The following is a 52,922-nucleotide window of genomic DNA, read 5'->3' as shown; positions in this document are numbered from 1 at the left end:
TGACAGTGAGCATGTGCAGATACACCGGGGGAGTCTGACGACACCCCCAGTCCCCCTAGCATGGGCTGCCCGCGTGACCGCCGGCAGACCGGTGAAACCGATTGGGTGGTTGCTTGAGCAAATTGCGGTGTCGGTCTTTCCACCGAGCAATGCCCCTGACAATTTCGTTCAGTAGCCATTCTTCCCCTCCAGGGGTGGCACAAATGACCGCCAACATCGGCGTCAGGGTGTCACTCACCCATCGTTTTACGTTCTGCAGGGTCTGCACCTGCTTCTCCTGGGCTAATCTCCCCTTCTGAAATCCCTCCGTCAGGAGGGTGTACCACTCCAAGACTGGAGCCCGGTACCGTTCTTCATCCTCGGCATCTTTCGGGATCTGCCGGAAGTCCACATACGAGCGAAGTAAGCCGACCACCAACTCCTTCCAATCGGCTTCGTCTAACGTGGCCAATGCTCGGGCACACTGTTCGGCCCGGTCCTTCTTGAGTTCCAGTTCCCACCGAGTCCCGTAGTCCTGATAGTGCTCTTGTCCTTTGCTCTGGAGTTCGAGGCGCTTGTCATAAATGCGCAAGAGTGTCTGACTCTGCGGACTGCCGAAGTACATCGTCTCCCCGGTTGTCGCTCCGGTCCCATGCGTGAGATTGGAGACGATATGCCGGACCTGAGCCGCACGCGTCACACACTGCCCGGCAGCAACGGCCTCTCTGATTGTCGAGACCGGCACCGTGCCCGCTCGGTCATCCAGCGCACAGTCGATGCGCGTCACGTGGCCTTGTTGGGCATGCACCCATTTGAGCAGGGTGCGGATTTGATCCAGTGTCAGGGCGGACGCCAGGCCGCCCGACAGATCCACATGGATTTCGTTTGGACGACGAGGCGCATTGGTACCCAGTTTGCCGACCCCGCGCAGGCCATCGGTCCGCATCCAGGACAACGGATAGCCTCGGAATCCGCCTTTGGCCTTGCTCCAATCGCCGCCGAGCACCTTCATGGTCTCTTGTGGATTACTGGCCAGGACCGTAAAGGCGAGCCAATCAATCGTGAGGGTGAAGCTCGAATCCATAGAATCTATCGAACTCCTGTACGGAACGCTGTAGGTAGCGCCCCCGTGTTACCAAGACGGGGGCCATTCCGCTCCGCCCCGCAGCCTGCCGGCATGCGGCGCGGACCGGCTTTGCCTCCTGATGGTGTGACGGGTAGCACTGTTCTTAGCGTCCTTCCTGTGTCGGTCTGACGAGCTTCTGCCGGACGACACCAAAGGCCTTTTCTCCAACTTCTCTGGCCACAATCCTGATCGCTTCGGCTTTGCCGTCCATGACCATGCTCATCAGGACGGCCCCGCGCACATACTTGGAAACGGTCGTCCCTTCTTCCGCTGCACATCGCTCGATGAGCTTGCGTTCCTGCTCGGTGACCTTAAATTGGAGCGTTTCGGTTTTGGTGTCGTCGGCTCGCATCGTTCCTCCGTAAAATATATAATGCAATATATACTACAACTGTGCCAGATATCAACATCCAGCGACTGAGGGAACGAATTTTGATTCTCTAGAGCGTATTTGATGAAAGGCGACATATGCTGAGGTCAAAACCTCGCGATATGGCCGTGTTCCGATCAACTGTATAGTAGTCGATGGAGACGAGATATCCCATGGGGCAGGACGTGTACTATCGCTAAATCTATATTAGGTGAAGACTGCACCGATGACGAGATACGAAGAATGTTGAGAATGACTGGTGTAACGTGATCGAACAACGAAGTTCGGTTTCCACATATTCACAGCTTGTAAGTAGTACAGCTTCGCAACCTTTGAGGACAGATTTCTAGCTATGGCTCATTTCCAGAAACGGCCAAGAAATACCAGACTCAAAATTCGGATGTCTTGGCTCGCTGGTAGGGCGACCATACTCAATTCGCCAGGATTCTATCTGCTCTAAGATTCTCAAGCTTGAACTCTTACGGACCTTGTCGTTAGTCGCCATCTCGAAAAGTCGAAGCCGAATGTCATTTGCGCTTTGTGGCTCAAGGGTGTAGGTGTTACCTGAATTGTCGTACGGACGACGCTCAACGAAAAAACTTTCTAGCTTGTCCATCAGCGCAGGAGGAATTGGGGGGGAAGCATCATCCCTTATCAGGTTTAGAGCCGCAAGCATGCCATCTTTTGTTCCCATTCTTGTGACACAATCGGCAAGCAAAAGCCGCATTGCGGTCGGCAGGTCTTTATTACAGAGAAGAAGTAGACGGTCTCTGAGCCTGCTATCCATCCCTGCAATGTTTGCTATTCTCGACGCAACTCTTTCTTGATGCGGGTATCCAAAATTCAATGCGAGGCCATTCTGGTCAATATCCGGGTCGACAAAACTTAATAAGGTCTGCATTGCCTGTGGCGTGCCAAGGTTTGCAACCGCATCCACCCAGTCGCCAGTTACATTGCCCAGCCGCTTTTCATTTCCGTTTGCCATCTCTATAAGTAGACTCAGTGCTTCATCGCATCGGCTATATCCGAGCGCTATGATTAATCCCTGCAACTCATACCCCCACATCCTCTTAATCGGATCTATCTCTCTAACGCGTGCGATTCCTTCGGATGCCGGCTCAACAAAAGAAAGAAGACAACAACAACGTATAAGGAAATGATCAGCTTCTTGACGATTATAGGGTAACGTCATGGAGTGCTCGATTGCTGGATTGAGCACCTCCAAAACTCTTTTCGCAGGGAGTGGTGCTCCACTGAATAGTAAAGCGTCAAGGGCTTCTATCCTAATCCATCCGTCCCATTGTTGGGGTAAGGCCAGCTTTTCAATAATGGACTCAGATGAGTTTCTCCCATCCAGAAGTGCAAGTACTTTAGAAAGGCCTTTCAGACGACCAGTGAGCGACTCAGGTTTGCTACTTTTCGATTGCTCGTTGGCAATCTCAGATATTCGGTCCTTAATAGCCAACGCATACCGATTTCGACGGACTTCATAGAAGCCTGCAATAGGACATCCAGCCCGAGCCTCCCACACCCGCCAGTAATCTGTATTTTTGATTCCAAAATCATTCCTTGGACTCTCAATCCTCGCAAGCCGAAGTAGTGCCGATGCTGCATCCTGTTCGTACTCTGCCTCGTTCAACAATCGCAGAAGTATTCCATCAGCCCGAGAAGCGTCCAATGACACCACTGCATTTACATGCCAAGTTGAGTAGCTCATTACTGCCCCACTGGCCATAGGACCATGCTCGCCCTTCGATCTCGCCGCCCGCCCTCGTCGTAAACGAGCAATATCGGCTTGAATAAGCTCATAAAGGATTTCAACATCTTCACTATCTCCAACTCTCGCCAAAGCCAATGCCAGGGAACTTTTAAGATTTCCGTCATAATCCTGTTGTGAGAGAGTAAAAGCCGCACCATCAATTAGGTACTTTCGAAGTCTCTGTCGCAGGTGTTCCGGAATGAGTTCCCTGATGTCAAAGCTTTCATGGCCATTATTCTGAAAAATCTTGACGCCTGTGACGTACTGAATTTGATCGAATTCCTCTGAGAGCGACTCGAGCATGCCTGACACGGCTACCTCTGGCGGCATGGCGCGATAGAGGTCTTCAAGTTGCTTTTTGATGGGCCAAAGAGTGCGGTTTTCCTCTTTTGGGTTCCTCGATATCTCATAATTCAGTTGGCACATACGCCGGAATAAATCTTCAGAAAACTCGGCATTGGCAGTAGGCGCGAGAACCGAGATGGTTCTGCTCTTCTCGTTGTACTCAAGGTCCTGATTGACAATCTTTTCAAATAGTCGTTTTCTTAAGGCTTCGGGTATGCTTAAGAGCATAGTTGACCAGTGATATGGCCATATGGAGCCCCCGATGATCCGCTCAGCGAGCCAATGGCTAACCCAATGCGGATCGTCTTTCCTGATTAGCTCTAGTGTCGATTTCAGAAGGGAATGGTTTGTATCGGAAAGTTCCCCGGTTGGCCACTCCGATAAGTCACTTTTCAGCCCTTCCACAGGATTCTCAGCAGCAACCTTAAAATAACCGAGCCGGAGCCGAAGACGTCCAACTGGGTCTCCTGTGGTTTTTAATAGCAATTGATAGGTTGAAATCGCGCGGGCTCGAAGTTTGGTAGGAAGTGGATCCAGTATCCCTTCTTGAAGAGCACGCTCGAAAATCTGCGGAGCTGCCTCTGCGAGGACTTTTGCGATCGCAATATCCGCTCCAGCCCAGTGCAACGCATGAAGGGCTGCCATCCGCACGCGTGGGCTAGGATCCGATTTCGCAAAGTCTTCTGCTACATGAGCCATCCAGCGTTCCTGCACGACTTCATGGACAAAGCGCACTCGTTGCGCCTCTTCCCATGCGCCAACGATAGAACGCCAGTTTTGTCCCAGAGAGGAAATGTGAAATTCGTGCCCTGCACGATAGATCGGTAAACTAACCTGGTTATTCTCATCGCTTAAAAGCGGCACTAGTATGTCCTTAAAATCCTCCGACCCGCTAGCCAGCATACCCGCAAGAGCCCACTTCTGGCGGTGCTCACCTCCTTTGGCATAAAGATACCGGAGACGTTCTCCTACCGCCATTCGGACTTCTTGCCATACCGCTGCCCCGCACAATCTTCCTAGCTGTGCTGAAAAGACTAGGTCGACGGTAAGCGCCAGGTTGACTAGGCGGCGACCGGCCGCAATGTGCTCCCCACTTGCAGAGAGTCCGGCTGTGACCTCTCCCAGCTCTTCGGCAATCATGCAAAGAGACTCTTGCCATGCGGGCTGATTGACATACTCACGCGCGAAACGGCTCTCTTGTTCGCTGTCATGAGTATTGATAAGAGCGAACAACTGACGTTTGATTTCGATAGTGGTCAGAAATTCCTGGAACTGCTGGTGTTCAAACTTGTAGCCGACGGCGGGGTCATCAGAACGTTCCAGCACGTGATGGGCACATAGAGCGCCCAAGATTTGTAGCGGCTCGGGCAGCTGACTAATCTCACCGATCGCATGCAGACGTAGGCTTACCGAATGAACAATGTGTCGAGCTCGCGACTCTTGAACAGTGATCTCGCCATCCTTTGTCATTTCGACCGCGAGTTGGGCCAAATAGTTTTGACTGTGCCCGCTGAGCGGTGGCAGGCTTAGATGATGCCTATGTTCATCAGAGTCCTCTATGAATTCCAACACGGCAGACAGCACACCAATTCTGGTCCGTGGGATTATCCTGCCCGATGAAAAAAGAGTCGTAACCTCAGAAAGAATAAGAGGAGTGCGCGTAAGGTCGTCTAGAATAGGGTCTTCGTCTAACTTCTGATCAAGCTCGCGCGCGCGGCTTGCTAATCGTTTCTCTAGATACTCTGTTCGTTGAGCTCGACTAAGGGAGAGAAGCTTTAGCTGGATGCTTCCAGGCAGAGGGGGTTTGATGTGATGAGACCGAGTAACAATGATAATTCCGGCTTTTGGGAAACTTCTCTCCAGTTCCCTAATCGCTTGTACGCATTGCTCAGAATACTTATCTGGTACTTCATTCCACCCATTGAGGAGAAATGAAAAGTGCACGGCATTAAACAGCCTGGCGAGATCTTCCGCGCTAATGCCCCGTGAGCGAAATTCTCGCATGCCAGCGACGAATCCTAAGAGATCCGTGGCAGATTTGTTCCAACTCGGCAGATCGATGAGGAAAGGAAGCTCGCTATGAGCCAGGTGCCGCTCTGCGAGTTGAGTTAGAGTGGTCGTCTTCCCGCGCCCGGCGGGCGCTTCGAGCACCACACGGCGGCCCTCCCGAAGAATCGCATGTAGGCCACTGAGTTCTATAGTTTCGTTGGTTTCACCATTTACATTGTCGAGCTTGGTCACCTGCAGATCAATCCTTGGTTTTCCGAGCAAACGAGGATTAGATAGCCAGCCCGTAATGGTCTCAGAAATCGCCTCGCGTGTCTTATTGATTAAGTCCGTTGTTGAGCGTTCAACGGTCAGCTGAATGCCAAGGTGACTTCTACAGATTGACGCATTGGAGGGTACCATCAAATCGGTGATGACATCCTCCCGTGAGACTGTGATGAGGTTTAATTGGTATTTCTCGTAGACTACACTCGCCCACTTCTCTGCTGTTTGATTTGTGACCTTGGCTGGCGTGTAAAAAATCAGAACCTGAAGATCCTTGTGAGTTTCATGAAACTTGTCGAGATCACTGGTAATCTTCTCAAGAGTTGCAGTTAAGGAACATGCCACCCCTTTCCCTTTTCCATCTTTGGAGAGTGAAGCTGGCACATACGCATCCAACCCAAGGTCCTTCTTTCGTTCGCACGCGATCAACTCCGGCCACTTAAGCTTGGCGAGAACTACGGCTAATCCCTGAAACTTCATCCCTTCTTCATTCGAGATAAGTTCGGCAAGTGCACTTTCAATTTCAGTTCGAAGAGGCATTGAATTACACGCAAGAGCGGAATTAGATCATTTGCCGCAAGGCATCACATACGATCGGCAATTCCCTTTGAATCCGTGTGTATACCTGCTGTCTCAAAAACACAAACTCTCTGGGTGCACCTAAAAGATGATAATTTGGGGAACACATGATTGATTCAACAGACGCGTACCATATGCCCCGCACCATGAATTGCTGACCTTTCCACGCGAGGACTCTAGTTGTAGAGAAGTACTGTATGTCGCTGGGTTGGCATCGAATGACGCTATTTACTTCCGCTCCATTACTCGCGCACGTGTACACTTCGAATTTAAGCGGATTTGTTCCTGGGTGGACAACAACAAAAAACGCCCCGGGCATTTGTGAATACAGTTCAAAATAATGTTTGAGCGTCGGGAAATTTTGCTCGACAATATGCTTGTAATCAGAAATGAACATTTCATAAAAGCGAGGGATCCAAGCAGCGAGAGTTTCTTCCGTCCAATAGTCCCAAACGCATCTTAAGCTTCCGGAAAAATTGTCTTGGTCTGGCAGAATCACATCGTCGACGGCATTCGCACTTACACGTAGCGCTGCAAGCGCTTCTTCCAGCATCAATTCAGCAGTGTCCAGAGGTATGTTTCGTATAGTTGAAGGTAGTGGCGCACTATTTGTGGCAATGTCTCTGGCCTGTTGCTGAATGTGCTGGATGTCCTCGAATGTGAGCGGATCATTGCCTTTGGCTAATTTCTGTTGCCTAGCCCGATGTTCTAACTCTCTGTAGGCCCTGCTGTATCGAATTTGTAGCTCAATTTGGTTAATCTGGATTGGCAGGCACTGCGAAATTGCATGAATGTTCCGAAGTCCATAACAATCTTTTTGTAGGACAAAGATCAGCCCAAGTACCTTCTCAAGTGACAGATAATAGCAGCAGAATTCGTTGAGCGCGCCCACACGGACGAGAGCTCTTATTTGGTCGAGGATTTCATTCTCTACGACCTCCTGCCTTACATCAATGTTGTTGAACCCATCAGTCGAGGAGCGATATTGCAATACCGGGGTTTCATATAGAAAGGGGAGATCTGCTTCCCGTTTCCCCCAAATATTCCCCAAGCTCGGTACAAACTTGACTCGTTCTTCCCCCGGCTCATTAACTGTGAAACCATAGGCCACGACGCGACCACCCAGAAGATCGAGCACTGCGACGAATCCGATCGCGCCAGCCGTGTGCGGGAGGAACCGTTTCCGCAAATTTGGGAAATGCTGCTGGAGGATCGAATCGTATAGGTCAAGATATGCTTCAGCGCTCGCTCGATAAGGCCCATCTATAACTTTTTTCTTTTCAACATTTGCGAGTTGATAGAACAGTAACGCCGCTTGCAGTCGAACGCCGGACCAGAAAGTTTCCCGCCAAGACTGTCTGAAATCATCTGTGTTTTGTTTGTCCCACCTCTCAACATGAAACGCGACAAGGTAGTCACGTAGCTTTCTAAAATAAAATCCCACATGAAACTCTGATCCCAATGGGTTTTTCTCTAGGATGCTTGCATCAAAAAGAGCTTGTGGGATTTCCTCATCAAATCGCAGGCCCAAAGTACTTCGAAGGACCGATTCACTGGTTACTTCCTGGTTTTTCTCCAATTGAAGACGAGCAAGGATAAGAAGTACCCTCCGCGCGGCATTCACATCTCGGGCTGAAACTCTTTCTAGAATTCGGTCAAAATATTCGTCGAAAATTTCTCTAATGGTAAGTGAGAGACGAGGAGCCTTGTGTTGCTTTGCGACCTCGAAGCAAATTCTCAATAGAAAAGGTGATTGGCGACACTCCTTCACGACCTCTGCATCGATTGGTCCCGTGAACCCATAGAATTTTCGATACTGGCGTAGGAGTTGAGTGAATTCACCTGGGTCGATTGGTGCGAGCTGAAACCCTGGCTTCCCCTCCTCTGCAGCAAAGATATGGGTCGAAAGATCGGACGGAATTCCTCTGCTGTTCAAGAATTGGGGCCACGGTTCACCCCGGCAGCTTAAAATAAGCCTGATGTTGCGACCTTTAATATGTCTGGCGAAATCTCCAAGGATTTCAACTTTGAGCTGGTTCTCCCATTCGTCCACTGCGTCAACAAACACAAGCAAGGGCTTATCGGTAAGAAGCCGGTCCAATTTCTTAAAAAGGGTGATTGCGCTGCTCTGAGGGGAGAAGGCCCAATTGAAGTCACTCGCAATCGTGTCCGGAATGTCTGTGATAAAATTTCTTGCCCTATAAAATAGAACTGGGTGCGTCCGGCGAAATACTCCAGATAGTCCACACATTGCGCATGTTTTGCCTATCCCAGATTCTCCAATTATGGCGAAGACCGCTTTGTCACTTTCCAGAAATCTAGCGATTTCCGACGATAATCGCCTCGAACTAACGAAAACCTCAGGGATGAATTTCTTATGGGGCTCCTCGGACGAGCCCATGAGAGTGGTCATCGCTTGGTCTATCTGGGAGCCGCAGAATGTCAGAAAATTCTCTGGAGAATAGCCAATGAAATGTTCAAGGGCCTCAGAGTATAGATCTTGAAGATCTTTCCCAGGATCGTATTTGATTATGGCATCCTTCTTTATTCCTACTTCCTCTTTGTCAAGCGAGCGATACATCTTTGTTGTTCTTCCGTTCGTCACTATCGCAAACGGAGCCATAGGATCAACGAGCCTGCAATAGGTGATTGCCTGGTCTCTATCGCCATCCGTTAGTTCCTGCGAATCTATTTTTGCTTCAACAATAAAGAGATTCTTTCCGTTTCTCGTAACAAGGATATCTAGCCGGGCTCCGGCACTTGTTATTTCTTTAGCCGTATCGACCCTGAAGGTTCGATTGGGGAACCTAATGCGAAAACCTTTTTCAAGTGTGAGCTCATTGAGCTCGAATCCGATGCTCTGAAGGTAAGGAAGTACAAATTTTTGTTTTATATCTTCTTCGCTGTAAGGCATGTGGTGAAATGGCTCCGCGGAAATGGAGAATAAACCGAAGGCATACAATAGATGCAATAAGCGTAAGATTAGGGAGTTTTGCTGTCAATGTTGATGGCGAACTCGATTTGGTCGAACCTCGATGTATCCTTCGTCCGCATATTCTTGTTTGAATCCCTCACCATAAACCCGCCACCCGGTCAATAGAAGACGTCTACATTGTAAGAGAATTCCAGGGCGCTCACTAGTCGTCTAGAGCCCATTCCGCTACCACTTGTTAAAGTTGGTAAGCGCGACTTAAGTATATGCGATGGCGGCTCGCTATTGAGAAAACTCAATAAAGCAGGTAGGGATCGTCATCGGTAAGGAATATCCCTGTTGCAGATCTCTTCGCTTTAGTCTGGTGATTGAATCGGGGATGGACTACCGTGACTTGAAATAATCGGGGCCTCGGGAAATTTTTTATAGCGATTCAGGACGGATTGTAGGCGGCACATCAGAAGGGTCCGCCCCATATTCTTGTGCTAGATTTGTGCTAAAAATTTTCAGAAACCGTCTTATTGGTTCGAATTAGTAGAATCCATAGAATGCTGTTAACTGCTGAATTCAAAAGTAAAAACGGGGAAACCTTCGCAAAATCAAGCTTCTGTTAAAACTACTTGGGATCGACTCTCAAGGCTCAGACACGGGTTCAAATCCCGTTGGGACCACCAACCTTTCCTCTTGAACGTTTCCGTGACGTGCTGATCGTTCCGACTGCGGTTCTCTTTCAGCTGGTCTCTCCCTTCGTAGGCCGTAGCGTGACACAATCGCTCAATGATTGTCGGCTACATTCCAGTCAGAAATGGTCAGTGTCTGCAGCGTCTTCACAGTCAGGGTTATTGCGGCAAAGTGTGCTTCGACTTTGCCGGTGATGAGATAGGCCTGGGCGGAAGCCAGCAGATGGCAGTAACGCCGATAGGTGTCGGGAAAGAAGGTCGCGTCATAGAGGCCGGTCCGATCTTCGAATGTCACAAACTCCATGGGCTCTCCCCGCTTTGTCGACACAATCTTTTCCGTGACCATCCACCCCAGGAGGCGGACCGTTGTCCCGATGTGTCGGGGCAACTCTTGCGCGCAGATATGAGGGAGCCCTGCGATGCTCTTCGTGAATCGATCCAGTGGATGCCCGCTGAGGGGAAATCCGAAGATCTCCCATTCGTGCACGAGTTGCCGGTGAGGGGAGTAGTCGGCGGGGATCGGGAGGTAGCCCGCAGGTGTGCGGTTTTGGGATGCATGGAGCCTCCAGATCAGCGCGGGTCTGGTCAATTCACCAGCCACGGAATCGAAGCAGCCGGCTTTAATCAACAGGGTGGTTTGGGCTGTCTCCGGCTTGAGACGATCGAGAAAGTGTTGCAGTGATCGATAGGGGCCACGGGCTTCTCGCTCCGCCACGATGTGCTTCGCGAAGTCTTCGCGCAGTGCCTTGAGCTGCATCAATCCGACCCGGATGGCCTTATCGGATCCGCGGTAGGCCCAGTCACTCGCATTGATATCGGGCGCAAGGATAGTGAGTCCCATTCGTCTGCCCTCGGACAAATAGGCGAAGGCGGAGTAGTACCCGCCTTGATTGCTGATGACGGCGGCGAGGAACTCTGCGGGGTAATGCGCCCGCAGGTAGGCCGATTTGAAGGACACTTGTGCGTAACTGGCGGAATGCGGCTTACAGAAACTGTAGCCAGCGAAGCTCATGATCATGGCCCATACCTGATCGACCACGGAGCGTGGAATCTGCCGTGCCGCCGCTCCGATGTAAAATTGCCGCTGATAGTCCCGCAGTTGCCGCTCTTTGTGTTTCTTGCTCAAGATCTTGCGCAGCTGATCGCCGTCATGCACCGAGAACCCGCCCAGCGCCACGGCTACCTTCATCACATCTTCCTGGTACACCATGATCCCATGGGTGTCGGCCAGCACTGTCTCGAGCAGGGGGTGTAGGGCGCGATACGGCTCTCCATGCGCGCGCCGGACGAAGTCATCGGCGAACACATTGGCCGCAGGGCGGATGATGGAGGAAACGGCCACGAGGTAGTCAAAGACATCGGCCCTCGCGCGCTGGGCCGGCGGCATGGTCGTCCAGAGTTTCTTGAGCAGGAGCCGGGTGGCCGGAGATTCCACATAAAAGCAGCCCATCGTATCTCCGCGCCGGATCAGATCCTGCGTGGCAGGATCGCTGATCGGGTCCCATGCGGCATAGTCGATGATGCGGCCGTTGTTGGCAGCAATAGCCGCCAGCGCATCACGAATGACGGCGAGCGAACGATTGCCGAGCAGGTCGATTTTCACCAACCCCGCATCTTCGGCCTGGTCCTTCTCCCATTGAATCACCGGAATCCCTGATGCCGACCGTTCCACCGGAACATAGCGGCGGATCTCGTCGGGGACCAGCACCACGCCGCCAGGGTGCAACCCGAGATGGCGAAAATGTCCCTGGAGCTGTCCGGCCCAGAAAAGAATGTCCGGCCACGGCGGGTTGAGGCGCAAGGCCGTGCAGACCTGTGCGGCCCATGTTTTCAAGGTGGAGTCGGTCGTCACCTCCACAAAGTCGGCTCGGCGGTGCAGGAGATCCAGCGCCTTGCCGATTTCAGCCGCCGGGAGGCCGTACACCTTGGCAATTTCCCGCATGGCCGCTCGCGCCGCCAGGGTGTTCTGATTCGCGACCATGGCGGCCTGATGCGCGCCATAGCGGGCAAATACCCATTCGAGAATCTTGGGACGCTCGTCCCAGGGAAAGTCGATGTCGATATCCGGCGGGTCATGTCGCCCGGGATTGAGAAACCGTTCAAACAGCAGGCGATGCCGAATCGGATCGACGTGAGTGATTCCCAGACAGTAGGAGACGATGGACGCGGCTGCAGAGCCTCGCCCGCAGGTTCGAGGCGATTGACGGACAATCTCATCGACCACGAGAAAATAGTCGGCGTACCGTTTGTCTCGAATGATGCCCAATTCGTACTCGATCCGTTTCCTGACCGGTTCAGACACTGTCCCATAGCGCCACTGTGCTCCCTCATAGGTCTTGGCCCGCAGCGTCTCGAAGGCGGCGTCGGCGGAGAGGCGGCGGAAGGACGGAAACACTGTGGTGTCGAAGTCCCAATCAGTCGAACAGTGTTCCGCGATGCGGCGGGTGTTGGCGAGGGCGTCTGGCATATGAGGCAGGTGCCGCTCCATGGCAGAAGGGGGCATGAGCCAGTGCGACGGCGCGCAGCAGTGCGCGGCCCGGAGTCTGGACAGGGTGGTGTTCAGGGCAATGGCGCGTAGGAGGCGATGCGCGTCATATTCCGCGGGGCGCAGCATGGCCGCGCGGGTCGTGGCCACAGGCGGGAGCCCCGTCTGTCGGCTGAAGTCGACTGCTGCCTGTAGGTCCGTGTCGGGCGTGAGTTCCACATACAGATCCTCAGCCGATGCCTTATGCCACTCCGTCAGCGCGGCTTGGTCATCTGAAAGAATCACCAGGCCCTCTCGATATTGCGCGACGGCCGTGATGAACTCGAAGCCGTCATCCTCGTGACGAGCGGAGAGCAGTCGGCACAGGTTGGCGTAGCCGTCTGGATTTTTGGCCAACAACACGGCGCGGTGCTGGTCCTGTATCAGTTCCGCTCCCAGGATGGGCTTAAGCCCCGCGTGCTTCGCCACCTCGAGAAAGCGAATCGCCCCGTACAGTCCGTTAGTGTCGGTGAGCGCCAGCCGGTCGTGGCCTTGTGCGCGGGCTTCCTGACAGAGCGCTTCCAGGGTCGGCACGCCCCACATGGGTGAGTACGACGAATGGGTATGCAGCGGGACGACGTCGACGGACATCTATCGGCGTCTTCCATAACGGATGGCCTGTTCGCCGAATCGCTCGTGGAGTCGATCGAGCGCGAGGGCAAGCCGCTGCGCCCGGTTGCGGGTGGTCTGCTCACCGGGCGGGCGATCATCAAACAATGTGCCCTGTTCGGCAAAGTCGTTGAGGCCGGTCAGGCTGAGCGTCATGAGGCGCAGCCGGATCCGGCGCCGGAAGGCGCGTTGAAACAGATGCTGCAGTGAGCCGGAGATGTCGATCTCCCAGCAAGTATCGGGAATCACCCGTGCGGTGGTCGTGACCTCACGGTGATCACTGTAGCGAAGGGTCAACGACAGGCCGTTACACATACGACGTTGGTGGCGGAGCGTGCGGCAGAGCCGCTGTAAGCTGTCGGCGAGGCGTCCCCAGAGGAGGGCATCATCGACCTCATCCGGCTCCAACACAATGGTCTCATCCATGGACGGGTGACTCACGGGGGGAAGGACGGGGGTTGGATCAATGCCTTGTGCCCAGCGGGAGAGTTGTCCGGCATAGTTCCCCAGTACGATCTCCAGGGCGTCCAGGGGACTTTCCGCAATGTCTCCCAACGAGCGTAGGTTGAGGTCATCCAGCCGTTTCAATACGGTCCGCATGCAGGGGCGGTGGATGCCGGGCAGGCTGTGCACGGACAGTGGGGACATGAACAGGCGTTCGGAGCCCTGTCGCACATCGCAGAGTTCGGACGGTTCGATCAATGAGGCGGCGGTCTGCGCGACCAGTTTGTTGCTGCCCACGCCGGCGACCCCTTCGAGTCGATACCGGGTCACTATCTCCTGTTGGACGGTGGCTGCCACGTCGCACGCCGCACCGAAGAGGCGCGTGGTGCCGGTCACGTCCATCATGACGGCACCCGGGTGAACGGGCTCCCAGGTCGGCGCGTATCGGCGGATGACCGTGCGGAGGGATGCATCGGCGGTCTCCGCGCGAGGAAGGTCCGGAGGGCGGACACGCAACGAGGGGCAGAGACGGCGTGCGAGGGTGAGCGGCATGCCGACGCGCACCCCCTCCTGCTCAGCTTCTCGCGAGACCTCGCGCAGAAGTGTGCGGGGATTGTTGAGGGGGGCAATGACCAACGGCCTGGTGCGAAGGGACGAATCGGTCAGGCGTGCAAGCGCGATATCCAGAGAGGGGATGGCAAAACAGACGATCTGACGATCCATGATGTGTGCTCAGGATGTCTGATGGGCCACCTATCGCCGAAGATGCCGAATGACGCCCACCACAATACCTTCAATATGAAAGGTATCGGCGTCTTTGACGAGCAGCGGCTGCATGGTGTCGTTCGCCGGATGAAGTTCCACCATGCCGCCTTTGCGTCGGTAAGTTTTCACGGTCGCTTCGCCATTGAGCAATGCAATGACGGTCTGGCCATTCCGCGCCGTGTCTTGTTTCTGTACGACCACGATGTCTCCAGGGAGAATGCCGTCATCGCGCATGGACTCCCCTTTGACGCGAAGCGCAAAGGTGTCGCCCTTGCCCATCATGCTGCGAGGGACCTCGACTTGCTCCGTCTGGGGGATGGGTTCGATAGGATCGCCGGCAGCGACAATGCCGACCAGCGGCACGAAGGAGGACGACCCCAGGGATTGCAGCGCGACCTCGACCACGCCGGGAATTCGCCGCGCCCCGGATTCATACCGCACGATGGCCAGGCGTTTCCGTTTGAGCTGATCGGCCAGAGCTTGTTGAGTCAGCCCCAAGGACAATCGGGCCTGTTTGAACGCGTCAGGAGTCATGTATCCAATGGATACATGATGCGGGCTGTTCTGTCAAGACGGTGGCCTGGGTGGTAGTCATGGCCCGGGGTGTCGACGTGATCCTGCCCAGGCGGCAGGCATCATCGGGCGCAAAGCAGGGCAGCCCGGTTCCCTTATCGAACGAGTAGCAGCTGACGACGCAGGCCGTTGGTCTGGCGCGGCTCCTTGCGCTTTCCTCGCACCGGCTTGGTGCGTTGAAGGTCCATGCGCGATTCTCGCACCGCCCCGCAGTTAAGGCATCGCAGAATAGAGAGCTCACCTTCCAGCCCCAGATGGTGATCTCTGATCAGTAGCCCGGCACAGCGCACACAGGACATGACGGCCTCCTTCGTGACGAGAATGCCAGGCTAGAGGAGCGGCGTTATCTGCAAGTGTGAATCGTGTTACGAACGAGAAAACTCTTCATCTGTGGCCGGTCTCGTTCACGATCGAGTGGGTATGGCGTGGATCACTCGGGAGAAAAGAGGTGCTTCAATTGACAGGGAGAAAAAGGCGGCTAAGGTAGGGATGGTTGTGTACGAGAACCATCCGGCATGCCTCGTGAGGGGGCGACAGCCGACAACGGGAGGGAGATTACATGAAGGGACGATGGCTCATCGCATGTGCGGGTATCCTGGTCGGTCTTCAGGGCGGTACGGCCTTCGCCGTGAATCCGGACAATGGCCCCGGATGTGGATTAGGGAAACTGGCCTGGGCCGACTACAAGACACCGAAGAACATTGCGCCACAGGTCATGATGGCGACCACCAATGGCACATTCGGCAGCCAGACGTTCGGAATCAGCTTCGGCACCTCTGGCTGCACCAACGACGGCAAGGTTATGGCCGGGCAGCAGACGAATCTGTTCGTCGCCGGCACGTTTGATACGCTGTCCGAAGATATGGCGAGGGGCGGCGGGGAACATCTCGCGGCCTTAGCCACGTTGATGGGGATCCCGGCCGAACAGCAGCCGGCCTTTTTTGCCATGACGCAGCAACAGTATCACATGCTGGTCCAAGCCGGTGAGGCGTCGCCCGTCGCGGTGGTCAAGGCGCTTGAGGATGCTGTGACCGGACGTTCGATGGTCGCCCAGATTCCTGATCGCCCGTGAGGCTGATCTCGCCGTTTCTCCCTCATCGCCGTCTGTGTCTGCTGGGCGTTTCATGCCATGGCGGGTCTGGCCTGGTCGGTTAGACCCGCCGCCTTTCCAAATCACCACTCACATCGTCGGATCGGCGTCGCTCCCTTACCCGCTTGGTCCCTTGGCTCGTCACAGGGCTGCTGTGCTCCGGTGAGAGGTCTTCCGTGTCTCTTGTAAGGCGCTGGCTTGAAGCGTCGAGGCTCAGGAGAGGATAATGAGGATCCTGTGACGACACAGCCTTCCCACAGACTGGTACTGTTTGCGATTGTTGTCCTTGGCATCGGCCTGTATACCCTCGATTTGTACCTCCCGCTAGGAATCGGCAACGGGGTTCTCTATGGAGGACTCGTGGTGCTGTCCTTGGCGCTGCCGGATCGCATCACTCCGATTCTTGTCGCCAGCACCTGCTCCGTGCTGGCTCTGTCGGATGTGTTTCTCGGCGTCACCTTTCCCAATGTGCCGCTCTGGATGGGATTGAGTAATCGCCTGTTCAGTCTGACGGCGATCTGGTTTCCGGTGATCTACGCGTTCCAACGTCGGAAAATCGAGGAAGCGCTGCGTAGCGCCCACGATGAACTGGAGGTGCGGGTCGGCGAGCGGACGCGTGAGTTGGCCTTGGTCAATCAAGCGCTCGTCGAAGAGATCGGCGAACGTATGGAGACGGAACGATCTCTCCGGGAAAGCGAGTCGTCTCTGAAAGTAAGCCAGGAGGAGTTGCAGCATAGTCGAGAGGAACTTCGCGCGCTGGCCGGCCAACTATTGACGGCCCAGGAAGAGGAGCGCCGCCGTATCGCGCGTGATTTGCATGATGATGTCAACCAACGACTGGCCATGTTGGCCATGGACCTTCGACGAATTGAGAAAGGCGAGGTGGGGGACCTGGCTATGATTGAGGGGCTGGTGCGATCGATTACCCGCCGTCTGACCACGGTTTCAGATGATGTCCGCCAGATGGCCTACCGGTTTCATCCGTCCATTCTCGATGACTTGGGGCTCGTGAAGGCGGTTCGCCGGTTGGTGGATGATTTTTCCACAAGTGCCAAGATTGACGCGGTGTATGTGCATCACGACGCCGTCAGTCCGGTGCCGACCGATCTGGCCACCTGCGTGTATCGGATTGCGCAGGAGAGCCTGAATAACGTGGCTCGTCATGCGCAGGCCACGGAAGTGGAAGTCGAATTGATTTGTGATGAAGAGGTCATTACGCTGTCGGTCCGAGACAACGGCGTCGGGTTCGATGCGCAACAGGCATCGCAGGGTCTTGGCCGTCTGGGGTTGTTGAGTATGAAGGAGCGGGTGCGGTTGGTGGGAGGCAGCTTGACCGTGTCGACAGCGCCCGGCCGCGGCACGCATCTCGAGGTCTGTGTCCCGCTTCCAGGTGGGGCACATGTCTAAACCGCGTGTGCTCTTGGCCGACGACCATTCCCTGGTGCTGGAGGGGTTTCGCCGCATCCTCAACGACCAATGTGAGTTGGTCGGGATGGTTGAGGATGGCCGTGCATTGCTGGAAACGGCAGATCGAATTCATCCGGACATTGTGATTCTTGACGTGTCGATGCCGCTGTTGAATGGCATCGATGCCGCCACACAGCTCAAGAAGACCCATCCTTCCATCAAAGTCATATTCGTCACAATGCATGCCGATGCCGACTATGTCCGATCGGCCTTCGAGGCCGGGGCCTCGGGGTACCTCCTGAAGCGATCGGCGGTCGATGAATTAGAACAGGCGATACGGGCGGTATGGGCCGGGCATACGTACATCACGCCCTTGATCGCCAAGGATCTGCTGGATGTGTTGCTCACGTCAGGGGCGGGGCAGGCCCAGCAGAGAAAAACACTCACCTTTCGTCAGCGAGAAGTGCTGCAATTGTTGGCCGAGGGGCGAACGGCCAAAGACATTGCCCTCCGGCTCAAGATTTCTACGCGAACCGTTGAGTTTCATAAAGCCCAGCTCATGGAGCAACTGAATCTCCATACGACGGCTGAATTGATTAAGTATGCGTTAACACACGGATTTATTGCCTCTTCCTAATCCGCTCCGACACCGGTCCAGGGCCGTCCACGGCCTGTGCCTCTTCCTCGGCCTCGTAATCTTCTGTTTGAAACTATCGGGCTTTACGAGTTCCCCGTCCCGGCGGGGTGCACTACAAGGAACCGTTGGGTTTCCTACGCCATCGCACACGATGACCGGTATGCCCGACCGCAAGGAATGTGGCCATGAGCCAGAGTGATTGTCTGATCGCCTTGTTCGGTCGCCCGGTATGGTTACGCTGCAAGCTCTGTCAACGGGTGAATCCTGTCACGGAGGAAGAACCTTCCCGAGCTCGCTGGCTGGAAGAGGGGGCCGCGTTGGAACAGCACCACGTCAGTCCTGCAGATCTGTGGTGGTTCCAGACTGTCTGTGAAGGATGCCAGCGTGCACAGAAGGAGATGAATCCTGTTCGATAGTCATCTCGCCGATGCTGCGATAGCGGTTGTTGAGGTCGATTGTGCCGTCGCACGCCGGTCCCAGCGGGCCATTCGGCATTTTCATGGCAGTGTGACCGGACTGGTCTCTATGCAACCGGGGGCAGCCCTCCGCTCGTTCATCGATGACGTGATGGCTACGGTCGCTGTACGTCCCAGCGGAACCGACCTCTGGGAGGAAATCCGTGCCGATTGTGAACGAGTGTGCTCGGGGGTTTCCCTGGGGAAGAGCACGTTGGCGCAGGCCATTGAGTGGGAAACTCTCAAACTCCAAACTCGCCTGGCCCCCGTCGAGGCCTGGCCCTCCTCCAACGCCATTCCCCTGTTTCGCAACCGACATGTGCATGTCGGCCTGCTCATCCGGCTCTGGCGAGCCCTTGCATTAGAAACAGAAGCATGGCTGGCTGACCAGGGATATGAAACATTGCTCGATGTGGGGCCATGGGGAGGATTCAATTTCGTGCTCGAGCCGGATGGATATACGCGCATGCCCTTCGCTCGATTGACGTTGGCCGTGGGCGGGCTCCCCACCACTCCGCTTCATGAACAGGGGGGGCCGTTGTTTGACTATCTGCTGCCGCGCTACCGGGCCGAGTTAGGGGCGGCAGGGGTCGCGTTTCCCGACGTGTGGACCTATCAGTTCCCCAAGCGGGATTCGACCGGCCGTTTGCTGGAAATCTCCGGTACGCATTACCTGCCGACCCACAGCTACGATCGCCGCACCTTCGTCAAGGTGCGAGCGTCGCGGGCCTGTGAGACGGTGGAGGAAATCGCCTTGCGGGATTTTCTGATTCTTCTCGAGCGTCTGCAGTTCACCAGCGATTGGGTGGTGTATCGTGAGCAGACCAAGGATGTGGATGCCCGCTTCGATCTCCAGGACTTTATTTCGCTGAATCATATGGTAGAAGGGATTTATCAACGCTCTGCGGCTGAAGACCGGCTCCTTCATGAGATCAAGGATGCGTTCCGTGGAGCCATTCGTGCACCGCAGGTGGTGCATCACTATCTGGGGCAGATTGTTAAATTGCGCTGGGTGGAGAATCTCTATTGGGCACTGGCTGATGCGGCGCTGGGCGTCAGACGGTATCAACGCATGGTCTCGTTCGATCGCGAGGTTTGTCCCCGAATCCCTCCTCGCCTGCTGATCCCCGTTCGCCGACACCTGGAGACCTACCACGGGCGCCTCGACCCGTTCGACCAGCCTTCCGGGTTACCCTGCTGATCACCGGTTTACGGCCTCCAGCGTGCCGATGCTCCCTGTCACTCTGTGCCGGCGACAGCGGGAGAATCCGGCGGTTTCTAACCACCCCTCGACATCTTTCCACGCATAGCAGCGTCCCGTGTCGGTGAACGCGTACATCAGGAGCGAAAAGATTGCGGCTTCGGCCGGACGGGTTCCGGCAGGGTTGAGGAAGTACTCTACGATAAAAATTTTCCCGCCCGGCCGCAGGGCTTTCTGGACCCGTCGAAGCAACCGGATGTTCTCCTTCTCGTGAAAGTCGTGGAGCACATTGGCCAGCAGGGCGACATCGAAACCGGTCGGCAGCGGGTGTGTGAAAAGATCCCCTTGCTCGACGCAGAGTCGATCCGTCAGTCCTTGTTGCCTGATCAACCGTCTGGCGACGGCCACCGACTGATCGACGACCAGTCCCTGCAGCCTCGGGTGACGTCGAGCCAGCGCGATGGAGTAAGAGCCTGCCCCGCCGCCGAGATCGAGCACGCGGACGGCCTGTCGCGGCAGCCGGAACGAGGCGATGGTGGGCGGAGCGAGCACATGGCTGCGTTCCTGCATCGCCAGGGCGAACCGGCGCCGGAATTCGGCGGTCTTCGTGGCCTGTGCCCATCCGGGGCGGCCTCGGCGGATTGCACGCGTCATACTCGTCCAGTCGGACCAATGGTGGTTCAGGAGCCAGAGGAGGTTGGTGATCGCCTGAGGGCTGTGACCATCCAGAAACCTGAGGCTCAGTGGGGTGTTCCAGTAGCGGCCTGTTTTCAGGCGGAGCAGCCCGAGTCCGGCCAAGGCGTGCAGTAATAACCGCATGCCTTCGTGAGTCGTTCCACAGGAGGTGGCGAGGGTCTCGACTCGATGTCCGCCGGTTCCGATTGCGGTGAACACACCGAGCTCGTTGGCGACGAGGAGCACTTTCGAGTCGGCGTATCCGTTTGCCAGGCCCATGAGTTGTAGGTAGGTCACAGATTCTCCTCCGGAACGGCGGTCGTACGTCTGATGATCCGCATCCTCTCCGTTCCCTTTCCTCTTCTCGCTTGAGAACCGGAGCTGCCGACGGCTATTGTAGTCATTCGCCCCGGAAGAGGCATTCTCAAACCTCGAAAACGACCTTTCTTCCTCGCCGGTGGTTCTGATAGAAGTTTGACATGCTGAATCTTGTGGCCTTGGGCGCCGTCGCCGGACTGATTCCGGTCTATCTCGGTATTCTGTCGGCCCTGTTTCTGGGAAAGGTGCTGCCACGCACATGGGAGGGCGGGCTGATCGGCGTGGCCAACGGCGTACTGGTCTACCTCTTTTTTGATCTGATGCACGAAGCGACCGAACAGACCGGCGCGCGCGATCCCGTCTCGTGGCTGGTGTTTCTGGCTAGCCTCGGGGTCAGTTTTGTCGGCTTGGTCGTGCTGGAATCCAGTCAGATCTTCGGGGCTCGCGCGGGTAACCGATGGTTGTCCCTTCCCATGATGATTGCCGTGGGAATGGGGTTGCACAATCTTGGGGAAGGCCTGGCCATCGGCGCCAGTTACGCCGGCGGCGAATATACGCTCAGCCTCCTTCTCGTTGCCGGGTTTGGTTTGCACAACGGGACGGAAGGATTCGGGATCGTCGGCGCGGCCGGGAAGCAGCCGATATCGGGGTGGGATGTGCTGCTATTGGGGCTGATTGCCGGTCTCCCGACCTGCGTCGGTACGTTTCTCAGCGGACAGGGAGTGTCTTCCTATTTCTCCATCTGCTTTTATTCGTTGGCGGCCGGTTCGTTGCTGTATGTGGTGTTGTCACTCACGGCGATGTCTTATACCGCGAGCCGTCGGGTACAGGTGGCGGTGGGCATGTTCGCGGGGATCGCGATCATGTATCTCACGGCCATGCTCTTGACGTTGGTCAGCGGCGTTCGCAGCTGACGAAGATCAAGCTCCTGCCGATCGGCCATTCAATTGACCCCGCGACAGTCGGTTGTGTATAAAATGGCCTGATTCATTCATGGTCGACGTTGGTCGGGAGGCGTGCATCATGGCGGGACGGGAATTTCACGACGGTGCCAAAGATGGCCTAGAGGCGCTGGAGCCTCTTGATCCCGAGAAGATCCATTCGTTTTCGGAACTGCTCGAAGCGATGCGGAAGACGGCCTTCGGTGGCCGCCGTCTGGGCGAGGCCTACGAGACGCTCGCCGCCATGATCGATGATGCCGACTGCAAAGTGGTGTTGACGCTGTCCGGCGCCATGACCATCGCCAAGATGGGTAAAATCATCAGCACCATGATCGATCACGGGATGGTCCAGGCCATCGTGTCCACCGGCGCACTGGTCGCTCATGGGTTGAGTGAGTCGGTCGGCAAGCTGCATTACCGGCACGAGCCGTCCCATAGTGACGAGGAGTTGTTCCAGAAGGGCTACAACCGCGTCTATGACACGCTGGAGATGGAATCGAATCTCAACTACGTCGAGCATGTCGTGTCCCTGACCTTGAAGCGTCTCCATACCGATCAGCCCCTGTCGTCCCATCTTCTGACCCGCGAGCTCGGGAAGACATTGGCGGAGGAATTCGAGGGCCCCGGCATTCTCAAGAGCGCCTATCTGAAAAACGTTCCGGTCTATATTCCTGCGTTTACTGATTCTGAAATGGGGTTGGATGTGGCAACGTGGGCGATGGGCAAGAAGATCGATTTTACCCGCAGCCAAATCAAAGAAGGCGGGGACCTTGCGGTCTTGCGCGCGCTGCACGAAGTCTGCCCGGCCTTCAATCCGTACGTGGATCTCAACCACTATGCAGAAGAGGTGATGGGGTGTCCTCGCCTCGGTATTTTCACCATCGGCGGCGGGGTTCCCAGGAATTGGGCGCAGCAGGTAGCCCCGTACATCGAGATCAGCAACACGCGCCTGGGGCTCAACGTGCAGCCGCCGCGGTTTCACTATGGCGTGCGGATTTGCCCGGAGCCGGATTATTGGGGTGGCTTGAGCGGATGTACGTACCAGGAAGGTATTTCCTGGGGCAAGTTCGTGCCGCCCGCCGAGGGCGGCCGGTTTGCCGAGGTGCTCAGCGACGCGACCTTGGTGTGGCCGCTGCTCATGGTGGGATTGCTCGAACGTTGTCGCGCAAAGAGTGTTTCGTCATGACCCGCGTGGCCGCATGGGTGCGTAGGGGCGGAGCGGCGTGCGCTCTCTTCCTGGTGATGGCCGGTGGAGTTCTGGCGGCCGGCTCGCCGGCGCTGGACAACCGGATGCGCGGCAAGATGGATGCCCCCCTGACCCTGATCGAGTATTCGGATTTTACCTGCGGGTACTGCCTCAAATTTTTCAAAGAAACCTGGCCCAAGATTCAGGCACGGTACGTCGAGACCGGCAAGGTGCGGTTTCTCTATAAGGATTATCCCCGCGCCGATCAGGGGCCCGGCGTCACGGCTGCCCTCGCGGCTCGTTGTGCGGGGGATCAGGGCACCTACTGGCCCATGCATGATCGGTTGTTTGCCGCCGACGGACGGCTGGACGTGGATACGTACTCCCAACATGCCAAGGCCATCGGCCTTGACCAGGCCCAGTTCCGGCAGTGCCTGCGTGATGCGTCGCATCTGAAGGCCATTTTTCAGGATCGTGATGAAGCCAATGCGTGGGGGTTTCATGGCACGCCGGGCTTTATTTTGATGCGTACGACGCAGCAGCCGACGGCCAAGAATCCGGCGCTGGCCATTCCGGGCGCCTTCCCGTTCGAAGCCTTCGAGGAGGAAATTGAGAAGCTCCTCGCATCGCAAGGAGAGAAGTCAAAGTAGGGCCTTGTCAGGCGCGAGCCCCTAAGGGGGCCGTCTCGCGGCGAGGATGATCGTTTAGCCAGGAAAGAGGGAACTGCACTATGGGGTCGAAACAAGCCTTTTGGTCTGTGCCTGCAAAAGACGGCGAGCCGGATTTGTGGGTGTGCATGTCCTGTTTGAGTGAGGTGTTTTGCCGGAAGGTTCCCATGCCGGCCTGTCCGACATGCCACGGGGTTTCAACCTACGAGGCGTTTACCCTGGCGGCGGTACAAGATTGGGGAACCGAAGACTTGATCGCCAAGGCGGTCACGGCCCAGCAGGCGGAAGAGACGGCCGATGTCGCGGCTGCCGCGACGCCCCCGGTAGAGTCCGTGCCCTAGCAAGTGTCTCTCTCCTGGAGTGAGTCCGTTGGACAATGGACGTCCCTTTCTAATCGGCGGTCGGTGGACGCACTCCACCACTGTTGCTCCTGTACACAATCCTTATACCGGCGACACGATCGACCATGTCTGCCAGGCTGGTCCGGCTGAAGCGGAATTGGCCGTACAGTCTACGGTCGACGGTTCGGTGGCGATGCGTCGGTTGTCCGGGTACGCGCGATCGACCCTGCTGCAGAAGGCTGCCCAATCCCTTCAGGCCCGACAGGAGGAATTCGCTCGCACGATGACGGCTGAGTCCGGTAAGCCCGTCACCGATGCGCGCCGGGAGGTCGGGCGCGCCATTCAGACCTTCTCGATTGCCGCAGAAGAGGCCAAACGAATCGGCGGCGAGGTGGTGCCGCTGGATTGGTCCCCCGGTATGGAGACCTATTGGGGGGTGACCAGACGTTTTCCCATCGGGCCGATCCTTGGTATTACGCCGTTCAATTTTCCGCTCAATCTTGTTGTTCACAAAGTGGCTCCGGCCTTGGCCGCAGGCAATGCCATTCTGATCAAACCGGCTCCTCAGACTCCGCTGACCTCCCTCTTGTTGGGCGACGTCCTGTTGCAGGCCGGTGTGCCGCCGGGAGGACTCAATGTGGTGCCTTGCGACAACAGGGTGGCGGAGCGCTTGGTGATCGATCCCCGGTTCAAGTTGCTGAGCTTCACCGGAAGCGCGCCTGTCGGGTGGATGTTGAAGGCCAAGTGTGGAAAGAAGAAGGTGGTGCTTGAACTCGGCGGCAACGCCGCGGTCATCATCGAGCCGGACGCGGACCTGGATTATGCGGTTCAGCGCTGTGTGACCGGCGGATTTACCTATGCCGGGCAAACCTGCATTTCGGTTCAACGGATCTTTGTGCATGAGTCGGTGGCGGCGGCCTTCACCGAGCATTTGGTGGCTCGTGTCCAGGCATTGGCTACCGGAGATCCAGGCGACGATGCCACCGTGGTGGGTCCCTTGATCGACACAGGCGCAGCCCAGCGGATCGAGGGATGGATCGAGGAAGCCGTCGCGCAGGGCGCCCAGCTTCTCGCCGGCGGGTCGCGGGTCGGTCCGGTCGTGCGTCCGACGGTGTTATCTCACGTCACCGCGAAGATGAACGTGTCCTGCCAAGAAGTATTCGGACCGCTGGTGACGATTACCCCGTATCGTGACTTTGAGGCTGCGTTGCAGGCGGTCAATGAGTCGGACTACGGACTGCAGGCCGGCATTTTCACCAACAACATCGGGCGCATTTTCCAAGCCTTCGAGCAGTTGGAGGTCGGCGGTGTACTGGCGAACGAAATTCCCACGTTCCGCGCGGATCATATGCCTTACGGCGGCGTCAAGGATTCCGGGATCGGCCGCGAAGGTCTCCGCTACGCGATCGAGGACATGACCGAACCCAAACTGTTGGTCATGAATCTCCGCCGTCCCTAACAACGCGGACAGCACGACAAAAAAACCCCGTCGCTGTATTGCGGATGCGAGACAAACTTGATACAACGATCGCGCGTATCGCCCCGTGATTTTGCACGTGGCGTAAGGCTTTGGACAAGACTTCGAACACTCAGCGCGGAGTGATTTCGACGCAGGAGGGAGAGGGAGAGCGACATGGTACCAACACACATGTTTTTGACGAGGGGCGTCGGAGTGCACAAGGAAAAGCTGGCTGCGTTCGAGCAGGCCTTGCGGAGCGCCGGTGTGGCCTATTGCAACCTCGTCAGCGTCTCCTCGATTCTCCCGCCCAACTGCAAAATCCTTCCTCGGAAGCGTGGCGAGAAGTTGCTCAATCCTGGTGAAATCACGTTTTGTGTCATGGCCCGGTCTGAGACAAACGAACGCAACCGGTTGATTTCCGCGTCCATCGGCTTGGCGATTCCGACCGACCGCGATACGTACGGCTATCTCTCCGAGCACCATGCATACGGTGAAACGGATGAAGAGTCCGGTGAATACACGGAAGACTTGGCGGCACAGATGCTCGCCACCACGCAGGGGATTGAGTTCGATCCCGATGTGGCGTGGAAGGAGCGCGAGCAGGTGTTCAAGATGGGCGGAAAAATCGTCAGAACCCTCAACATCACCCAATCCGCAGTCGGCCGGCCGAACCGGTGGACCTGCGTCATCGCCTTGGCAGTGTTTATCCCTACGGAAAACATTCCCAAGAGTCTTCGAAACAAGGCCTAGCGTCTCCCATGGCGCTTCCGTCCGGGTGGCTTGGTCAAGCCGACAATTTCCTCGGAATCGACGAACCCTGGTGTCATCCTGATCAGGCGGGAGTCTATGTGCTTCCAGCTCCGTATGAGCATACGTCGAGTTATATCCTCGGGTCTGACCGGGGGCCCTCCGCCATCATTGAAGCCTCCCAGCAAGTCGAGCTCTACGATGAAACGCTACGCGAAGAACCCTATCGCGAATGGGGCGGTGTCGCGACGGCCACAACATTGGAACTCGGCGGGCGTGTCGACGGGCAAGCGGTGCAGGCCATTCAGGACTTTGTGCAGCCGCACGTCGGCCGGGGAAAATTCCTGGTGACACTGACCGGGGAACATACTGGAGCGTTAGGCGCCATTCGCGCCCATGCCCGGAAGTATCCGGGGATGTGTGTCGTGCAAATCGATGCCCATGGCGATCTTCGACAGGCATACCAGGACAATCCCTACAGTCATGCCAGCGTCATGGCGCGCGTGGTTCAGGACGGGTTGCCGCTGGTGCAGGTCGGCATCCGATCGGTGAGCCCGGAAGAAATCGATCTGATCGACAAGACGTCCCGGATCAAGACCTTTTTTGCCGCGTCGATTTTGGACCCGTCGGGACCTTATGAAGGACGGGCGGCGCGTTGGGTTCCCGAGGTGCTGGCGGCCTGCACCGGACCTGTCTATCTCACCTTCGATTGTGACGGGCTCGATGCCTCGCTCGTACCGGCGTTAGGCACCCCTGAACCAGGGGGATTAGGTTGGTACGATACCCTTGCACTGGTGACCGCCTTGGCGAAGGGACCGGGGATTGTGGGGATGGACATCAGCGAGATCGCTCCGATCGAAGGGTTCGTCGCTCCGCAATTCAGCATCGCCCGCTTGATCTACCGCATGCTGGGTCGTATCCGTGCCGGCCGGCGTGTGCATTGACTCTCATATTGTGAAGCGTCGCTCGATGGAGGGCGGAATGTATCGCGCATGACGTAGAACACAGGTCATGACGGATCGTTGCCGGTGTGTGTTGGTCGGAGCTGTTGCCCGCATCCTCTTTGCGAGATACGAACTACGCTTCACGACGGACGGCTCACGCGAATTCATTCCCCGCCATGCGGATCAACAAATTTTTCACCGAGCAGGGCCTCTGTTCGCGGAGAGAAGCAGATCGACTGATCGCGGAAGGACGTGTCACCATCAACGGTGTGGTGGCCAAACTCGGTGATCAGGTTTTACCGCACGATGTCGTGGCGCGCGATGGGCTTGTGCTGCAGCGGGCCAATCGCCCAGTCTATCTCAAGTACCACAAGCCGGTCGGGGTGACGACGACCACGGAATTGGATGTCCCGCGAAACATCATCTCCGAAATCAACCATTCTGAACGAATTTTCCCCATTGGCCGGCTCGACAAAGATTCCTCGGGCCTGATCCTCTTGACCAACGACGGCGATATCGTCAACCAGATTCTACGGGTCGAGCATGGGCATGAACGGGAATATCGCGTGGAGGTGGATCGGGAGTTCGATGAGACATTCCTCGCGAAGATGGCTCAGGGCGTGGTGATTCTTGGCGCGCGGACGCGCCCCTGTACCGCCACGCGCCTCGGTCCGCGCCGGTTCCGGATCATTTTGACGGAAGGGCGTAATCGTCAGATTCGGCGTATGTGTCAGGCGCTCGGGTATCGAGTCGTCTCGCTGCATCGTGTGCGGATCATGCACATTACTGTGGAGGGGCTGCATGCGGGGCAGTGGAAAGACCTGAGCGAGGAGGAACGCGGGCGACTCTTTCAGGCGCTTGGCCGGCCGGTCAAGTCGTCGCACGAACCGCCGGAGTGAATTGGGCGGTCAGTCGGTGTGAAGCGCCGGCTTCGAGCCCTCACCGGACAGGCGCAAGGGGGCACCGGTAGGAGTGGTCTCATCAGGCCTGGAGGAAGGAAGCGGTGGCGCCGCCTGGCTCCGGCCGATAAACAGATTCAGCAACGCGATGAAGAAACTCCCGCCCACGATCCAATAACTCGTCGTCAGAATGGTCTTGGTTCCCGCCTCGCGCATGTCCTTGGCGACCTCGGCCACGGTTTCCAGTAGACGGTCGAGAGCGAGACTCACCTGCATGACTTTCGGTCCTCCGTTGTCGGCCGCATGAATTTCGGCTTTCCGCCGGAGTTCCGTGGCTTCTGCCGCCGATCCCGCCCGCCACTCCTGGGACAGCAGATCGATGGTCTTGCTGGCGACATGGAAATACTGGTCGAGGCTTTCACGAACGGCTTGGATGTCTTTTTCTTCGCTGCGTCCGCTTCGTGAGACGCGGAGCCCGGCGGCGGCATACCGATCCACCGCATGCTGAATCTTTGCCCGTTGCGCCGGCAGAGATTCGGTGATCCGTTCGAAGACCGTCTGGTTTTCCGCCTCCAACGATCGAATGATCGTGTTGCGATAGCGAATCACGTCGGCGGAGATATGCGCGAGGTCCGCGGCGCCCAGCGTGTACTCGGTGTACATGATGCGGAGGTCCTGATCGATACGGCTCAGAGCCTGGCCGCTCACCCATCCCAATCCCGCGATCAAGAGGCTGATGATCAGTTGATTGGTTCCGGGAACCGTGACCTTGAAGCGAGATGCCAGCGACACAAGTGTCCTCTTCGTCAAGTCTGAGGCGGTAATGGGCTAAGAGAAGCCTTCGGCGTAGTCTAGCAGATCGTATCTCAGGAAAGAAGCCGAGGCTCAATTCCTGAAGGAAGCGGTCAGTCGAGTACGACCCGACGTTCGACCAACTGGCTGACTTCCGGGTCGTTGGAGACGAACACTACCGACCAGGGTTCTTCTTTGGAGCACAGGCGGCGGAGCAGGGTCAGCCTGAGCGCCGGTTCGATATTGTGGAGGCTGCCGTTGAAAATCAACAGTTGCGGCCGGGTGACGATCATGCGCGCCAGGAGAATGCGAAGGACCTGACTGCGAGTCAGATTGGCGCCGTTTCCATGTACGAGTGTCTCCAAGCCTTGGGGCAATGCGTCGATTTCCTCTTCAAGTTCGGTGAATCGAAGCGCCCAGCTGAGGTCCTCAAACTGAATCGACGGCCGCTGGAGCGTGACATTTTCTTCCAGGGTGCCGTCGAAGAGGGTCGGATGAGAGTCCAGCATCAGTCCCCGGCAGCGGTTCACGTAGGTAAGGGACACATCGCGAAGGTCAATGTCGTTGTAGCGGATGACTCCGCCGGTGGGAGGGTACAGGCCGGCGAGGAGCAGCGCGAGGGACGTTTTGCTTCGACTGGTGCCCGAGAGCACGCTGATCTTTTCCCCCGGCAGGACTTCCAGGCTGAAATGGTCGAAGAGCAGCTGCCCGTCCGGCGCAGCAAAGGAGACGTCTTTGCATGTGAGGCGCACGCCGTGCTCGATGGGGTCGGGAAGCCATGAGGCAATGGGTCCGGAGACCTCCTCTTTCGGCATTTCGAACAGGGTGGAGAGTTCCTGCAGCGAGGTGGCGACATAGATGGCCGCATACATGCGCCTGGCGAGGGTGTCGAGATTGAGCAGCAGGGTGCCGACAATGACCTCTGCCGCGACGAATTGCCCCAGGGTGATATCGCCCACCGATAGCAGCCAGCCGCCCAAGCCGATCATGCCGCTGTGGGCAAAGGCCTGAAACACGACCGCGCTCTGATACTGCGCGCCGCTCAAAATATCCGATCGCGTCTTTCGTGCCAGCACATAGGCTTGGACGAGGCTATCGGTTTTTTTGAGCAGGAGTGGCAGGCTGTCGGTTGATTTGAAATGGAGCCGGTTGATACCGATGTCTTGGAGCCAGTGGAAGGTCCGGTAGTGGAGTTGCGACACCCGTTGAGTAATGCGAAGTCCCCCCCGTCCGAAAAAAGTCAGCACAAACGCATACCCTGTCATCAACAGCATGTTGTAGCCGAGGAAATAGGGGTGATACATGACCAGGATTGCCATGCCGATGGTGCCGGAGATCGACACGTTGACGAAGTCGACCAACATCGCCACCAGCGCGCGTGGGAGCAATTCCGCCTCGATGAAGGTGTTGGTATGCTGCGGCAGAAAGGCGTTCTCACGGAAGCGCGGCAGGGCCTCGGTAAAAGCCAGGGCCAGACGTGTGTAGATTCGCTGCACGAGCACTTCCACAGCCCGCCCCTGGAGGACGCGGAACGTGCCCATGAGCAGCAGTGCCCCGAGCATCGTCGCCACCAGTGTGACGATCATGATTGGTTGGATGGCAAAGGCAAAGGTGTTCACCAGCTCCTGCACGGTGAGCGGCACGATGAGCGCGAGGAGGCCGATCGCGACCGCGTAGGAGACGACAATGGCGAGAATGCGGCGCTCGAGCCCGATCAGCAGATTGAGGCGCGCGAGGATGGTCCAGGCGGAGGGTGTGGGGATGGCGAGTTGGGAGGCCTTGTCATTCACGCGAGGGCTCGTGTCGAGCGGCTGTGGACGCAGTGTGGGCGATTGCTCCACCTGTGTCAAGATTGAGGGGCTGCTGGCCTGTGTGAGTAGGAGTGAGCAGGTCGACGGAGGCGGCGCAGTGGATTAGTTCAGCATGATCCGCCGGTCGACATGTGGAGTCAGATTCGGATCGTTGGAGACGAAAATAACCGACCAGGGCTCTTCCTTGCTGCACAGGCGCCGGAGAATGGTCTCGCGCAGGGCGGGATGCAGGTTGTGAAGGATCCCCTCGAAAATGAGGAGTTGCGGGCGCCCCAGGATGGCCCGGGCCACCAAAATCCGCACGATGTGGGTCGGCGCGAAGATTTTCCCTGCGGAGCGGACATGGGTTTTCAGGCCCTGAGGCAGGGCATCGACTTCCTCTTCGAGCTCAGTGAAACGAAGCGCCCAGCGCACGTCGCTGTAGGGAATGTAGTCGCGGCCGAGCAGGATGTTCTCTTCGAGCGTGCCTTCGAAGAGCGACAATTGCGAGTCCAGGATGAATCCTCTGAACCGATTCACGGAGTCCAGATCTAAATGGCGCAGATCGACGCCGTTGTACCGGATGACGCCGGAAGTCGGTGATTCGAGCCCGCCGAGGACTCGCGCCAATGCCGTCTTGGCCCTGGTCGTATCCGCGTAGATGCCGATCTTCTCTCCTGGCGTGATTTCCAAATTAAAGTTTTCGAAGACAGCCGGCCCACCGGCGGGCGCAAACGTCAGGTCTTTGCAAGTGACGCGAATGCCGTGTACGGTCGGATCCGGCAGGGGAATAGACAGTGTCGCGGCATCCTGGTCTTTCGGCAGCGAGAACAGGAAGCTGAGTTCGGTCAAGGCGGTGAGAAAGTAGTAGATATGCCCCATCCGCTTCACGACTCCGTCGAAACTCGACAGGATGCCGCTCACGACGACCTCCGCGGCGACAAATTGTCCCAACGTCAGCTGGCCGATCCCCAGCAACCAGCCGGCGGTCGCGATGAGTCCGCTATGCGCGAGGGCTTGCCATCCGAGCGATCCCAAATATTGCCGGATTAGAATGCCGAATCTGGTTTTGCGCACGTTGACATACGTGTCCAGGAGCTGGTCGGTTTTCTTGATCAGCAGCGCCTGGCTGTCCGTAGATTTGAGGTGGAGCAGGTTGTAGGCGATTTCCTGGAACCAATGCAGGGTGTCGTACTTGGCGTGAGAGAGTTCGAGGTCGGCCTTGAGCCCGCCGTGACTCATGAGAAAAAACACCAGGTTGAACCCGAGCAGCAGGATCGCGTTATACAGTAGGAAATAGGGGTGATAGAAGACCAGGATGGTCATGCCGACCGCGCCGCCGACAATCACATTGATCAGGTCGACCAGCAGGACCGAGACGGCCCGCTGCATGAGGATGGTTTCCATGAAATAGTTTGCGAAACGGGGTTTGAATCCCTGGTAGCGCAGATGCGGGAGTTGTTGCGCCATCGCAATGGCGACGCGGGCGAAAATGCGGCGCTCCAGCACCTCGACCGCATAGTATTGCAGGGCCCGAAACGCTCCGACGAAGAGCAGGGCCGCGACCATGACTGCGGCCAACGTGACGATGGTGATGGGCTGCAGGGCGAAAGCGAACGTGTTGACGAGTTCTTGAACGGTGAGCGGAACGATCAGCGCGAAGAGCCCAATGGCGATCGAATAGGAAAAGATGAGGCCCAGGATCCGTCGTTCGAGACGGAACAGGAGGCCCAGGTGGCCGACGACCGTTTGGAACATGTTACTCTGGTTGCCGGAATGATCCTGGGCCATCCTGGTACCCTTACTGCATCTGACCGGGCCCGTTTCCTCTGTCGGCGGCGGCTCTCTCCCGACCCGGGGCACGTGCCTATGCCGGCGGCCGACGTTTGCTAAAACCTATCAGACAGGGCCGTAAATTGCCACTACTTGGCGAAGCTTGCGCCGACTCGATAGTTGACCGGTACGGCGGAAGGCTGGCTTCGTGCCCATGAGCCCGTGGCCCACTGATACAGCGCCAAGGCCTTCTGATAATCGGCTTTCGCCCGCACCAGTTGCATCTCCGAATCGACGGAATTTCGTTCACGGAGATTCACGAAGAGGACGCTGGTGGCTCCCAGGCTGAAGCGGAACCGCTCACCTTCCTCCAAGGTCTTGGCCATGCGAAGCGATTCCGCCGCCGCGGCGACCCGTTCCTTTGCCCGCTCGATTGCCGACAACGCATTATCGACGTCCACCACGACTTGCTGTTCCCGGTATTTCTGCACCAGCACGAGCCGATCGGCTTGGGCCTGAGCTTCCATCACCTCGCCGCGGCTTCGGCGCTGCAGGATCGGGATGCGCAGTTCCGCCCCGAAACGATAGCCCAGTCCGAGTACGAATTTCTCCGGGGCGCGTGCCGGCGCGGCCTCCAGATCGAGGCTGGGGAGGAGATTGTTTTTAGCGAGTTCCAAATCAATATTATTAACCTTCGCTTCGATATCGATTTCCCGAATCTCCGGCCGGTCGGTTTTTGCCTGCAGTTTGTCGGCCTTGACGGCTTCTGACGTCGGGGGCATGGCAGGGGGCGGAAAGTCGGGCACCCGCTCAAGCTGCGGTGTGGTGGGCGCTTGGTTTTCCCAAAGGAACATCGACATCCTGTACTGTTCTTGCTCCACGGCCCGCTGCGCGGCGATGGCCACTTCACGGCGTCGCTGCACTTCCTGTCCCGCTTCGACCACATCGAGCGGCGCTACGGCGCCCGCTTTGGCACGGCCCTCGACCTGCCTCAACCGCTCCTCGGCGACCCCGAGTGCCCGGCGTTGGACATCAACAAATTTTGCGGCGGACACCCAATCCCAAAACTGCGTCGCGGCGGCAAGGAAGAGATCCTGGCGTGTTTGGGAAATCTTCACCTCGGCCCGGGGATCGGCCAATTCCGAGCGTTGGAGCTCAGCATGTTCCGGATTGATCATTAGCCCTTTCAGGAGAGGCAAGAACCCGCCCAGAATGACCTGCTGGCCGTTGCCGAACGCGAGATCTGGAATCTTGGCGTCGCCGATGGACTGCCGGATACCCGCGCTGCCTCGGAATCCCCACGGTGTGCGCGCTTCGACCAGCGTATCGTTGAAGCCGACGCTTTGCGTTTTGGTGGTGCCTTTGTCGATGAAACGTTCGATTTCGGTATCGTTGACGAGGACAGGCTCAAAGGCGCCCAGGGCTTTGAGCATTTTCCCTCGCGCCGACGTTTTTTCGGTGCCGGCTCCCTTCAGGAGTGGATGGGACCGATCGATCCAGGCATGGACTTCATTGAGTGAAAGGGGAATGGGCGGGAGGGCTTTCGATTTGGACGACTCCTCGGCGGCGGCACTCTTATCCGGCACCCAGCACAGCGCACAGGCTGCGATGACGAATACCCCGGCATAGTTTCTCATGAGGCGCACTCCTTTCTGCGTTCGAGGGAAAGCGAACAGGCGATGAGGAATCTCAGTGTTCCCGCGTGAGTCGGGAACGCGGGGCCGGTTACTTGGCCCCGCGACCGGCCTTTGGCAGGAGTGTGTCGATCAGGCTCGGCGGCCGTTCCTGATAGTCGGGAGGAAAGAGGTTAAACCGGCGCCACAGCTCGTACCAGAGCGGGACGCGATTGAGAATGACCCATCCCATCGCCTTGGTCCCCTGGCGCACATGTTCTTGTGGCGGCCAGGGTCGTTCCTCAAGGTCGGGGACGACCCAGAAGCGGAAATTGCCCTTGCCGTCGTCCACCTGGTCAATGACCTTGATGACCCCGTTGTACGTACCGGCCATCAGTTCCGGCCAAGCCGGCAATGGAATAGCCGGGATGCCGTAGAAGAGAATCTTCACTTTGCGTCCGACGTTCAGCAGCGGGGCATCGATGCCGTCGGCGACCATTTCGATGGCCTTGTCGGTGCTGTTTGGAGAAATTCTCACCAGCTTCTCACCGGGCCGCACGGTTTCCCCCGCGCCGGCTTGCGCCATTTTCACCACGGTGCCGTCGATGGGTGACAGAATCCGGCTGGCCACGCGCCGTTGGTTTGCGTTGGAGAGTCGCAAGGAGACATCCGCGACTTGATCAGCCGCGCGCGCGGCTTCTCCGATCGAAGCATCGCGCGCCGCCTCCGCATCGAGCAGACGTTGCAGGACTTCCGCGTTCACCTGTTCTCGCCCGAAGCTCAGGGCCCTCATGCCTTGTTCGGCAGCGGCCAGGTTGGCCTGTGCCCCTTGCAAGTCCGCTTTACTGGCGATGGCGGCTTGAATGGTGAGTTCCAGTTCACGTTGGGAGACCAGCCCTTGTTGTGCTAATTGCTGGTGCCGTTCCACGTTCAGCTCGGCCGTGGCGACCGCAATCTTCGAGGCTTCAATTTTTTGTCTCGCTTCGCGCACCTTGCTTTCCGCCTCGAGGACACGCGCACCTGCCGATGGGACGGCCGCCTTCACGAGATTCTGCATTTCCTTGATGCGTTTATCGAGCTGATCGGCGCGGCTCAGCGCGGCTTTCCGGGTTTCCTCCAGCGCCTGTTTGCGCTGTTCCAGGAGGCTCAGCAGATCCGGGGCCATGAAGTTCGGGTCGTAGTCGTCAAGTTCGAGAATCACGTCGCCGGCTTTCACCCGTACGCCTTCGAAGATGTGCCATTTCCTGATGCGGCCGGTGATCTGGGCTTCGACATCCTGGGGTCGTTCGAAGGGGGTGTAGGCGGAGAGTTGTCCGGTGACGGTGATGGTTTGAGTCCAAGGGACGAAGGCCACGATCAACATGAAGAAGCCGACCAGGAGGATCGCCAGCCGAGAGGAGAATCGCAGCCGTTCGGGGATTTGGACCGCTTCCCACGATTGCAGTTTGGTCGAGGTCGCCAAGTCGTCGACGGCCATTTCGTCCAAACCCGTGCGTTGGGTGACCAGAGAGCGAAATCGCGTTTTGAGCCCTTCACGAATACGCTGCACGTGACCCCTCCACGGCGAGGACAATCATGAGAAAACGCACCGGCTTCCATAATAGTGGAAGTCAAAGCAGTTGGTCAATTCAATGAGGTGTTCCGTCGTCGCTCAGCTTGACCCTTTGGCGCAAGAACGGCTATGGTTCGCCGCATTGTCTTGTCCTGCAGCCAGAGGTGTGACATCCATGTCGAAGAGCCGTAACGCCGTGCGCGTATCTGTCGGGGTGTTGGGTGGGAGCACATCGGATTTCCCGATTCTTGAGAAGGCCGTGGCCATGCTCAATGAGCTCGGGATTCCTAATGAGCTACTGGTGGTGTCGGCCCATCGTACGCCTGATCGCCTCTTCGCTTACGCCGAGCAGGCAGTTGAGCGGGGGATTCAGGTGATTATTGCCGGTGCCGGGGGAGCGGCCCATCTGCCGGGGATGCTAGCCGCCAAGACGCCATTGCCGGTGATCGGCGTACCTATTCCGACTGAACATCTTCGTGGGTTGGATTCCCTGCTGTCCATCGTCCAAATGCCGCGGGGGATTCCGGTCGCCACCGTGGCCATCGGCGGGGCTGAAAATGCCGCGATCCTGGCTGCGCAGATTCTGGGATTGCAGTCGACGAGCATTAGACAACGCGTTGAAGCATTCCGTACGGCACAAAGGCAACGCGTGCTCGACTCACAAGACGACGCCCGGTTGTCTCCTCCGTTCCCGATGAAACGAAGCTCCCGGACGGGCCGCCGACCGTGAACGTGACCGTCATCGAGCCTGGCGCGACCCTGGGGGTGCTTGGAGGTGGGCAGCTGGGTGCCATGTTCGCCACCGCGGCCAAACGGATGGGGTATGCGACTGTGGTGTGGGATCCAGACCCTGAGGCCCCGGCCCACCGCCTTGCCGACTATTCGCTGATCAATCCGTTTGAAGATGCCGACGCCCGTCGTGAATTCACGCGATTGGTGCAGGCGGTGACCTATGAATGGGAGAACATCCCGGCTGATCTGTGCGAACAGTTGGAGCGTGATGTGCCGGTTCGCCCGTCCAGTCGGGTGTTACGAGTGATTCAAGACCGCATCGAGCAGAAGACGTTCTTACGGAATCAAGGATTGGCAGTCCCGGTATTTTCCGCCATGACCTCGCCGGAGGAACTCGGCCGGCAGGTAACGCCGGGCTATCCTCTGGTGTGTAAGACCGCCACTGCCGGCTATGACGGCAAGGGGCAGTGGAAAATCGCGCGAGCGGAAGACTGTGCGGCGGTGCAGCAGGAATTGGCCAGGAACATGAGACCCGGAGCACGGTGGATCCTCGAAGAGTGGCTGCCCTTCGATCGCGAAGTGTCGATTCTCGTTGTGCGGGGGGCAGACGGGTCGTCGCTGACCTATCCGCTGGTTGAGAATGTGCATGAAGACGGGATTCTTCGCCAGACCACTGTGCCTGCGAATGTGTCGGCGCCGGTGGTCGAGCAGGCGGCAAATCTGGCGAGGCAAGCGGTGCACGCGCTGGACGGCGTGGGGGTCTTTTGCGTGGAACTGTTTCTCATGTCCGATGATCGGTTGCTCATTAACGAGGTCGCGCCCCGCCCCCATAATTCCGGTCACTATTCGTTGGATGCCTGCACGGTGTCGCAGTTTGAGCAACAGGTGCGGACGCTTTGCGGCTTGCCGCTCGGAGAAATCCGTCTGCTCAGTCCCGCTGTCATGCTCAACCTCATCGGTGACGATGTTCGATTGGCGACTACTGCTCCCGCCGTGCAAGATCTGTTGCGTGAGCCGGGTGCGATCGTGCATTTGTACGGTAAACGAGCCATTCGCCCCAAACGGAAAATGGGCCATGTTTCGTTCCTCGCCGCAACCCGGGAAGAGGCGCTTGCCAAAGCCGTGTCATTCCGTGCGAGACTGGTTCCGACCTCCTGTTAATCCGACCAGCTTCCTGAATGCGTCGAATTGTCGTTGCGCTGTTGTTAGTTTCTCTCCGTTCGCGTCGCCTCACGCCTGACGACTGTTCGTTTTTGTAAGATCGGCCGTCGACACCGACCGTTCCTGGACAGCGCGCCAGTGCCCCTTCCTGCAATTGCGATGAGTTGCCGCGCGTCGGACAGGGTATAAGATTTGCTCAGCTACCGCCTGGTTCCCATTCATCCACGAAGGACTGGCGCAGCGGTGACTCTTCCATGTTCCTCTTCCGAACTCGACCGAACCGGACGTCACTCAACCGCGCGAGGGTTGGGCCGGCTGCTTGCCCATTTCCGAACCCGTACGATCTTTCTGCAGAGTCTGGTAGCCGGCATTCTCTCCTACGAACTCGTGGTCAGTGATGACACGATCTTTGGGGATGCCGTCAGCCGGATGGTGGCGTTTGGGCTGATGCTGTTCAGTGCCGGGATCATGCTGTTGCCGAGGGCGGTGCTTGAGCGTGCCTGGTTTCCCGGCGCCTTGATCAGTATCAACACATTGTTGGTCACGGGAACGATTTATCTCTCCGGCGCGGCGAGTTCGGAACTGTACCTGACCTATTTTCTTCTGCTGTTGATCGCCTCATCCGCCCCCTCACTCAAACAATTGCTCGGCCTTTCACTGATCATCTGTGCCGGGTATGGGGTGCTTGTGTACGAACAGACCATGCAGTCCGGTTCCCTGGCTGTGGGCCATCTGCTCGGGATTCCCGTGTTGTTGATCATGTCGGTGTTTTACGGGTTGATGCTTGAAACGGTGACCGCGGAGCGACGCCGCAATCGCCTGTTACGGGAAGATGTGCAGGAATTGAAACAGTCTGAGCAGGTGTTGGAGGAACGACGGTCACAACTGGAGACACGCGTGCAGGGGTTAAAGCAGGGGTTGTCTCGCGCGAACCAGGAGATTCGTCAGGGCAAGGTCGAGCGGACGGGGTTGGAACGGCAGTTACGCGAGGCCCAAAAGTTCGAGGCGGTGGGCCGCCTGGCCTCTCGATTGGCACATGAATTCAATCACGTGTTGACGGTGATCGGGAGCCAGACCGGCGCTATCGTGTCCCGGTTGAAGCCCGGCGATCCCTTGCATGGACCGGTGGAGGAGATCTTTCGGAGCGGGGAACGGGCGGCGGCGGTGACGGCTCAGCTGCTGGCGCTGCACGTGCATGACACGACCGTTCGGGATACCTTGTCGCTCGGTCAGGCCATCGAGTCGATGCGTGACACGTTTCACGGACTACTTCCTAGTCGGATCGATGTCCGCGTGCCGGATCCCTCGGTACCCGTGCTGGTGGAGATCGGGCACGATCGGCTGGAGTATCTCTTGCTTCATCTGGTGGCCAACGCCCGGGATGCGATGCCGAAAGGCGGTCGGGTGGACATCGCGATGGAGGTGGTGTCCGGTGAGTTGCTGCCTGCCGAACAGTTGGAAAAGAATCCCCGCAAACGCATGGCCAGGATTTCTGTAAGCGACAGCGGCGGAGGGATGAACTCGGATGTGCAAGCGCAGATGTTCGAACCGTTTTTTTCGACGAAGGAAACCCACGCCGGTCTTGGACTGACACAGGTCTACGGGATCGTACGGCAACACGGGGGGATGGTTGAGGTGCAGAGTCAGCCGGGACAAGGCACGACCGTCCGCGTGTACCTTCCCCTGGTGGAACGCCATGGAGTCGTGCGTGATACGCGTGTGCTTCGCGAGGCGGTGTCAAAGGGCGCGGAGACGGTGTTGGTGGTGGAGGAGGATGAGATTGCCAGGAAACTGGCATGGTCGACGCTCCACTCTCATCGGTATCACGTACTGGAGGCGGGGTCGGCGGTGGAGGCCTTGCTCGTGGCTCAACAGCACAATGGGCCGATTCATCTCACGGTCAGCCATCTGTCGCTGGCAGAGATCAGCGGGCGCGAGTTGGCGAAGCGTCTGGTGCTTCAACATCCGAAGATGAAAGCGCTGTTCGTCTCAGGGTTTTCCGATGACACGATCGCCAGCCATCGGGTAAACAAAAAGTATTTTCTGCAGCAACCCTACCGTCAGCACGATCTGGCCGAAAAGGTTCGGGAATTGCTGGATGCGTGAGCGGTACGACAATCGCTAGTATCGCCAGGATCTGGCCCGCGTGGGCGCAAAGAATCGTACCTCGGGCCGTTTAAAGAAACCGATCAACAGCATCCCCGCGATAAATCCGCCGATGTGAGCGAAGAATGCCACTCCGCCTCCCTGAGCCCCGAGGTTGGCTCCCCCGTTCAGCAACTGCATCACGAACCAAAATCCCAAGACAACGCCAGCCGGGACGTAGGTCGTTCCCACGACCGGGGCCAACAGCAACACGCGGGCATGGGGAAACAGCAGCAGATAGGCGCCTAGGACGCCGGAAATCGCCCCGCTGGCACCGACCATGGGAACTGTCGAGGTCGGGTCGGTGAGGGCATGACTGAGTGCCGCCAGGATTCCGCAGGTCACATAAAACACGATAAATCTGCCATGTCCCATGATGTCCTCGATGTTGTTTCCGAAGACCCAGAGGTAGAGCATATTGCCGATCAGGTGCATCCAGCTGCCGTGCAAAAACATGCTGGTGAGAATGGTGGCGTACGAAGGAATGGCGACCACATCCGGGGGGAGCGATGCCTGGCCGAATACAACGGAGGGAATGGCGCCGAATCGATAGACGAACGTTTCGCCGGTCATCGGACCCAGGGAGCTTTGGTAGAGAAAGACGAGGGAGCAGGCGACGATGAAGGCGACGGTGACAACGGGTGTCCGTTCGGTTGGGTTATCGTCGCTGAGCGGCAGCATCGCGATCTTCCGAAGCGAGGACTGTCATGGCGCCGGGCGCGGAAGCCGGGGGTTTGACGGCAGTGACCCATCGGCGTGCAACGGGACTGAGAAACCTGCGGCGTGTGTATGACCTCCGCCGCCGAAGGATGCGGCGATGGTGCCCACATCGGTCCCATCTTCGCGTGAGCGCATGCTGTAGTAACGTCGTCCGTTGCGGTCATGCCAGATGAGGCAGAACGGGTGGTCGGCAGACAGCCGCTCGCCGATTTGGCTGGTCAGCACGGCGCTGTAGACGGCCGGAATGGTCATTCCCTCAAACTGTACGAGCCTCGCATGGGAGGCCAGCTTCGTGACAAGTTCGTTTTCGTATCGAAGAATCGCCCGGCCTTCCCGTTCGAGTTCCGGTTGCTCGAAACTGCTCCACAGCTCAAAGTTGAACGGATAGGATGCGAGCGCCGCGCTGATTTCACGGCTGTTCGGGAGGGCCCAGTTCCAGAGATCCTTGTCCTGAATGTAGCGCAAGAGCCAGGGGGCCGGCTCATCGTGAGCCCATTCCCATCCCAGGACTGCGCCGGACTTCTTCTGGTCGAAGTAGGCATAAGGGAGGTCGGCCAGGGTTTGTTCGGCGGTAATGTGATGGTCTAACACAACCAGGCTGGCTGCGTCTTTGGCCATGGCCTCAAGGGTCGGCCTGGCATAACTGAAGTCCACAATGACGACGTGATGCCCGGCCAGATCGGCCGGCGGATCCTCGCCGTGCTTGACGGGGCGATACTCCGCATTGGGGTAACGACGCCAGATCGCCCAGGCGGCACCGAACCCATCCGCACATTCCGCGTGATACAGGACGAGGGTGGGAAGGGCGGCAGACAGGCTGCGCATGGTGGCTGCACTCATAAGCGCTTCACCATACCATGTCCCTTTGTGGAGACTAAAGGGCTATCTCAATCTCACTCGTCTGATCGAGCGCGTGGCATCCTGGACCGGTTTCGCTAGGATGACCGTCACGCCGTCATGGGCAATTGGTTGAGGTGGTTGATCAGTTGCCGGAGGCGTCCGGCGTTGCGGCGATTGAAGGAGAACGTCAGGCGCGCCAGATCCTTTAATCCCGGTTCATCCATCTCTTCCGGGAGTGACGGCCGTTGTTCGAACGTCCCTTCCGTCAGCATGTCTTTGAACTGCTCCTGCAAGTCTTCGACTTGCGGGTCGGTGAGCGGGGTCTTCAACCGAATGGCCAACTGTCGTCCCACGAAGCGGAGTGAGTGATACCGTCGATAAAACGTGCGAATTTCCGTTACGGCGTCTTCCACGTTATCGACGATGGTAAACAGCGAGAGGTCTTCGGGATTGATGAGGCGTCGCTTCAACAGTTGGTCGGTGATGAAGGAATTCCAGTGATTCCAATAGTCGCAACCAGGCGCCTGAAGGCAGACGATGGGTTTGGGGTCGCTCTTGCCGGTTTGCACGAGAGTCATGATCTCGAATCCCTCGTCATGGGTGCCGAACCCCCCGGGGAAGAGGGCGATGGCATGCGACTCTTTCTGGAACATGAGTTTGCGGGTGAAAAAATATTTGAAGGTGACGAGTTTGGGATCATCGGCGATCACCGCGTTGGCGCCCTGCTCGAAGGGCAGCATGATGTTCACGCCGAAACTGTGTTCGCGGCCTGCTCCTTCCTGTGACGCACGCATGATCCCGTCGGCGCCGCCGGTGATGGTCATGTAGCCTTCCTCCACCATGCGCCGGGCAAACTGAAAGGCGAGTTGATAGTTGGGATCATCGGCGGGGGTGCGGGCCGACCCGAAGACGCTGATTTTGAGACGCTGCCGATAGCCCTGAAACACTCTGAAGGCGTGACGCAGCTCTTTCAAGGCCCGGTTGACGATCTTCAGATCCAGGACATCCAGGTTCGACTCGGACAACCGGAGGACTCCGGCCAGAATTTCCTTCATCAGCGCTGCCTGGATATCGTCGTCAGGGCGATCAAGCAGGGCCGTGATTTGCGTCAGCATTTCATCTTTGGTCGGAGCTGGTTTGGAACGGGCGGCAGGGGTTTTCATGGATGGTCACCTAAAGTACGGTACACTCCGGACGCGCATCGTCGGAGTAGGAAATCATAACAAGCTGGGAGGTGTGACGCAAAACATTCATCGAAGGGGGTTAAGAGAGGTCTGATGCCCGCGGAAGATTCTGCAGCACCCAGGCGCGAATTTTGGACTCATCGGAAGAAGGCAGGGGCGCGAACTGGATGTCGACCCCTGGATATGTGCCGAGCATTCCTCGGTCTTCATGGAATTCCGGTTCATAACTGCTGTTGAGAATGGTGCCGCGCACGGAGAAGCTCAAATCCGCCCCAGGCAGCATAAACGAGAGGATGATCGTGGTTCCGGGAAGCAGCAGGGTACGGCTTTCGATGAAGGCTCCTACGTGACTGAGCTGGCGGATGGTGGCGGTGTGTTTCGCACCTTCTCCCTCGCCGTTCGTGACTCGAATCGTTGCGGGGAGACAGGTGTCGCACCGTTTCGGCGCCAGAGCGAGATCTCGCGCCGTCAGAATGCCGACCGGTTGCCCTTGTTTGGTGACGATCAGGAGCGAGGCGCCGGTGGAGGCCATCAGGCTGGTGGCATCGTCCAGGATCTGATCGCATTCGACGGAGTGCACGGGCTTCGACATGATCGATCGCACTTCCACGTCGTGGGGTTCCAGTCCCTGGGCGACGACTTTCTTCACGATGTCGCTTGAGGTCATGATGCCGAAGGTGGCCTCGCCGTCTTTGATCAGCAGGCACGGCATCCGCTCCCGTTCCAGGAGCAGGGCGGCTTCGCTGACGGAGACATCCCCGGGAATCTGCACCACGCCGGGGGTCATCATATGGGCCACCATAGGGGTAGAAAAATGAGTCGGTTTGTCACGGAGCATGTAGCCGGTCTTGGTCATGATTTAAGCCTGTTTCTCGCCGTGAGAGGGGCTGACATGTCGGCCCGGCGACCTCCACGTCGAAAGAAAGTATACCAGATCGATTTGCCGGATCAGCTTCCCCATCTTCCCTTGTCAACCAAGAGGTTAGGCGCTTAGACTGCACATAAACTATAGTCACGATGGTTGCTTCAAAATATGACAAATGTGAGCCGATGGAAAGCGAATTCATACAACGTGCGAAGGCCCTCTCGGCACTAGGTGCAGGGCTCTCGGTGGATGTCTATTCACCCGATCTGTTGCAGCTTGTCGACGCGCTTGATGAGGCGGAATTGCATCCGGGGTACCTGGAAGTCTTCAAGGCAACGACTTCGGCCATGCACTGGGTGCGGCGGCGGCTGCCGGACATGCCGCTGACCTACCATGGTGAGGGACTGTGGACCACACAGCCCGACTTTCCTCAAAGTAATTCCGGACGGCAAGGGGTGGCTGAGGCCTGCGCGCAATTGGCCGCTCTGAGGAGTGCGTGGCTCAACCATGAATGCGCCACCAAGCAGATGGTGGGCTACGCATTCGGCACCTATTTGCCGCCGCTCTATACGGAGTGGTCGGCAACAATGACCGCGGAGAACGTCACTTTCCTGCAGGCGCAGGTCGACACGCAGGCACAGCAGGACGGAATCGATCCCGCGCTCGTGCTGCTGGAGATGCCGCCGCTCACCTATTTTGGTTGTGGATCTCTCGCAATCCCCCGGTTCTTCCGCCAGGTGACCGAGCTGTCGGCGTGCGGATTGGTGCTGGATATCGGGCATCTATGGACCGTCTATCGGTATACCGGTGCCTGGCGTCGGCAGACGGTGGAGTCCTTCGTGGCCGAGTTTCTGGACGAATTTCCCATGGAACGGGTGATCGAAATTCACGTCGCCGGGTTGGCTGAGTTTCAGACGAGCGTGAATCGCGTCACGGCGGCCGACGCGCGTGACCGGCCCTATTGGATCGATGCACATGGGGCATCCATCCCGGCCCTGTTGTTCGATCTGTTGGCCCAGGTCCTCGCGCACCCGAGACTGCGGTCGTTGAAAGGGGTGGCCTTGGAAGTCGATACCAAACCGATTGCGACGATTGTCGAAGAGTATGGTCGATTCGTAACGCGGTTTGAGAGGTCCATCACGGAGGTGCAGCGAATCGGACATGCGGGATCCCTTCCGTCTCGCCGAGCAGAGACGGGTTATGGACTCGATGTGCGGAAGACCCTGACGGCGGATGAGCGTTCGGCATTACACCATCAGTATCAATGGTATGTTCACCGTGTCACCGCATGTGATCCTCAGTCGATAGAAGGTGAATTGTCCCTGCTGGGCGGGTCGCCCGAGGACCTGAGCCGCTATCGTGACTGCTATTTGCCGCATGAATTACTGCATTGGGGGGGAGAGTTGCAGGACATGTTTCCGAAGACCTGCGGCTTGCTGGCGGAGGCCGGGGTGCCACTGGAGCAATTTGTCTCCGCATGGTTCAGTCGGCCCAGACCGGAGCAGGACGACTATGATTTTTTCCTGCTGAAGATCGATCGGTTTGTCGAGTTCGTGGAACAGTGGTGCCCGAAGGCAGCGCAGCGCGTGGGCGATGAGGCGAGAGAGTTACGAGACGCCTATCGTGCCGCGAATGAGCCGATCGGGTCGGTCGGGGAGCGCGTATGAATTTCTGGAAAACCCTGCCGCAGCCGATTCTTGGTTTGGCCCCGATGGATGGGGTGACCGATGCGGCCTTCCGGCGTGTGGTCGCGACCGAGGGGCGCCCCGACATCACCTTCACCGAGTTCACCAACGTCAATGAGATCTGCCGTGGGCCGGATCATTTACTGTCGTCGCTCATCTACAGCGACATGGAGCGGCCCATTGTGGCGCAGCTCTATGGCAAGGATCCGGAGCAGTTCTATCGCGCGGCGCAGGTGGTCTGCGAGCTGGGGTTCGACGGGCTCGACATCAATATGGGCTGCCCGTCCAAGAGCGTCGCCGCCTCCGGTTCCGGGGCGGCGTTGATCAAGACGCCGGAGTTAGCCCATGCCATTCTGCGGGCCGCCCGGCAAGGCTTGGAGGATTGGGCTGGTGGGCAATCCATTCATACATTAGGGTTTAAGCCGTCTCGGATTGAATTCATTCATGAGCTGAACTATCGTCGTTCCGGCGCTCCGGTCGTACCGCGCCGGCTCTTGCCGCTGTCCATCAAGACCAGACTCGGGTTCGATTGCGTGGTCGTGGAGCGATGGGTGAAACATTTGCTGGAGGCGTGTCCCGCAGCCATCACGGTGCATGGTCGTACCTTGCAGCAGATGTATCGCGGGGCCGCCGACTGGTCGGCCATTGCCGAGGCGGCAAAGCTGGCTCACGGCACGGAAACGTTGGTCTTAGGCAACGGCGATCTCACGACCCTGGTCGATGCAGTCCGCCGTATGACGGAGAGTGGGGTCCAGGGTGTCTTGGTCGGACGTGGGACACTCGGCTCCCCATGGTTTTTCCGCGAGAAGGAGCGAGCGCGCCGGGCCTTTCATGAGCAGCAGGATCTCACCTCGCTTCCCGCCACCGTCTGGGAGCCGCCTGTGTCGTTGAGCCATCGCATGCGGATCATGGTGGACCATGCACGGCAGTATGAAGCCATTGCCGGCGTGGAGCGCTTTCGCAGTCTTCGCAAACATCTCGGGTGGTATTGCAAAGGGTTTCCCCATGCGGCGGCCATGCGCGCGAAAATGTTCGGGGTGTCGACCGTGCAGGATGTGGAACGCATTGTCGCAGAGTTTTGTGTGGTTCCCAGCCAGGAAGATGTCGCCTCGTCCGAGTCCACACCGCCTGCCATTCATCTCCCGTTCCCCTGCGCGTCTTGACCCATGCGATTGATTCTCGCCTCTACGTCTCCGCGCCGGCGCGAACTGTTGACCTTATTGGGCATGCCATTCGAGGCGGTCGCGCCGCCGTTTATCGAGGAGGTGACGTCGGCTGTGCCTGCCGAGCAGCAGGCGATGACGTTCGCGATCGGCAAGGCCCGCTCCTGTCTCCCGATCTGTCCTGACGGGCTCATCCTCGGGAGTGACACCTTAATCAGTCTCGAGCAGGAGGTGATGGGCAAGCCCGCTGACTTGGCCGACGCGGAAGCCATGCTTCGGCGACTGGCCGGCCGGACGCACAGGATCGTGACCGCCGTCGCGCTGGTTGGGCCTGGGTCGGAAGCCTGTGAGGTCCGGCTTGCGACGGTACTGGTCACGATGAAGCCGCTCCATGAAGCCGCGCTGGCCGCGTATCTGTGCACGGGTGACAGCCTGGGTAAGGCCGGGGCCTATTCCATCCAGGCCGGAGGGGCGACGTTGATCGAGCGGATTGAGGGGGATTACACCGCGGCCGTGGGGTTACCACTGCGGTTGGTCGCTGAGCTGCTGCGGTTACGGGGCATGCCCTGTCCCGTCGACATTGAGCGGCTCTACGCCCGTAAACCCTATCCTAATTGGCAGCACTTCGAGGCCTCGCACTGATCGAGCAGGGTCCTGGGCGACTAGCTTCGGCTGCAACGTGCTGCTGCCGGTCATTCATCCAGGAGTTCAGACCGGCGAGATTGAAAAGGCCTTCGGAATCCTTTTACAATGCGCCCTTGTTCAGAGACGCGGCAGGGAGGTAGGCATGCGCGCTAATCGTGGCAAAGAAGATCTGCGTGGGCAATCTCACGCGGTGGTTGGACTGATCCTCGGAACATTGGTGTTGGCGGTGGGTGGCCCGAGCTGGGCGATCGATGTCAAGTTGTCTCCGGAAGAAGCAAGGAAAGCGTTGGAGGCCGGCCGAGCTCCGATGGAGAAAGCGGCTTCCCCGGAAGACGTGAAAAAAATTCTGCAGCAAGCCTCGCTGGTGACGCGCGTCGGCGCAGACCCGGAGAAGGATCCCTGCGGGGCGAGCGCGATCTTGCGGACCAAGCGGTACCGGCTTGAAGCGTTTGGCCGGCAGGAAGCAGCGGAATCCAAAAAACAGAAGAAGGATGTGCGTATGCCCGACGAGTTCATTCAAAAAGTCGTGGATATGCCCAATATGGAAGTCGAAGTGCAGCTCTGCGGCGATGACGAATATTTCGCCGAGAAGGCCGACATCGTGTTTCAGCAAAAGGGCAAAAATATCCGCCCGGTGGATCTCAGCCCGGCCGATCGAGGCAGAAAAAACGATGGCTCCGGCCCTGCGTATCGGTCAAGGTTCACGGCGCGGTTCGGTTATGAATCGTTCGACCCGAATGCCAAGACCACCGTCATTGTGACCTTGCAGGATGGGCAGACCATGCAGTTCGATGCCGATTTTTCGCAGGTGAAGTGAGGCATGCGCTCCGGTGCGGGTTTGAGGCCCGCGTCGGAGTCCATGATGTGCTCCGTTTGCGCACTCCGCCCTGGTCTCTCCCCCTTCCTTTCCCCGCTCGCAACTGATCCAGCACAACCCGGTTGAGTCGGCTTGGTGCGGCCATGCATAATGACGGACATGGACAGGGCTGACCTGCTTTCTCTGTACCGTCAGATGTTGCTGATCCGCCGGTTTGAAGAAAAATCGGCGGAGATGTATGCGCTTGCCAAAATTGCCGGATTTCTCCATCTCTACATCGGTGAAGAGGCGATCGCCGTGGGAGCCATTGCTGCGCTGAGGCCGGACGACTATGTGATCAGTGCCTATCGCGACCATGGACATTGTCTGGCTCGCGGTTCAGATCCGTGCAAGGTGATGGCCGAACTCTTCGGCAAGGCGACCGGGTTGTGTCAGGGTAAGGGCGGCTCGATGCACCTGGTGGATCTCGCGAATCGATTCATGGGCGGCTATGCCATCGTGGGCGGACACATCCCGTTGGCGACCGGGCTGGCCTTCGCCGCGAAATATCAGAAACAAGACCTCGTGACCGTGTGTTTCTTCGGGGAAGGGGCCGTTCCGAGTGGGCAGGCCCACGAAGCCTTCAATCTGGCGGCCCTCTGGAAGCTCCCCGTGATCTTCATCTGTGAAAACAATCGCTACGGCATGGGCACGCCGGTGAAGCGTGCCGTCGCTCTCTACGACAATGTGGCGGAGGCCGCTCGCTCTTATGGCATCATGGCCGAGCGTGTCGACGGCATGGATGTGCTGGCGATGCGGGCATTGATGCGCACCGTGGTGGATCAGGTTCGCGCCGGGCATGGGCCGTTTTTTATCGAGGCGATGACCTATCGGTTCATGGGGCATTCCATGGCCGATCCCTCGCACGGCCATTACCGGAGCAAGGACGAAGTCGAAGAGCATCGCAAGCGGGACCCGCTGTTGTTGCTGAAACACCAGATGCTGAGCCAGGCGCTCTGCAGCGAAGGAGATTTCAAATCTTTGGAGCAGGAGATCGGGGAGGTGGTCGCGGCCGCGGTCTCATTCGCCGATGAGAGCCCATTTCCCGATCCAGCCACTCTCCAGCACAATGTGATGGTGGAGGATTAGGTTCACCATGCTGTTGTCCTATCGGGAAGCGCTCAACCAGGCGATGCGAGAAGAGATGCGGCGAGACTCGCGCATCTTTTTGATCGGCGAGGAAGTGGGGTACTACCAGGGCGCGTTCAAGGTGACCAAAGGGTTCGTCGAAGAGTTCGGCCCGCACCGGGTGGTGGATACGCCGATCACGGAGGCGGGCTTTACCGGACTGGCGATCGGTGCAGCCATGGCCGGACTCCGGCCGATCGTGGAGTTGATGACCATGAATTTCGGCATCGTCGCGCTTGACCAGATCGTCAACAATGCCGCCAAAATCCGCTATATGTCAGGCGGCCAATTGTCCGTTCCCATGGTCATTCGTGGGCCCGGCAGCGCGGCGCATCAATTAGGGGCACAGCACTCGCAAAGTTTGGAAGCCTGGTTCTGCCATGTGCCCGGCTTGAAGGTCGTGGCGCCCTCCACGCCCCATGATGCGAAGGGGTTGCTGAAGAGTGCGATCCGTGATCAAAACCCCGTCATCTTTATTGAGGCACAATTGCTCTATGGCACGAAAGGTGAGGTCGCCGAGGGCGAGTATACGATTCCTCTCGGGCGGGCCGACGTGAAACGGGCGGGGACCGATGTGACGGTCGTGGCCTATTCCAAAATGTTACTGGTCGCGCTGGAAGCGGCGGAGCGGTTGAGGCAAGACGGGCTCGACGTCGAGGTCATCGATCCGCGTACGTTGAAGCCGCTGGACCTGGAGAGCATCGTCACCTCCGTCAAGAAGACCGGGAGGATGGTAATTGTGGAAGAAGGGTGGCGCTTCTGTGGATTGGGGGCGCAGATTGCGGACAGTGTCTACGCAGCCGCGTTCGACTACCTGGACGCACCGATCGTGCGCGTGACCGGAGAAGATGTGCCGATGCCGTACAGCCGGCCTTTAGAGGACGCGGCCATTCCGGATGTGCCGCGTGTGGTCGCTGCCATTCACTCACTCTGTGGTGTCGCATGAGAAACGGGCGGCGCATGTGTCGCGCCGGTCGTCGCCGGTGGGTGGTGTGTTGGAGGGGAGTTCATGGCTAGTCGCGTCGTCATGCCAAAACTGACGGATACCATGGAGGAAGGGGTCTTACTCGCCTGGAAGAAGCGCGAGGGGGAGCAGGTGCATGCGGGCGAAGTGATCGCCGAGATTGAAACCGACAAGGCGGTCATGGATCTGGAGGCCTTTGCCCCCGGTCTCCTGCGCAAGATCCTCGTGCGTGAGGGTGAGACGGTGGCCTCCGGCACGTTGATCGCGGTGATCGCCGAGGCCGATGAAGACATTGCCTCGGCCCTGTCGGACGGCGTGACTGCGGCGCCGTCGATCGGCCTAGGTCCAAAGCCCGCGTCTCCCGCGGGCACGGCTTCACCAACGTCACCAGGTCGGTCAGGAGGAGAACGGGTGCTCGCCTCTCCGCGGGCGAAAGCCCTCGCGGCTGAACGGGGCATTGAGCTCTCGACCCTCACCGGCACCGGTCCGGGCGGGCGTATTGTGGAAGACGATGTGGCCGTCGCCTCTGCGCCGGTGGCGCAAGCATTGCCCGTCGGGACAGATCAGCCATTGAGCCAAATGCGAAAAGCCATCGCCCGGGCGACCGTCCAAAGCAAAGCGCCGGTGCCGCATTTTTATCTGACCGTCGAGATCGACATGGCGCAGGCCGAGCGGGTGCGTGATGAGTTCAAGCAGAGCCGCCAGCCTCACCCGTCCATCACCGATGTGCTCATCAAGGCTGCGGCCTTGGCGCTGAAGCGACATCCGGAGGTCAACGTGTCGTTTGCGGGTGAGGCCATCAGGCGGTATACGCAGATCGATATCGGCGTGGCGGTCGGGATGGAAGACGGCCTGATTACGCCGGTCGTTCGAAATTGCGGCGCGAAGACCTTAGCTGAGATCTCTGTGGAGACGAAGCAGTTGATCGATCGAGCCAGGCAAAAGCGATTGTCGCCGCAGGAATACACCGGAGCGACCTTTGCCATCTCCAATCTGGGCATGTTCGACGTGGATCAGTTTATTGCGCTGCTCATGCCGCCGCAGGCGGCGTCGATTGCCGTGGGGGCGATTCGAGATGTGCCGATCGTCGCCAAAGGCGTGGTCACGGTAGGGAGGCGCATGAAGGTTACCCTGTCCTGCGATCACCGTGCTCTGGATGGGTTGATGGGCGCGCAGTTTCTCAAAGAGTTCAAGCGGGTGTTGGAGCATCCGCAGGAATGGCTCACGCCGGTGGTGACGTCATGAGTTTCATCCAGATCGATCCCCGGTCCCCATCTGAAGCGAATCAGCCATCGGCCATCAACCATCAGCTATCAGCGCCACAATCCCGCCGCCTGCCATCTTGGTTCAAGGTAAAACTACAGACCGGTCCGGACTATCACGAGATTCGCCAGACCATGGATCGGCTCAACCTTCACACGATTTGTGAGGAGGCGCGTTGTCCCAACATGTGGGAATGTTGGAATGCGCGCACCGCGACGTTTTTGATTCTCGGCGATATCTGCACCAGGAGATGCCACTACTGCTCGGTGGAGACCGGTCGGCCGCATACGGTCGATCACGAAGAGCCGTTGCGCGTGGCGGAGGCCGTTCAGGCGCTCAGTCTGCGCCACGCTGTGATCACATCAGTCAATCGTGACGAACTGGATGATGGCGGCGCGTCGGTGTTTGCCGACACCATCCGCCACATCCGGCGGTTGATTCCCAGCTGCACGATCGAGGTGCTCATTCCCGACTTTGAAGGGGACGAAGCTGCGCTCGCGGTAGTGGCGGGGGAGAAGCCGGACATCCTGAATCACAACATCGAAACGGTGCGGCGCCTGTTCCCCTCGATCCGGCCGCAAGGCAAATATCAGCGGTCGATTGAGTTGCTGGGACGAGCCAAGCAGATGGGAATGACGACGAAGTCGGGATTGATCGTCGGCATGGGCGAAACGACGGACGAAGCCCGCGAAGTCATGCGTGACCTGCGCGCAGTCGACTGTGACATCATGACGATCGGGCAATACCTCCAGCCGACAAAGGAGCATCTCCCCGTTGCGCGGTTCTACCATCCCGACGAGTTCGCCGCCTTGAAAGAAGAAGGCTTCGCCCTCGGCTTTCGCCACGTGGAATCCGGACCGCTGGTCCGCAGTTCCTACCACGCTGAACAACAGGTGGGAGGAAGCACGCATGGGGATTGCTTCTGACGATCTTCTGCTAAGCTACGTGGTTTTATAGTTTCTTCAACCTCAGTGAGAAGAAGATATCTTTGGCTATTGTTCTCGTCATAGGAGCAGGAGCTTCTCGTGCCCTCGTGCACACGCCACTCGGGACGAACCTGGTCTGGACGTATTGGCAGGACTCTCATCCTTTTGCAGACACGCCTCGCTACAGCAAATTCCTTCAGCTGGCAGAGAAGTTATTTCCAGAGTTTCGTGGAGAGGCTAATAAATTTCTGTCAATGCAGAAAGAGTGCATGATTTACTTCGCGCCCGAAGAGCGTTTGCGCAAGTGCCATTACGTGGACGACATGCTGAGAAGCCTTAAGGGGAACAGTGAGGAGGAAGGGGAAAAACTGCTACAGCAGTTGATCCTAAAGCATATTGTTTCTGTGAGTAATGAGCATCATCGCGGATATGACCAGTTCAAGAAGCATTTTCTTGGCATGCCAAATATTTCCGTAGTTGCGCTCAATTTTGACACCTATTTGAATGAGGGGCCCCCAGGCCCCAAGCTAGATTATCGTGTGCACTTTGATTGGATAGATCCAAATAGATGCAATTACTCTTCGGGAAAAGGCCTCCCGCTCCTGAAGCTGAATGGTTCCTTGGACTGGGCTGTGTGTTCTCAAGGCCATCTTACTCTTCTGAACTATTCAATCACGGAAAGGACCTTCCCCGGAGGTAGGTGCCATGTCCAATTGTGTAACAATACGATTGCTCCTCTTCTTGTAACTCCTCATTTAGAACATGATTCGGTGTTTGCAGGTTTATGGAAAGAAGCAGAGGAGGTTCTCGCAAGAGCTGAGAAGGTCGTAATCATCGGCTATTCATTCCCCCACTACGACACAAGAGTAATTGAGCTTTTCCAACGCAGTCTGAAAGGGAGCATCGTGGTTGAAGTCATCGATATGAAGATGTGCGATGAATTAGAGGAAGATGCACGTTGTCGAATTCAGGCAAAATACCAAGGTCTGTTCCCCAACCTCTCCACAAATCAACTCACCATACACTCTGAAGGCCTAGAGAAGTCTCTTCAGAGAGTCTGCCCGTAGACAGATGTTCTCTGCATACAGCAGGAAGGCCTCGATGAACCAATTTCTGAATCTTTCGAGCTGTTGGTGAGGCACTCATCCCTAATCCCGTAAGATCAAAGTTTGTCCGTCTAGCAGCCAAGCAACACATTACG

Annotated in this window: 43 protein-coding genes; 25 read left to right on the top strand and 18 right to left on the bottom strand. The window is 57.7% G+C overall.

The genetic code is table 11. From position 1 onward, the window contains the following. Positions 1 to 55 precede the first annotated feature (55 nt). The 8 genes from KJA79_RS15070 to KJA79_RS15035 form a co-directional block, all read right to left on the bottom strand. Positions 56 to 1,063 (bottom strand): replication initiation factor domain-containing protein, encoded by a 1,008-nt coding sequence (locus tag KJA79_RS15070; protein WP_213042872.1) that lies wholly within the window; start codon positions 1,061 to 1,063, stop codon positions 56 to 58. 145 nt (positions 1,064 to 1,208) lie between these two features. Next, positions 1,209 to 1,457: a plasmid mobilization protein gene (locus tag KJA79_RS15065; protein WP_213042871.1), complete on the bottom strand. Its 249-nt coding sequence runs from the start codon at positions 1,455 to 1,457 to the stop codon at positions 1,209 to 1,211. Positions 1,458 to 1,821: 364 nt separating this feature from the next. Further along, positions 1,822 to 6,390, bottom strand: a complete 4,569-nt coding sequence (locus KJA79_RS15060; RefSeq protein ID WP_213042870.1) for an NACHT domain-containing protein — start codon at positions 6,388 to 6,390, stop codon at positions 1,822 to 1,824. 22 nt (positions 6,391 to 6,412) lie between these two features. Then, a complete protein-coding gene (locus KJA79_RS15055; protein WP_213042869.1) occupies positions 6,413 to 9,343 on the bottom strand; it encodes a type I restriction enzyme HsdR N-terminal domain-containing protein in 2,931 nt (976 codons plus the stop codon). A 792-nt stretch (positions 9,344 to 10,135) separates the two neighbouring features. Then, entirely contained in the window at positions 10,136 to 13,156 is a 3,021-nt protein-coding gene (locus KJA79_RS15050; protein WP_213042868.1) for a DNA polymerase III subunit alpha, read from the bottom strand. Beyond that, on the bottom strand, positions 13,157 to 14,341 hold the full coding sequence (locus KJA79_RS15045) for a DNA polymerase Y family protein (protein ID WP_213042867.1): 1,185 nt from the start codon (positions 14,339 to 14,341) through the stop codon (positions 13,157 to 13,159). Between the two features lie 30 nt (positions 14,342 to 14,371). After that, entirely contained in the window at positions 14,372 to 14,917 is a 546-nt protein-coding gene (gene lexA / locus KJA79_RS15040; RefSeq protein ID WP_213042866.1) for a transcriptional repressor LexA, read from the bottom strand. Between the two features lie 134 nt (positions 14,918 to 15,051). After that, complete coding sequence (locus KJA79_RS15035; RefSeq protein ID WP_213042865.1) at positions 15,052 to 15,255, bottom strand: hypothetical protein; 204 nt, start codon at positions 15,253 to 15,255, stop codon at positions 15,052 to 15,054. A 260-nt stretch (positions 15,256 to 15,515) separates the two neighbouring features. Between KJA79_RS15035 and KJA79_RS15030 the strand changes: the two genes are divergently transcribed. The 5 genes from KJA79_RS15030 (at position 15,516) to KJA79_RS15010 (ending at position 19,746) form a co-directional block, all read left to right on the top strand. Beyond that, positions 15,516 to 16,028: a DUF3015 domain-containing protein gene (locus KJA79_RS15030; protein ID WP_246507688.1), complete on the top strand. Its 513-nt coding sequence runs from the start codon at positions 15,516 to 15,518 to the stop codon at positions 16,026 to 16,028. 255 nt (positions 16,029 to 16,283) lie between these two features. Next, positions 16,284 to 17,453, top strand: a complete 1,170-nt coding sequence (locus KJA79_RS15025) for a sensor histidine kinase (RefSeq protein ID WP_213042864.1) — start codon at positions 16,284 to 16,286, stop codon at positions 17,451 to 17,453. Beyond that, positions 17,446 to 18,090: a response regulator gene (locus tag KJA79_RS15020; RefSeq protein WP_213042863.1), complete on the top strand. Its 645-nt coding sequence runs from the start codon at positions 17,446 to 17,448 to the stop codon at positions 18,088 to 18,090. Before KJA79_RS15025 ends, KJA79_RS15020 begins: the two co-directional genes overlap by 8 nt. A gap of 185 nt (positions 18,091 to 18,275) precedes the next feature. Then, complete coding sequence (locus tag KJA79_RS15015; protein WP_213042862.1) at positions 18,276 to 18,506, top strand: hypothetical protein; 231 nt, start codon at positions 18,276 to 18,278, stop codon at positions 18,504 to 18,506. Between the two features lie 109 nt (positions 18,507 to 18,615). After that, positions 18,616 to 19,746 (top strand): hypothetical protein, encoded by a 1,131-nt coding sequence (locus tag KJA79_RS15010; protein ID WP_213042861.1) that lies wholly within the window; start codon positions 18,616 to 18,618, stop codon positions 19,744 to 19,746. Here KJA79_RS15010 and KJA79_RS15005 read toward each other — a convergent pair whose 3' ends face one another. Further along, a complete protein-coding gene (locus KJA79_RS15005) occupies positions 19,747 to 20,718 on the bottom strand; it encodes a methyltransferase (protein ID WP_213042860.1) in 972 nt (323 codons plus the stop codon). A gap of 182 nt (positions 20,719 to 20,900) precedes the next feature. Between KJA79_RS15005 and KJA79_RS15000 the strand changes: the two genes are divergently transcribed. The 8 genes from KJA79_RS15000 to KJA79_RS14965 all read left to right on the top strand — a co-directional run bounded on the left by KJA79_RS15000 (position 20,901) and on the right by KJA79_RS14965 (position 27,924). Next, a complete protein-coding gene (locus tag KJA79_RS15000; RefSeq protein WP_213042859.1) occupies positions 20,901 to 21,653 on the top strand; it encodes a ZIP family metal transporter in 753 nt (250 codons plus the stop codon). Between the two features lie 109 nt (positions 21,654 to 21,762). Beyond that, the gene (locus KJA79_RS14995) at positions 21,763 to 22,866 is read left to right on the top strand and encodes a deoxyhypusine synthase family protein (RefSeq protein WP_213042858.1); all 1,104 of its coding nucleotides are present in this window, start codon (positions 21,763 to 21,765) and stop codon (positions 22,864 to 22,866) included. Continuing rightward, positions 22,863 to 23,516 carry a DsbA family protein gene (locus KJA79_RS14990; RefSeq protein ID WP_213042857.1) on the top strand — a complete coding sequence of 218 codons (654 nt, stop codon included), beginning with the start codon at positions 22,863 to 22,865 and terminating at the stop codon, positions 23,514 to 23,516. The genes KJA79_RS14995 and KJA79_RS14990 overlap by 4 nt, the downstream gene beginning before the upstream one ends. An 80-nt stretch (positions 23,517 to 23,596) precedes the next feature. Beyond that, positions 23,597 to 23,875 (top strand): hypothetical protein, encoded by a 279-nt coding sequence (locus tag KJA79_RS14985; protein WP_213042856.1) that lies wholly within the window; start codon positions 23,597 to 23,599, stop codon positions 23,873 to 23,875. A 19-nt stretch (positions 23,876 to 23,894) separates the two neighbouring features. Continuing rightward, the gene (locus KJA79_RS14980; protein ID WP_425518117.1) at positions 23,895 to 25,334 is read left to right on the top strand and encodes an aldehyde dehydrogenase family protein; all 1,440 of its coding nucleotides are present in this window, start codon (positions 23,895 to 23,897) and stop codon (positions 25,332 to 25,334) included. Between the two features lie 174 nt (positions 25,335 to 25,508). Beyond that, positions 25,509 to 26,084 carry a pyruvoyl-dependent arginine decarboxylase gene (locus KJA79_RS14975; protein WP_013250463.1) on the top strand — a complete coding sequence of 192 codons (576 nt, stop codon included), beginning with the start codon at positions 25,509 to 25,511 and terminating at the stop codon, positions 26,082 to 26,084. Between the two features lie 8 nt (positions 26,085 to 26,092). Further along, complete coding sequence (gene speB, locus KJA79_RS14970) at positions 26,093 to 27,025, top strand: agmatinase (protein WP_213042854.1); 933 nt, start codon at positions 26,093 to 26,095, stop codon at positions 27,023 to 27,025. Positions 27,026 to 27,201: 176 nt separating this feature from the next. Next, complete coding sequence (locus KJA79_RS14965) at positions 27,202 to 27,924, top strand: pseudouridine synthase (RefSeq protein WP_213042853.1); 723 nt, start codon at positions 27,202 to 27,204, stop codon at positions 27,922 to 27,924. Positions 27,925 to 27,933: 9 nt separating this feature from the next. Here KJA79_RS14965 and KJA79_RS14960 read toward each other — a convergent pair whose 3' ends face one another. The 5 genes from KJA79_RS14960 to KJA79_RS14940 form a co-directional block, all read right to left on the bottom strand. Then, positions 27,934 to 28,716 carry an MCP four helix bundle domain-containing protein gene (locus KJA79_RS14960; protein ID WP_213042852.1) on the bottom strand — a complete coding sequence of 261 codons (783 nt, stop codon included), beginning with the start codon at positions 28,714 to 28,716 and terminating at the stop codon, positions 27,934 to 27,936. A 113-nt stretch (positions 28,717 to 28,829) separates the two neighbouring features. Further along, positions 28,830 to 30,506, bottom strand: a complete 1,677-nt coding sequence (locus KJA79_RS14955) for an ATP-binding cassette domain-containing protein (protein ID WP_213042851.1) — start codon at positions 30,504 to 30,506, stop codon at positions 28,830 to 28,832. A 123-nt stretch (positions 30,507 to 30,629) separates the two neighbouring features. Continuing rightward, positions 30,630 to 32,297, bottom strand: a complete 1,668-nt coding sequence (locus tag KJA79_RS14950; RefSeq protein WP_213042850.1) for an ATP-binding cassette domain-containing protein — start codon at positions 32,295 to 32,297, stop codon at positions 30,630 to 30,632. 131 nt (positions 32,298 to 32,428) lie between these two features. Further along, positions 32,429 to 33,916, bottom strand: coding sequence for a TolC family protein (locus KJA79_RS14945; RefSeq protein WP_213042849.1), 1,488 nt, complete (start codon positions 33,914 to 33,916; stop codon positions 32,429 to 32,431). Between the two features lie 88 nt (positions 33,917 to 34,004). Further along, positions 34,005 to 35,441 carry an HlyD family secretion protein gene (locus tag KJA79_RS14940; protein WP_213042848.1) on the bottom strand — a complete coding sequence of 479 codons (1,437 nt, stop codon included), beginning with the start codon at positions 35,439 to 35,441 and terminating at the stop codon, positions 34,005 to 34,007. Between the two features lie 178 nt (positions 35,442 to 35,619). Between KJA79_RS14940 and purE the strand changes: the two genes are divergently transcribed. The 3 genes from purE (at position 35,620) to KJA79_RS14925 (ending at position 39,443) form a co-directional block, all read left to right on the top strand. Further along, the gene (gene purE / locus KJA79_RS14935; protein WP_213042847.1) at positions 35,620 to 36,174 is read left to right on the top strand and encodes a 5-(carboxyamino)imidazole ribonucleotide mutase; all 555 of its coding nucleotides are present in this window, start codon (positions 35,620 to 35,622) and stop codon (positions 36,172 to 36,174) included. Further along, positions 36,171 to 37,337: a 5-(carboxyamino)imidazole ribonucleotide synthase gene (locus tag KJA79_RS14930; RefSeq protein WP_213042846.1), complete on the top strand. Its 1,167-nt coding sequence runs from the start codon at positions 36,171 to 36,173 to the stop codon at positions 37,335 to 37,337. The genes purE and KJA79_RS14930 overlap by 4 nt, the downstream gene beginning before the upstream one ends. A gap of 243 nt (positions 37,338 to 37,580) precedes the next feature. Then, positions 37,581 to 39,443, top strand: coding sequence for an ATP-binding protein (locus tag KJA79_RS14925; RefSeq protein ID WP_213042845.1), 1,863 nt, complete (start codon positions 37,581 to 37,583; stop codon positions 39,441 to 39,443). A 15-nt stretch (positions 39,444 to 39,458) separates the two neighbouring features. Here the strand turns inward: KJA79_RS14925 and KJA79_RS14920 are convergent, their stop codons facing one another. From KJA79_RS14920 to KJA79_RS14905, 4 genes are all read right to left on the bottom strand, one after another. Then, complete coding sequence (locus tag KJA79_RS14920; protein WP_213042844.1) at positions 39,459 to 40,163, bottom strand: rhomboid family intramembrane serine protease; 705 nt, start codon at positions 40,161 to 40,163, stop codon at positions 39,459 to 39,461. A 24-nt stretch (positions 40,164 to 40,187) separates the two neighbouring features. After that, the gene (locus tag KJA79_RS14915) at positions 40,188 to 41,042 is read right to left on the bottom strand and encodes a carbamoyl-phosphate synthase domain-containing protein (protein ID WP_213042843.1); all 855 of its coding nucleotides are present in this window, start codon (positions 41,040 to 41,042) and stop codon (positions 40,188 to 40,190) included. Positions 41,043 to 41,149: 107 nt separating this feature from the next. Continuing rightward, positions 41,150 to 42,205 (bottom strand): LOG family protein, encoded by a 1,056-nt coding sequence (locus tag KJA79_RS14910; RefSeq protein WP_213042842.1) that lies wholly within the window; start codon positions 42,203 to 42,205, stop codon positions 41,150 to 41,152. 100 nt (positions 42,206 to 42,305) lie between these two features. Further along, positions 42,306 to 43,082: a CBS domain-containing protein gene (locus KJA79_RS14905; RefSeq protein WP_213042841.1), complete on the bottom strand. Its 777-nt coding sequence runs from the start codon at positions 43,080 to 43,082 to the stop codon at positions 42,306 to 42,308. Positions 43,083 to 43,243: 161 nt separating this feature from the next. Between KJA79_RS14905 and KJA79_RS14900 the strand changes: the two genes are divergently transcribed. The 9 genes from KJA79_RS14900 to KJA79_RS14860 all read left to right on the top strand — a co-directional run bounded on the left by KJA79_RS14900 (position 43,244) and on the right by KJA79_RS14860 (position 52,788). Beyond that, complete coding sequence (locus KJA79_RS14900; protein WP_213042840.1) at positions 43,244 to 44,758, top strand: multinuclear nonheme iron-dependent oxidase; 1,515 nt, start codon at positions 43,244 to 43,246, stop codon at positions 44,756 to 44,758. Beyond that, the gene (locus tag KJA79_RS14895; RefSeq protein ID WP_213042839.1) at positions 44,755 to 45,939 is read left to right on the top strand and encodes a tRNA dihydrouridine synthase; all 1,185 of its coding nucleotides are present in this window, start codon (positions 44,755 to 44,757) and stop codon (positions 45,937 to 45,939) included. The genes KJA79_RS14900 and KJA79_RS14895 overlap by 4 nt, the downstream gene beginning before the upstream one ends. Positions 45,940 to 45,942: 3 nt before the next feature. After that, the gene (locus tag KJA79_RS14890) at positions 45,943 to 46,581 is read left to right on the top strand and encodes a Maf family protein (RefSeq protein WP_213042838.1); all 639 of its coding nucleotides are present in this window, start codon (positions 45,943 to 45,945) and stop codon (positions 46,579 to 46,581) included. A gap of 145 nt (positions 46,582 to 46,726) precedes the next feature. After that, a complete protein-coding gene (locus KJA79_RS14885) occupies positions 46,727 to 47,401 on the top strand; it encodes a hypothetical protein (protein ID WP_213042837.1) in 675 nt (224 codons plus the stop codon). A 159-nt stretch (positions 47,402 to 47,560) separates the two neighbouring features. Continuing rightward, positions 47,561 to 48,529: a pyruvate dehydrogenase (acetyl-transferring) E1 component subunit alpha gene (pdhA, locus tag KJA79_RS14880; RefSeq protein WP_246507685.1), complete on the top strand. Its 969-nt coding sequence runs from the start codon at positions 47,561 to 47,563 to the stop codon at positions 48,527 to 48,529. Positions 48,530 to 48,536: 7 nt separating this feature from the next. After that, positions 48,537 to 49,514 (top strand): pyruvate dehydrogenase complex E1 component subunit beta, encoded by a 978-nt coding sequence (locus KJA79_RS14875; protein ID WP_213042835.1) that lies wholly within the window; start codon positions 48,537 to 48,539, stop codon positions 49,512 to 49,514. A 63-nt stretch (positions 49,515 to 49,577) separates the two neighbouring features. Further along, positions 49,578 to 50,777 (top strand): dihydrolipoamide acetyltransferase family protein, encoded by a 1,200-nt coding sequence (locus KJA79_RS14870; RefSeq protein WP_213042834.1) that lies wholly within the window; start codon positions 49,578 to 49,580, stop codon positions 50,775 to 50,777. Further along, positions 50,774 to 51,721, top strand: coding sequence for a lipoyl synthase (gene lipA, locus KJA79_RS14865; protein ID WP_246507680.1), 948 nt, complete (start codon positions 50,774 to 50,776; stop codon positions 51,719 to 51,721). The genes KJA79_RS14870 and lipA overlap by 4 nt, the downstream gene beginning before the upstream one ends. Before the next feature lie 62 nt (positions 51,722 to 51,783). Then, positions 51,784 to 52,788, top strand: coding sequence for a hypothetical protein (locus KJA79_RS14860; protein WP_213042832.1), 1,005 nt, complete (start codon positions 51,784 to 51,786; stop codon positions 52,786 to 52,788). Positions 52,789 to 52,922: the final 134 nt, after the last annotated feature.

This window comes from Nitrospira defluvii (genome assembly GCF_905220995.1).
In the GTDB taxonomy this organism is placed as follows: Bacteria; Nitrospirota; Nitrospiria; order Nitrospirales; family Nitrospiraceae; genus Nitrospira_A; species Nitrospira_A defluvii_C.
This window is presented reverse-complemented; position numbering and strand designations above follow the sequence as displayed.

Excerpts from the sequence above, each read along its gene's own strand:
- lipA (WP_246507680.1), top strand. The coding sequence starts at position 50,774 with ATGAGTTTCATCCAGATCGATCCCCGGTCCCCATCTGAAGCGAATCAG.
- KJA79_RS15030 (WP_246507688.1), top strand. The coding sequence starts at position 15,516 with ATGAAGGGACGATGGCTCATCGCATGTGCGGGTATCCTGGTCGGTCTT.
- KJA79_RS15070 (WP_213042872.1), bottom strand. The coding sequence starts at position 1,063 with ATGGATTCGAGCTTCACCCTCACGATTGATTGGCTCGCCTTTACGGTC.
- pdhA (WP_246507685.1), top strand. The coding sequence starts at position 47,561 with ATGGACAGGGCTGACCTGCTTTCTCTGTACCGTCAGATGTTGCTGATC.
- KJA79_RS14915 (WP_213042843.1), bottom strand. The coding sequence starts at position 41,042 with ATGAGTGCAGCCACCATGCGCAGCCTGTCTGCCGCCCTTCCCACCCTC.
- KJA79_RS14975 (WP_013250463.1), top strand. The coding sequence starts at position 25,509 with ATGGTACCAACACACATGTTTTTGACGAGGGGCGTCGGAGTGCACAAG.
- KJA79_RS14870 (WP_213042834.1), top strand. The coding sequence starts at position 49,578 with ATGGCTAGTCGCGTCGTCATGCCAAAACTGACGGATACCATGGAGGAA.
- lexA (WP_213042866.1), bottom strand. The coding sequence starts at position 14,917 with ATGACTCCTGACGCGTTCAAACAGGCCCGATTGTCCTTGGGGCTGACT.
- KJA79_RS15015 (WP_213042862.1), top strand. The coding sequence starts at position 18,276 with ATGAGCCAGAGTGATTGTCTGATCGCCTTGTTCGGTCGCCCGGTATGG.
- KJA79_RS14895 (WP_213042839.1), top strand. The coding sequence starts at position 44,755 with ATGAATTTCTGGAAAACCCTGCCGCAGCCGATTCTTGGTTTGGCCCCG.
- KJA79_RS15050 (WP_213042868.1), bottom strand. The coding sequence starts at position 13,156 with ATGTCCGTCGACGTCGTCCCGCTGCATACCCATTCGTCGTACTCACCC.
- KJA79_RS14995 (WP_213042858.1), top strand. The coding sequence starts at position 21,763 with ATGGCGGGACGGGAATTTCACGACGGTGCCAAAGATGGCCTAGAGGCG.
- KJA79_RS14910 (WP_213042842.1), bottom strand. The coding sequence starts at position 42,205 with ATGAAAACCCCTGCCGCCCGTTCCAAACCAGCTCCGACCAAAGATGAA.
- KJA79_RS14985 (WP_213042856.1), top strand. The coding sequence starts at position 23,597 with ATGGGGTCGAAACAAGCCTTTTGGTCTGTGCCTGCAAAAGACGGCGAG.
- KJA79_RS14945 (WP_213042849.1), bottom strand. The coding sequence starts at position 33,916 with ATGAGAAACTATGCCGGGGTATTCGTCATCGCAGCCTGTGCGCTGTGC.
- KJA79_RS15045 (WP_213042867.1), bottom strand. The coding sequence starts at position 14,341 with ATGGATCGTCAGATCGTCTGTTTTGCCATCCCCTCTCTGGATATCGCG.
- KJA79_RS14905 (WP_213042841.1), bottom strand. The coding sequence starts at position 43,082 with ATGACCAAGACCGGCTACATGCTCCGTGACAAACCGACTCATTTTTCT.
- KJA79_RS14950 (WP_213042850.1), bottom strand. The coding sequence starts at position 32,297 with ATGGCCCAGGATCATTCCGGCAACCAGAGTAACATGTTCCAAACGGTC.
- KJA79_RS14885 (WP_213042837.1), top strand. The coding sequence starts at position 46,727 with ATGCGCGCTAATCGTGGCAAAGAAGATCTGCGTGGGCAATCTCACGCG.
- KJA79_RS14900 (WP_213042840.1), top strand. The coding sequence starts at position 43,244 with ATGGTTGCTTCAAAATATGACAAATGTGAGCCGATGGAAAGCGAATTC.
- KJA79_RS15020 (WP_213042863.1), top strand. The coding sequence starts at position 17,446 with ATGTCTAAACCGCGTGTGCTCTTGGCCGACGACCATTCCCTGGTGCTG.
- KJA79_RS14965 (WP_213042853.1), top strand. The coding sequence starts at position 27,202 with ATGCGGATCAACAAATTTTTCACCGAGCAGGGCCTCTGTTCGCGGAGA.
- KJA79_RS15010 (WP_213042861.1), top strand. The coding sequence starts at position 18,616 with ATGCAACCGGGGGCAGCCCTCCGCTCGTTCATCGATGACGTGATGGCT.
- KJA79_RS15055 (WP_213042869.1), bottom strand. The coding sequence starts at position 9,343 with ATGCCTTACAGCGAAGAAGATATAAAACAAAAATTTGTACTTCCTTAC.
- speB (WP_213042854.1), top strand. The coding sequence starts at position 26,093 with ATGGCGCTTCCGTCCGGGTGGCTTGGTCAAGCCGACAATTTCCTCGGA.
- KJA79_RS14920 (WP_213042844.1), bottom strand. The coding sequence starts at position 40,163 with ATGCTGCCGCTCAGCGACGATAACCCAACCGAACGGACACCCGTTGTC.
- KJA79_RS15065 (WP_213042871.1), bottom strand. The coding sequence starts at position 1,457 with ATGCGAGCCGACGACACCAAAACCGAAACGCTCCAATTTAAGGTCACC.
- KJA79_RS15000 (WP_213042859.1), top strand. The coding sequence starts at position 20,901 with ATGCTGAATCTTGTGGCCTTGGGCGCCGTCGCCGGACTGATTCCGGTC.
- purE (WP_213042847.1), top strand. The coding sequence starts at position 35,620 with ATGTCGAAGAGCCGTAACGCCGTGCGCGTATCTGTCGGGGTGTTGGGT.
- KJA79_RS15060 (WP_213042870.1), bottom strand. The coding sequence starts at position 6,390 with ATGCCTCTTCGAACTGAAATTGAAAGTGCACTTGCCGAACTTATCTCG.
- KJA79_RS15035 (WP_213042865.1), bottom strand. The coding sequence starts at position 15,255 with ATGTCCTGTGTGCGCTGTGCCGGGCTACTGATCAGAGATCACCATCTG.
- KJA79_RS14890 (WP_213042838.1), top strand. The coding sequence starts at position 45,943 with ATGCGATTGATTCTCGCCTCTACGTCTCCGCGCCGGCGCGAACTGTTG.
- KJA79_RS14990 (WP_213042857.1), top strand. The coding sequence starts at position 22,863 with ATGACCCGCGTGGCCGCATGGGTGCGTAGGGGCGGAGCGGCGTGCGCT.
- KJA79_RS14875 (WP_213042835.1), top strand. The coding sequence starts at position 48,537 with ATGCTGTTGTCCTATCGGGAAGCGCTCAACCAGGCGATGCGAGAAGAG.